This is a genomic window from Streptomyces sp. NPDC104581 (assembly GCF_055583685.1).
Genome location: NZ_JBVJNN010000050.1, coordinates 1 through 46077, shown reverse-complemented (window position 1 = coordinate 46077; position 46077 = coordinate 1). Strand labels below are relative to the sequence as shown.

Below are 46077 nucleotides of genomic sequence, written 5' to 3'. Positions count from 1 at the left end.
GGCCGAGACCCGCGAGGTCCTCGTCTCGGCCCTCGCGATGCTCCGTACGAAGCACGCCGACCTGCCGTCCCGCAAGCACGGCAACCCGCCGCAGTGAGCCCGCGCCCGCCGGACGCGGCCCCCGCGCCGCGTACACAGCCGCCCACCGAGAAGACGGAGACACGAGCCCGATGAACAACGCCGCCGACAACTCCCTGCTCCGCGTCGAGAAGGGGCACGCCGGGCCCGAGGAACTGGCCGCCATCACCGCCGTCCTGATGGCGCGTGCCGCGGCCCGCTCCGACGCGGACGCCGCCCCGGCCCACCGGGGCCGCTCCACGGCCGGCTGGCGCCGTCTGGAGCGCACGCCGGGCTTCCGGGCCCCCCACAGCTGGCAGGGCTGAGCACAGGCGCCCCAGCGGGCGCACAGAGCCGCGAGAGCCCCGTACTCCTCGGAGTGCGGGGCTCTCGCGCTGCCACGTCCCGGAGGAACCGGCGCCGCGACGTGTCCGAACGGCGACGGCCCCGCACTCCGAGGAGTACGGGGCCGTCGCCGTCGCCGGCCGGCTCCGGGCCGACGGCCCGGGTACCTCCGGCGGGAACGCTCAGCGAAGTCGCGCCATGAGTGCGTGTTCGACGAGGGTGATGAGTCCGCTCTTGGCGTCGGCGCGGTGGCGGGCGTCGGTGGTGATGATCGGGGTGTCGGGGCCGATCTGGAGTGCTTCGCGTACTTCGTCCGGGGTGTAGGGCTGGTGTCCGTCGAAGCCGTTGAGGGCGATGACGAAGGGGAGTCCGGAGTTCTCGAAGTAGTCGACGGCGGGGAAGCAGTCGGCGAGGCGGCGGGTGTCGACGAGGACGACGGCGCCGATGGCGCCGCGTACGAGGTCGTCCCACATGAACCAGAAGCGGTCCTGTCCGGGGGTGCCGAACAGGTAGAGGATCAGGTCCTGGTCGAGGGTGATGCGGCCGAAGTCCATGGCCACGGTGGTGGTGGTCTTGTCTCCGGTGTGGGTGAGGTCGTCGATGCCGGCGGAGGCGCTGGTCATGACGGCTTCGGTACGCAGCGGGTTGATCTCCGAGACGGCGCCGACGAACGTGGTCTTGCCCACGCCGAATCCGCCCGCCACCACGATCTTCGCGCTGGTGGTTGAGCGGGCTGCACCGCCGCTAGAGCTTGCGAAGTCCACTGAGCACCCTTTCGAGCAGTGTCACATCTGGTTGGCCCCCGGCGGTCTCGTCGCCGCCGGGTTGGTGAATGGCGACAAGTCCGGCCTCCGCCAGGTCGGCTACGAGGATCCGGGCGACGCCCAGGGGGATGGAGAGCAGTGCCGAAATCTCGGCGACCGATTTGATCTCGAAACAGAGCCGGCAGATCCGCTGGTGCTCGGGCAACTGCCCTTGCAGCCTTGACGGATCGGCCGTCGTGCTGACCAGCGCCTCGATGGCGAGCTGGTACCGCGGCCGTGTCCGGCCGCCGGTCATGGCGTACGGACGGACCAACGGGTTGTGCGCGGCGTACTCCGGCTCCTGATGGCGCCTCGGCTGCACCGGCTGGATGCGGGGCTGCGGCTGCCCGTACTGCGGCTGCTGCTGTCCCTGTCCGTACGACGGCTGCTGACCGTACGGCTGTTGCTGATCCTGGCCGTACGACTGCTGTTGTCCGTACGGCTGTTGAGGCTGATACGGCTGCTGCGGATGATACGGCTGCCCGCCGCCGTCCCGCCCACCCGGACCGCCGTTCCCGCCCGGCGTGGAGGGGGAGTTGAAGTGGTTCAGGGCATGCTCACCCGGAACCTGTCGGCCACCTTCGTAAGGGTGCCCGCCTGGGGGTGTTGCCACCGTTGCCTCCTCCGACTCCGATCGCCGGTAACTGTTCTGTGGAGCCGCGCCACCGAACCCTATGGTGCGATGGCGCGAAACGCACTGTCTGTCTGTTAGTTGAGAAGACTTCCCTGGAGTTCGGCGCGCAGGTCCGGCGTCAGCACCGTCCCCGCCCGGTCGACGAGCAGAGCCATTTCATAGCCCACCAGGCCGATATCGGCCTCGGGATGCGCGAGGACGGCCAGCGAGGAGCCGTCCGAGATGGACATCAGGAAGAGGAACCCGCGGTCCATCTCCACCACGGTCTGCGTGACGGCACCGCCCTCGAAGATCCTGGACGCTCCCGCGGTCAGCGAGGTCAGCCCGGAGGCGACAGCCGCCAGTTGGTCGGCGCGGTCCCGCGGGAAGCCCTCGGACATGGCCAGCAGGAGTCCGTCGGCGGAGACCACCACGGTATGGGACACCCCGGGGGTGTGGTCCACGAAATTGGTGATCAACCAGTTGAGATTCTGCGCCGCCTGGCTCATCGGGCTCACACTAACGCTCCTGGTTGTAGGTACTGCCCGGGCCTCGACCCGGTCCGTTCGTGTCCGTCCCCGTGGTTCCCGCGTTGCCGGTGTTGCCCGCCCCCGCGTTGCGGCCCCGCTGGACGCCGCGCCGCAGGTTGCTCAGCCTGCCACGGACATCCTCCGGCGCGCGCGAGACCTGGGGGCCGTTCTGCGGCGTCGACTCCGCCGTTCCCTCGATCAGGTTGGCCTTGGGAACGCGCCGGGGGAGTCCCGAAGGAGTGATCCCGCCGGCCTTGGGCTCGCGGAGCTTCTCGGCCCGCTGCCACCGGTCGTCGTTCGTCGAACGCCACTCGTCGGGGCCGTTCGCCTCACTCCGGCCGTTCCGCGGCTGCGGTGTTGCTGTCGGTGCGTACGTCTCGTTCGTCGTCGGGTGGCTGTCGGTGGCCGGTACCCGCTGTTCGGAGGCCCCGGCCGTCTCCCGCGGCGTACCGCCCGACGGTGCGGTACCGCCGAAGAGATCGGTCCCGCCGCCGTGTCCGCCGCGCTGCCCGTCGCCCTCGCCGCTGGGCTGCCACGACTCGACCTTCGGCGCCTGCGGGGCGCCACGGCGCGGCAGACCCGCTCCGGTCGTCTCGTGACTGGTGCTCGGGGAGGGACCCGGACGTTCGAATTCTACGCGTTTCCCGGTGTCCGCCGCAGCGCCGTCGGAGGATTCCGATTCGGTTCGGCCGTCCGGCCCGTACCCGCCCTGGAAGTCGCTCCGGTCACTCCAGCCACCCTGGTCGGCCTGGGGCGCGAAGAGGTTGTCGTAGCCCGCCCCGTCAGACCGGGGAGCCTCGTATGCCCCTTCCGTATACCCGCCGCCCAGGGGGTCCTGCTGCTCCTGGTATCCGCCGGTCGTCCCGTAGCCGCCGACGGAGCCGGACGCCGGGTAGCCGCCGTTGCCGTTGTCGGCGTAGGCGCCGTACCCGGACCCGTCGTACGTCTGCCCGCCCTCGGCGCCACCCTGCTGGGCGGGGTAGCCGTTCTGGTCGTACGACGCCTCCTGCGGCGCGTACCGGCCCTCCGTCTCCTCGCGGTACTGCCCGTCGACCTGGTCGCTGTAGAGCGGCCCGCCGCCGGGCAGGGCCGCGGCGGCGTTGCCACCGCCCAGCGCCGCACGGCGCTCGTCGCGCATGAGGGAACGGTTCACCGGGTCGAGACTGCGCGGGCTCGCCGCCCCGGCGCCGGCGCCGGCCCCGGCCCCGTCGTCGTACCGGGAGTCGTCGAAGCCGAGTTCGGCCGCCGTCAGCATCGGCGCCTGATGCGCCCGCGACTCCGGCTCGAAGGCCGGCGCCTGCTGCTCGGGAATGATCTGGGAGACGGTGAAGTCGTCCGGCGGGAGCTGCTCGCCGCCACCGCCGTGGGTGATCGCGTCCGGCAGCATGACCAGCGACGTGGTGCCCGCCTGCTCGCCCGAGGGCCGCAGCTGCACCCGTACGCCGTGCCGGTCGGCCAGCCGGCCGACCACGAACAGACCCATCCGCTGGGACACCGCGGCGTCCACCGTCGGCGGGTTGGCCAGCTTGTGGTTGATGTCGGCGAAGTCCTCGGCGGTGAGGCCGATGCCCTTGTCGTGGATCTCGATCATCACGCGGCCGTCCGGCAGCCTGGTCGCGGTCACCCGCACCTTGGTCTGCGGCGAGGAGAACGTGGTGGCGTTCTCCAGCAGCTCGGCGAGCAGATGCACGAGGTCGGTCACGGCCTGGCCGTGGATCTCGGTCTCGGGCACCCCCGTCAGCTCGATGCGCTCGTAACTCTCCACCTCGGAGGAGGCGGCGCGCAGCACGTCGACCAGCGGCACCGGCTGGTTCCAGCGGCGGCCCGGCTCCTCACCCGCGAGGACCAGCAGGTTCTCACCGTTACGGCGCATACGGGTCGCGAGGTGGTCCAGCTTGAAGAGGTTCTCCAGCTGCTCGGGCTCGGCCTCGTTGTTCTCCAGATCGGTGATCAGGGTGAGCTGGCCCTCGATCAGCGACTGGTTGCGCCGCGAGAGGTTGGTGAAGATCGCGTTGACGTTGCCCCGGAGCAGGGCCTGCTCGGCCGCGAGCCGCACCGCCTCGCGGTGCACCTGGTCGAAGGCGCGCGCGACCTCGCCGATCTCGTCCCTGGAGTCGATCGGGATGGGCTGTACGCGGGTGTCGACCCGGCCGGGCTCGGTACGGGACAGCTGGTCGACCAGCATCGGCAGCCGCTGCTCGGCGATACCGAACGCGGCGGTACGGAGCCGGCTCATCGACCGGCTCATCTGCCGCGCCATCATGCCGGCCAGCACGAAGGCGGCCAGCAGGGCGATCAGCACGATCGCGCCGTTGATGACGGCGTCGTTCCGCGCGTCCTCGGAGATCTGCGCGGCGTCACCGACGGCGTTGTCGACGAGGTCCTTCTCGATGATCGTGTAGGCGTCGAACTTGGTGGTGGTGGCCGCCATCCACGTCCGGGGGGTGACGCCGCGCTCCTCCAGCTGGGAGGGGCTGTCACCGGTCGCGATCGCGGCCACCATGCCGTCGACCACCGAGCCGTCCTGGGCCGGCGGGGCGACGAACTTCTCGCCCGCCGCCGCGGCCTGCTGGCGCGCCGTGGCGAGCATCTTGGCGCCTTCGGCGGCCTTCTCCGCCATCACCTTCCGGAGCTTGGCCTCGTCCGCGTCCGTACCGCCGGAGATGTACTCGGCGACCGCGATGTCCTCCAGGTAGGCGTAGGACGAGAAGGCGACCGACTGGCCCGACCGGACCGCCGGCTTCTCGCTCGGCCGCACCAGCAGGTGCAGACCGATCGAACGCTGGAGCGACATCGCGGCCTTGGAGAGCTGGATGGCGTAGGCGGTGCGGCCGTAACTGGTGATGTTGCCGGTGCCGAGACCCAGTTCGTTGGAGAACTCCATGAGGGAGTGCTGGACCAGCACATAACCCTCTTCGGTCGCCACCGGACCGCCGTTGCGGCCGGTCTTGTCGGGCGTCTCGACGCCCGCGGTGTAGGCCGTCTTGCGGATCGTCTCCAGCTTCGGTTCCTCGGCCCGGAAAAGACGCAGCCGCCGCTCCAGGCCCTCGTCCCGGGGCATGGACGCGACGGCGCGGTCGAACGTGGCCTTCGCGGCGTCCGTGGTGGCCCTGGCGTCCACGACGGTCTTGTCGTCGCGTTTGTTCGTCAGCAGCGGCTGGGCGGTGAGGTCGCGCTCGTTGAGCAGCGCCTGGCCGTACTCGGACGCCGCCCGTACGACGAGCGCCGTCTGCTCGGCGTCCTGTGCCTCCTGCCAGGTGTCGACGGAGGCCTTGACCTGGAAGCCGCCCATCACGAGTCCGACGAGCACGGGTATCAGGAGGATGGCGTTGAGCCGGGTCGGCACCCGCCAGTTGCGCGGGGCCAGCCGACTGGTGCTGCCGGGTGCCGGGGACTTCCCCGGCGCGTCCGCAGGCGGCGCCGCCGTACGCCGCGGCGGGGTGAAGTTGCCCCGTGCCGCCTGCTGTGCGGAGCTCGTCTTGCTACGCCTCACTCGACCAACAACCTCTCGGCGTCGGCACCTACGCTGTGCCGTTTTTCGTTCAGGGCTGTACTACTCGGGAGTTCATCGAATTCCAGCACGTGAGGCGGTCCCGTTCCAAACAGTCGGAATCGGCCATTCCGAGTGGTCCATACCGCAGATAAAACGGGCATAAAGAACGAGCCCCGTCAAAAGGCGAAGGTGATGTGAGCGCAGGGATACCAGTCGAACGCGTCGGGTGTCCGAACGGCGTGAATTCTCTTCTCAAATGTTATGAACACCGAGGTGGGCCGTGTCAAAAGACACAGCCCACACCCGGTTGGGAATACGGCAACTGCCGTATGTCGTCGTCTACTTGAGCCGCGCCATGAGTGCGTGTTCGACGAGGGTGATGAGTCCGCTCTTGGCGTCGGCGCGGTGGCGGGCGTCGGTGGTGATGATCGGCGCGTCCGGGCCGATCTGGAGTGCCTCGCGTACTTCGTCCGGGGTGTAGGGCTGGTGTCCGTCGAAGCCGTTGAGGGCGATGACGAAGGGGAGTCCGGAGTTCTCGAAGTAGTCGACGGCGGGGAAGCAGTCGGCGAGGCGGCGGGTGTCGACGAGGACGACGGCGCCGATGGCGCCGCGTACGAGGTCGTCCCACATGAACCAGAAGCGGTCCTGTCCGGGGGTGCCGAACAGGTAGAGGATCAGGTCCTGGTCGAGGGTGATGCGGCCGAAGTCCATGGCCACGGTGGTGGTGGTCTTGTCTCCGGTGTGGGTGAGGTCGTCGATGCCGGCGGAGGCGCTGGTCATGACGGCTTCGGTACGCAGCGGGTTGATCTCCGAGACGGCGCCGACGAACGTGGTCTTGCCCACGCCGAATCCGCCCGCCACCACGATCTTCGCGGAGGTCGTCGATCGTGCCGCTCCGCCGCTAGAGCTTGCGAAGTCCACTGAGCACCCTTTCGAGCAGTGTCACATCCGGCGTGCCGCCGGCCTCTCCGTTACCCGGCTGGTGGATGGCCACCATGCCTGCCTCGGCCAGGTCGGCGACGAGGATGCGTGCCACTCCGAGTGGCATGGACAGCAGCGCCGACACCTCGGCGACGGACTTCACCTCACGGCAGAGATGGCAGATCCGCTGGTGCTCGGGGAGCAGCCCGGCGAGATGCGCCGGATCGGCGGTCGTGCTGACCAGCGCCTCGATGGCGAGCTGGTACCGCGGCCGGGTCCGGCCGCCGGTCATGGCGTACGGACGTACCAGCGGCTGGTCGCCCTCAAGTCCGTAGGACGCGTCGACTGAGGCGCCGTACGGATCGTGAGAGGCGGGTGGCGGGGTCATGAATCCTCCGGGCGTGACAGCAAGATGTCTGCGTGCCGTCTGACTGGGCCGGGGTGGGGCCGGTTGGCGGCCTGACGGTCTGTGGTGCTGTGGGCGGTACCGGGAAGTCTCAGTGCAGCAGGCTCCCCTGGAGCTCGGCGCGCAGGTCCGGTGTCAGCACCGTTCCCGCCCGGTCGACCAGGAGGGCCATCTCGTAGCCGACCAGGCCGATGTCGCAGTCGGGGTGTGCGAGCACCGCCAGCGACGAACCGTCGGAGACGGACATGAGGAAGAGGAACCCGCGGTCCATCTCGACGACGGTCTGTGTCACGGACCCGCCCTCGAAGATCCGGGACGCCCCCGCGGTCAGCGAGGTCAGCCCGGAGGCGACGGCCGCGAGTTGATCGGCACGGTCGCGCGGGAAGCCTTCGGACATGGCCAGCAGCAGGCCGTCGGCGGATACGACCACTGTGTGGGACACCCCGGGGGTGTTGTCCACAAAGTTGGTGATCAACCAGTTCAGATTCTGCGCCGCCTGGCTCATCGGACTCAACTAACGCTCCTGCTGGTGAGAAGGGCCGAGGTTGAAACTGCCGGTCGTCGAGCTGTCGGCGGTACGGCCGCCGGCCTGACGACCCTGCTGAATGCCCCGGCGAAGGTTGGTCAGCCGGCCGCGTACGTCATCCGGCGCACGCGAGACCTGCGGACCGGTCTGGTTGCTCTGCTCCTGCGCGGTTCCCGGCACCAGGTTGGCGCGCGGGACCCGACGGGGCAGACCTGAGGTGGTGATTCCGCCCGCGGCGGGCTTCTTGACCCGCTCGGCCTGGCGTACCAGCTCGTCATTGGGTGACGTGCGCCAGGAGGACGTGACGGCGCCGTTGCCGTTCGTGCTGCCGTTCGCGGGCTGCCGTTGCGGCATCGGGGGAGGAGTGGACGCCGGCCGGTCCGGCGGCCCCTCCTGGGAGTACGGCGGGGGCGAAGGCTGTTCCTCGGGTCCCCCGGGCTGGTCCTGGCGGCCGGAGCCGCCGCTCTGCTGCCCGTGGAACCAGTTGGTCTCCAGCGTGTCGAACAACGGCGTACGGCCGTCGCCCGGACCGGCAGGGGGCAGTGCCTCCGGCTGGGGCTGCTGGGGGAGTTCGCCGAGAGGGGGGCGCGGGGCGCCGAAGTCGGCGCCGTTGGGGCCCTGCTGACCGAAGTCGGCGCCGTTCGGGCCGTTCCGCCCGAAGGCGGGGCGGCCCTGTGCCTGGTTCTGGTCGGTGCCCGGACGGCCCTGTCCGGGCGGCGGGGCCTGACCGAAGAGGTCGACGCCGGGTGAGCCGGGCGCGTCTCCGGGGGCCGGGGGACGGGGCGCGTTGAAGTCCGGGCGGGGGAACTGGGCGGTCGAGCCCTGTCCCTGGTCCTGCCAACCGCCATGGACGTCGCCCGAGTTGGGCAACCGGTGGGATCCGGTGTCACCGAATCCGCCGCCTGCGCCTGCGCCTGCGCCTGCGCCTGCGCCGACGGCGCCGGTGTTCGGGTCCGGCCGCGGACCGTCGAAGTCGGGACGCTGGAACTCGGCCGTGGAGCCGGGACCCTGCCCCGCCGACGGCATGGCGAACTGACCGGTGTTCTCCGGCTCCTCGTGGCCGCGCGGGGCGTCCGGCGAGAACCGCTGCGGCGCGGACGGCTGCTGACCGCCCCAGTTCATGGCGCCGGGACGCTGCGGCGGCTGCGCGTCGCCCCCGGGCAGCTCGGCGCGCGGACCGCCGGGCGGCGGCAGCTGACGGCCGCGGTCGACCGGCGGAGGGCCGCCCGCGGAGGCGTTGGCACCCTGCGGGAACCCGCCGCGGTCGCGGTTGCCGGGGCCGCCGCGTCCGCTCGGGCTGGAGAGGCTCTGACCTGGCCGGGCGAGCCGCCCGCCGGCCTGCGGCACCGGACCCGAGGGTCCGCCGGGACCGGCCTGGCCGCCCGGACGGCCCGAGGCCCCCTGTTCGCGGGGGCTCGTACCGAAGAGGCTCGGCTGGCCCGAACCCTGGCCGGAGCCCTGACGCTGCGGATCCCGCGGCGCACCGGACTGCGGTGGCCGGGTCGGCAGGCCGCTCTGCCCGTTCCTGGCCGGCAGCGCGGCACGGGGCCCCGTACCGGCGCCGACCTGGCCGCGCGAGGGCGGGGTGGCGAGACGGCCCGCACCGGCCGCGCCGCCCGCGAGCCCGGCGGCGATGCCGGACTGCTGACCGCCGCCGAGGCCGCCCGGACCGGTCGGCCCCTGTCCGCCCGCGCCGTTCTGCGCGCCGGCGCCGGGGCGCGGCGGCATCTTCTTGCCGCCGTTGGCGACATCGACGGGCAGCATGACCAGCGCGGTCGTGCCGCCGGAGTCGGAGGGGCGCAGCTGGATCCTGATGCCGTGGCGCAGGGAGAGCCGGCCGACCACGAACAGACCCATGCGGCGCGACACCGAGACGTCCACGGTGGGCGGCGAGGCGAGCCGTTCGTTGATCGCGGCCAGGTCCTCGGGGGAGAGGCCGATGCCGGTGTCGTGGATCTCGACGAGCACACGCCCGTCGGGCAGCGCGTGACCGGTGACGCGGACCTTGGTCTGCGGCGAGGAGAACGACGTCGCGTTCTCCAGCAGCTCGGCGAGCAGGTGCACGAGGTCGTTGACGACGCGGCCGGCGACCTCGGTGGTGGGCACCGAGGCCAGCTCGATCCGCTCGTACTGCTCCACCTCGGAGGCCGCGGCACGGAGCACGTCGACCAGCGGGACGGGGCGCGTCCAGCGGCGGCCCGGTTCCTCACCGGCGAGGACCAGCAGGTTCTCACCGTTACGGCGCATACGGGTGGCGAGGTGGTCCAGCTTGAACAGCGAGGACAGCTGGTCCGGGTCGGCCTCACGGGACTCGAGTTCGGAGATCAGCGACAGCTGACGCTGGATCAGACCCTGGCTGCGGCGCGAGAGGTTGGTGAACATCGCGTTGACGTTGCCCCGCAGCAGCGCCTGCTCGGCGGCCAGCCGGACCGCCTCGCGGTGCACGTCGTCGAACGCCGCGGCGACCTTGCCGATCTCGTCCCTGGAGTGCACACCGACGGACTCCACGGAGGTGTCCACGTCCTGCGGGTCGGCCTCGGAGAGCTGCTTGACCAGCTCGGGCAGCCGGTCCTGGGCGACCTTGGTGGCCGTCTCCTGGAGGCGCCGCAGCGAGCGGATCATGGAGCGGGCGACGACGAAGGCGCCGACCAGCGAGACGCCGAGGACGACGAGGATCAGCGCACCGTTGATGAGCGCGTCCTGCTGCGACTTCTCGCGCAGCTGACGCGCCTTGTTCTCCATCTCACCCAGCAGCGTCTGCTCGATGATGTTCATCGCGTTGATCTTGGCGGACGCCTGGTCGGTCCAGTCCAGGTACGAGCGGTTCGGCCGCCCCTCCAGACCGCCGGAGATACCGAGCACCCGGTCCGCGTACTCGTCGGCCGCGTTGATCTCGGGGTTGCCCTTGCCGCTGAGCGGCGCCGTCAGCTCCTCGGCGTTGCCGCCCATCGACTCGTACAGGGCGTCGAAGGAGGCGAGGGCGTTGTCGCCCTTGGTGGCCGCGGCCAGACCGTAGAGCCGGTCGTTCTCGTTGAGTTCGCCCTTCTCCTTGGGAGAGGCGGGCAGCGCGGAGGCGATGATCGCGCGCTGGATCGAGGCGTACTCCTTGGCGGAGGAGAAGGCCGCCAGGGCGCGGGTCCGCTTGATCATGTCCGGGTTGCTGGTCGCCTGCGCCATGTCCTGCGAGAGGCTCAGCAGCGAGTCGATGAGACCGCTGTAGGCGTCGACCGTCAGGGAGTGCGTGGCGTCCGTGTCGTACGCGTCCTTGCGGATTTCCTGGATCTTGTTGACCTGGGTCGCGATCTGGCTGACGTTGGCGCGGATCGACTCCAGCGCCTGGTCGCCGTCGGTGTTCCCGATGTCCACGGTGGCGCCGAGGAACGCCTTCTTCGCCCGGTCCGTCTTGGTGCGGCGGTCCTGGACCTTGAAGTCCCTGGGGTTCGCGCCGTTGGTGAGGGGACCCGCCGACTCGTCACGTTCCGCCTGGAGCGCGGCGGCGAGGCTGGTCGCCTCCTTCGTCATCTTGGTCAGCAGCTGCATGTGCTCCAGCTGCTGCATGTCGTTCATGGACTCGTTGATACGCAGTCCGCCCAGCGTGGTGGCCGCGACCACCGGCAGGGTGAGCAGTGCCACCAGACGGGTGCTGATGCGCCAGTTGCGCAGCGCTATTCGCGAACCCGCGTCGGTCGACGCCGCATCGGGAGTGGTGCTCGGGGTGTCGCCACCGGGCGCCGTACCGGACTTGGCGCCCCGGTCACCACCCTCGCCGGCCGGACCCGGGCCCGGGTTCTGGGTGTGCTGGGGCGAGGAGCCGCGGTCGGTTCCGCCGCGGGGCTCCTGCTCCGCCGCAGCGCTGCTATCCCTCTTGAAACGTCCCTGCACTAGCGTCGCAACCTCTGGACCAGGCGTCCCCCCGCAGTGCGACGGAACGGTGTCGGCGTCGTGGAGCGCAGAGTGCGCTCCAAGGTGGTCGTATGAGTGACCGGCGATGCTCCCCTTCCCCGCATGCCACTCGGCGCCGCGTCGCGCCCTTACGCGCCGGCCTGAAGAACCCGCGGCGGTGCGTGGAATTCCAGCACAGAGCCGGATCTCCAACAAGGGCCGCGTACCGGGCCGTGACCTGGGTGACACGTTGTGAGGAAAGTGTGACGATCGGTAGATCCCGTTCAGGGAGGAAACGGACTTCCCGGAACGAGTCCCTGGCGGCCGGGGGGTGCCCCAGTCCTGATGATCAGGAGCGGAATGGCGGGGTCGATAGGGCAATGTCCGTTTCCGCAGGTCTCGACCACTGCCCGTGATGGGCGAAATGCCCGGCAGGTCGTGAGCAAACTCACACGGAGATCGTTGCTGCATCAGGGCCCCGGCGGGGAATTACGCGCATAGCCTGACGCTTTACAGAGTTGACACATCTGACAACCGGCGCCCCCGGGCGCCCGTATCCCGACAAGGTCTGACACAGCCGATGAAGACGACGAAGCTAATCCGCAGCACCGCCAACCCCCGCCGCACCACGCTGGCGAACCTGGACGACGCCGGGGAGCTCCTCCCGCCCGTGCAGCCGGAGCACTCCGTCGACCTGCCCGTGCGGACGGCCAACCCGCGGCGTACGACCCTCGTCGACGCCCCCGTCGCACACTAGGGCACGGCCCGCGGCGCCCACGCACCGCGTCGGCCACCGGCCCCCACCGCGCTAGCCTGAGACGTCCTGAGACGCACCGTCTCCAGCCAGCAGCAGCAAAGTGAGGGGCGACAGCATCCCGTGCGCATCGCCAGATTCTCCATCGACGGCAATGTCGCCTTCGGCGCGGTCGAGGAGGACGGCACCGGCGGTACGGCCGCCGGCCTCGTCCTCGACATCATCAAGGGCATTCCGTACGCCGACTTCGAGCTCTCCGGCACCAAGGTCCCGCTGAGCAAGGTCCGCCTGCTCCCGCCCGTGCTCCCCAACAAGGTCGTGGGTATCGGACGCAACTACGCGGCCCACGCGGCGGAGCTCGGCAACGAGGTGCCCGAATCGCCGGTCGTCTTCCTCAAGCCGACCACCTCGGTCATCGGCTCCGGCGACGACGTGGAGTACCCCTCGTTCTCCGAGGACCTCCACCACGAGGCCGAACTGGCCGTGGTCATCGGCCGGATGTGCCGCGAGGTGCCCCGCGACCGCGTCAAGGACGTCATCCTCGGGTTCACCTGCGCCAACGACATCACCGCGCGCGACGCCCAGAAGCGTGAGAACCAGTGGGCCCGCGCCAAGGGATTCGACACCTCCTGCCCCCTCGGCCCCTGGGTGGAGACCTCCATCGGCCTGCCGGCCGTCGCCGACGGCCTCGCCGTCCAGTGCACCGTCAACGGCGAACAGCGCCAGCTCGGCAGCACGAGCGACATGGTCCGCTCCGTGGAGGACCTCGTCGTCCACATCACCGAGGCCATGACGCTGCTGCCCGGCGACGTCATCCTCACGGGCACCCCCGCGGGGGTCGGCCCCCTCAGCGTCGGCGACGAGGTCGCCGTCACCATCGAAGGCATCGGCACTCTCACCAACAAGGTGATCAAGCGTGGCTAACGCGACCGTCCGCGTACGTTTCTGTCCCTCGCCGACCGGCAACCCCCACGTGGGCCTGGTCCGCACCGCCCTCTTCAACTGGGCGTTCGCCCGCCACCACGGCGGCACCCTGGTCCTGCGCATCGAGGACACCGACGCCGCGCGCGACTCCGAGGAGTCGTACGAGCAGCTCCTCGACTCGCTGCGCTGGCTCGGCCTCGACTGGGACGAGGGCCCCGAGGTGGGCGGCGCGCACGCGCCGTACCGCCAGTCGCAGCGGATGGACATCTACCGGGACGTCGCCGACAAGCTGCTCGCCGCCGGCCACGCGTACCACTGCTACTGCACCACCGAGGAGCTGGAGGTGCGTCGCGACGCCGCCCGCGCCGCCGGCCGCCCCTCCGGGTACGACGGCCACTGCCGCGACCTCGGCGCCGCGCAGAAGGCGGCGTACGAGGCGGAGGGCCGCACCTCCATCGTCCGCTTCCGGATGCCCGACGAGCCGATCACCTTCAGCGACCTGGTCCGCGGCGAGCTGACCTTCACGCCGGAGAACGTGCCCGACTACGGCATCGTCCGCGCCAACGGGGCGCCGCTCTACACGCTGGTCAACCCGGTCGACGACGCGCTGATGGAGATCACCCACGTCCTGCGCGGCGAGGACCTGCTCTCCTCGACCCCTCGTCAGATCGCCCTCTACCAGGCGCTGATGGGGCTGGGCGTGGCCCACTTCGTGCCGCAGTTCGGGCACCTTCCGTATGTGATGGGCGAGGGCAACAAGAAGCTCTCCAAGCGCGACCCGCAGGCCTCGCTGAACCTCTACCGCGAGCGCGGCTTCCTGCCCGACGGTCTGCTCAACTACCTGTCCCTGCTGGGCTGGTCGTTCTCCGCGGACCAGGACGTCTTCTCCCGGGAGGAGATGGTCGGCGCCTTCGAGATCACCGACGTCAACGCCAACCCGGCGCGCTTCGACCTGAAGAAGGCCGAGGCGATCAACGCCGACCACATCCGGCAGCTGGACGTGAAGACCTTCATGGAGGCGTGCGCGCCCTGGCTGCGGGCCCCGTACGCCAACTGGGCGCCGGAGGACTTCGACCAGACGGCCTTCGAGGCGATCGCCCCGTACGCGCAGACCCGGGTGACGGTGCTCTCGGACATCACGGCCAACGTGGACTTCCTGTTCCTCGCCGAGCCGGTCGAGGACGAGGCGTCCTGGGCGAAGGCGATGAAGGGCGACCCGGCCGCCCTGCTCACCACCGCCCGCGCGAAGCTCGCGGAGGCGGACTGGTCGAGCGCCGACGCTCTGAAGAACGCGGTTCTCGCGGCCGGTGAGGAGCACGGTCTCAAGCTCGGCAAGGCCCAGGCCCCGGTCCGGGTCGCGGTCACCGGCCGCACCGTGGGCCTGCCGCTCTTCGAGTCCCTGGAGATCCTGGGCAGGGAGCGCACGCTGCGGCGCGTCGACGCCGCGCTCGCCAAGCTCGCGGCCTGACGCACACGGGCACACCGGAAATCCGGCACACCGGCGCGAGCCGACGCGCCGGTGCGCCGGACACATCGGATCGGGTACGACACGTGGGCCCGGCGGCACGACGCCGCCGGGCCCACGTCCACGCTTCACCACGACAACGGGGGACAACGGTGCGGAAGTTGATACGAAGAGGCGCCCCGGCGCTGCTGCTGCTCACCCTCGTGACCGGGTGTTCGTCCGGCTCCGGCCCTGACCCGGACGCCGGGTCCGGCTCCGACCGCAAGCGCGCCGACAGCGCGGACGCCGCCGCGTCGCCCGCCCCCGACGCCTCGAAGGCGGCGGAGCGGGGCGGGACGATCGGCGCCGCCGGGTCCCCGTGCCCCCTGCCGGTGAGCTTCGCGCTGGCCGCGGGGTGGACGGCGGAAGCGGTCGGGACCGACTCCGCCACCGACGCCGCGCTCGCGGAGCTGGCCCGGCAGGGCCCGGTGGAGATGGCCTGCGAGATCGACGCGAAGCCGGCCGGGAACATCGGCTACCTCCGGGTCTGGACCGCGGAGACCACCGGCTCCGCCCCGCGCGAGGTCCTCGAAGCGTTCGTGACGGCGGACAGGAGCGCGGGCGACGCCGAGTACCGGGAGACGGAGGCCGGCTCCCTGCCCGCGGCGGAGGTGGACTACGTCACCACCAGTGACGTGCTCGACGAGTCGAAGAAGGAACGGGCCCTGGCGGTCACCACTCCCAAGGGTGTGGCGCTGATCCACCTCGGCGGTCTGGACAGCGGTGAACACGACGCGATGCTCCCCGCCTTCGAGCTGGCCAAGAGGACCCTGCGCGCCAATTGAGCCCCCGCGGCTCCCCGCCCGGCCGCTACCGTGACCGTCATGCCGATCCGCGCCGTCGTCTGGGACATCGACGACACCCTCTTCGACTACAGCAACGCCGACCGCGCCGGTATGCGGCTGCACCTCGCGGCCGAGGGGCTCGCCGACCGCTTCGCCACCGTCGAGCTGGCCCTGGCGCACTGGCGTGAGATCACCGACGTCCACTGGGTGCGGTTCGCCGACGGGCGGACGACCTTCGAGGGGCAGCGACGGGACCGCGTCAGACAGTTCCTCGGTGCGGGGTCGCTCGACGACACCGACGCCGACGCCTGGTTCGACCGCTACGTCGCGCACTTCGAGTCCGCCTGGGAGCTCTTCCCCGACGCCCTCCCCGCGCTGGACTCGCTGGCCCCCGACTACCGTCAGGCCGCGCTGTCCAATTCGAGCCTGGCCAACCAGGAGCGCAAGCTCCGCATCCTCGGTGTACGGGACTACTTCGAGACGGTCCTGTGCGCCGCCGAACTCGGTGTCTCCAAGCCCGACGCCGCCGCCTTCCACGCGGCGTGCGACGCCCTGGACCTCGACCCGGCGGAGGTCGTCTACGTGGGCAACGAACCGGACATCGACGCCGGCGGTGCCACCGCCGCCGGACTGGCCGGAGTCTGGCTCGACCGGGGGCGGCTCGGCGGGCGTCCCGAACTCGTGACGATCAACGATCTGGACCGTCTGCCCGCCCTGCTGCGCGGCGATACTCGTTTTGGAGCGCCGTCCCCCATCGGGTAATGTTCTTCCTGCGCCAACCGGGAGATCGCAAGGTCTGGCCGGAAGGCGCAAACCCAAACAAAACCCCCCACACAGGGGGTTGAGTTTTGGTGGGCTATGGTGTAATTGGCAGCACGACGGTTTCTGGTTCCGTTAGTCTAGGTTCGAGTCCTGGTAGCCCAGCGCAGAGTTCTTCTGCAACGCCCCCGTTGTGTAGCGGCCTAGCACGCCGCCCTCTCAAGGCGGTAGCGCCGGTTCGAATCCGGTCGGGGGTACAGATCCTTCTCTCCGATTTCTTCGGGTCGCACCCGGACACGTCGATGCAGGATCGCTAGGGCCCCCGTTGTGTAGCGGCCTAGCACGCCGCCCTCTCAAGGCGGTAGCGCCGGTTCGAATCCGGTCGGGGGTACGCAGCAAGAAAGTCCGAACCACCCTTGGGCTATGGTGTAATTGGCAACACGACGGTTTCTGGTTCCGTTGTTCTAGGTTCGAGTCCTGGTAGCCCAGCTCCAACGCTCCATCTGCTGGCCCCCGTTGTGTAGCGGCCTAGCACGCCGCCCTCTCAAGGCGGTAGCGCCGGTTCGAATCCGGTCGGGGGTACGTGACGAAGAGGCCCTCCGCGATCGCGGAGGGCCTCTTCGCGTGTGCCGGACGTCCGGCCCGCTGCATGCGCTCAATTCGGCGAAACGTCGCGCCGGTTGGACGCCTCGGCGGTCACGAGCCGACGCGGAGCCAACCGGCGCCCGCCGAGCCGGTGCCCGGTGGTCGGCGGGCCGGCGGCAGGCGGGCGGTCCGTACGGCAACAGGTCCGCCGGCTCCCACGGCCCCCGCCCCGGCCGGCCCGGCGACCGCGGGTGACGGACCGGGGTCAGCTGGTGCGGCGCAACGCCTCCGACAGCCGCCCCGCCGCGTCGATGATCGCCTGGGCGTGCATCCGGCCGGGGTGCCTGCTGAGCCGCTCGATCGGACCGGAGACCGAGACCGCCGCGACGACCCGGTTGGACGGCCCGCGCACCGGTGCCGAGACCGAGGCCACGCCCGGCTCACGCTCACCGATCGACTGGGCCCAGCCCCGCCGCCGTACGCCCGAGAGCGCCGTCGCCGTGAACCGCGCCCCCTGCAATCCGCGGTGCAGCCGCTCCGGCTCCTCCCACGCCATCAGGATCTGCGCGGACGAGCCCGCCTTCATCGTGAGCGTGGAGCCGACGGGCACCGTGTCCCGCAGACCGGAAAGGCGCTCGGCGGCGGCCACGCAGATCCGCATGTCGCCCTGGCGCCGGTAGAGCTGGGCGCTCTCCCCGGTCACGTCGCGCAGGTGCGTGAGCACCGGCCCGGCCGTGGCCAGCAGGCGGTCCTCGCCGGCCGCCGCCGCCAGCTCCGCGAGCCGCGGCCCGAGGATGAACCGGCCCTGCATGTCCCTCGCCACCATCCGGTGGTGTTCCAGTGCCACGGCCAGCCGGTGTGCCGTGGGTCGTGCGAGCCCGGTCGCCGCGACCAGCCCGGCGAGGGTGGCCGGACCGGACTCCAGGGCGCTCAATACCAGAGCCGCCTTGTCGAGAACGCCGACGCCGCTAGAGTTGTCCATGCAACGATACTCGCGTCTCACTCTGTGAAACGCAAGTTCAATTTTCCGGGGAACTTGCCAACCTGTAGGGACGGACCCGTACACGAACCGGGTTCGCAGCCGACGCGGGCGGGTGGGACACCGGCGTGGGCCCCACATATCTCCAGGACTGCCGGCGGCGCTGCCGGCCGAAGGGAAAGCGATGGGTAGGACACTCGCGGAGAAGGTCTGGGACGACCACGTCGTCCGGCGCGCCGAGGGCGAGCCCGACCTTCTCTTCATCGATCTGCACCTGCTGCACGAGGTGACGAGCCCGCAGGCGTTCGACGGCCTGCGCCAGAACGGCCGACAGGTGCGGCGGCTCGACCTCACCATCGCGACCGAGGACCACAACACCCCGACGCTCGACATCGACAAGCCGATCGCCGACCCCGTCTCGCGCGTCCAGCTGGAGACGCTGCGCAAGAACTGCGCGGACTTCGGCGTACGGCTGCACCCGCTGGGCGACGTCGAGCAGGGCGTCGTCCATGTCGTGGGCCCGCAGCTGGGGCTCACCCAGCCCGGCACCACCGTCGTCTGCGGCGACAGCCACACCTCCACCCACGGCGCCTTCGGCGCGCTGGCCTTCGGTATCGGCACCAGCCAGGTCGAGCACGTCCTGGCCACCCAGACCCTGCCGCTGGCCCGCCCCCGCACCATGGCCATCACCGTCGAGGGCGAACTGCCCGCCGACGTCACGGCCAAGGACCTGATCCTCGCCGTCATCGCCCGTATCGGTACCGGCGGCGGCCAGGGCTACATCCTCGAATACCGCGGCTCCGCCATCGAGAAGCTCTCGATGGAAGCCCGCATGACCATCTGCAACATGTCCATCGAGGCCGGCGCCAGGGCGGGCATGATCGCCCCGGACCAGATCACCTTCGACTACCTCCGGGGCCGCGACCACGCCCCCGAGGGCGCCGACTGGGACGCCGCGGTCGAGTACTGGCGGACGCTGCGCACCGACGACGACGCCGTCTTCGACGCCGAGGTCCTCATCGACGCCACGGAACTGGCCCCGTTCGTCACCTGGGGCACCAACCCCGGCCAGGGCGCGCCGCTGTCCACGCATGTCCCCGACCCCGCTTCGTACGAGGACGCTTCGGAGCGCCTCGCCGCCGAAAAGGCCCTGGAATACATGGGGTTGACCGCCGGGCAGGCGCTGCGCGACATCACGGTGGACACCGTCTTCGTAGGTTCGTGCACCAACGGACGTATCGAGGACCTGCGCTCCGCCGCATCGATCCTGGACGGACGCAAAGTCGCCGACGGCGTACGGATGCTGGTCGTCCCGGGGTCCGTACGGGTCGCGCTCCAGGCCGTCGAGGAGGGCCTGGACAAGGTCTTCACCGGCGCGGGCGCCGAGTGGCGGCACGCGGGCTGTTCGATGTGTCTGGGCATGAACCCCGACCAACTGGCGCCCGGCGAGCGCTCCGCGTCGACCTCGAACCGCAACTTCGAGGGCAGGCAGGGCAAGGGCGGCCGGACCCACCTCGTCTCACCGCAGGTGGCCGCGGCCACCGCCGTACTGGGCCGGCTGGCCTCGCCCGCCGACCTGTCCGACACCCGCACCCCCGTGGAGGCCTGAGCACCATGGACGCTTTCACCACACACACCGGCCGGGCCGTCCCGCTGCGCCGCAGCAACGTCGACACCGACCAGATCATTCCGGCGCACTGGCTGAAGAAGGTCACGCGCGACGGTTTCGAGGACGGGCTGTTCGAGGCCTGGCGCAAGGACCCGGACTTCGTCCTCAACCGGCCGGAGCGGCAGGGCGCCTCCGTCCTGGTCGCCGGACCCGACTTCGGCACCGGCTCCTCGCGCGAACACGCCGTGTGGGCGCTCCAGAACTTCGGTTTCCGCGCCGTCATCTCCTCGCGGTTCGCCGACATCTTCCGCGGCAACTCCCTCAAGAACGGTCTGCTGACGGTCGTTCTGGAGCAGCCGGTCGTCGACCGCCTCTGGGAGCTGACCGAGGCCGACCCGACCACGGCCGTGACGGTGGACCTCGAAGCGCGTCACGTGCGCGCCGAGGGCCCCGACGGAGCGACGGTGACGGCCGATTTCGAGCTGGACGAGAACGCCCGCTGGCGGCTCCTCAACGGCCTCGACGACATCGGTCTCACCCTGAAGAACGAAGCGGACATCGCCGCGTACGAAGCCTCCCGGCCGTCCTTCAAACCCCGCACAATTGCCGTCTGATCAGCGCTTTTCTCCACCTGCGCCCCCTGCCTCCGGGTAGGGGGCGCAGTGCCTTGTTGAGACCCCGCCGGGCGACAACTCGCCCCAGATGGCACAATCGGTGCATGGAACGCGACAGCCAACTCGAGCTTTACGGAGTGGTCGCGGACCGGCTCAAGGAAGCGCACACAAGGGTGCGCACACTGCAAGTCCCGGAGGGCGTACGGATGGCGCTGACCCGGAAGCTGCTGGTCATCACGGCCGCGGCCAAACACGATCTCTTAGACGCGGCACGTCGTCTGGACCGCTTGATGAAGGACCTCGACGAGGGTCGATTCCCGGAAGGCGACTGAAGCCGCGGAAGTCCGCGGGGTCGACTTCGTTGCGGCACTAGGGTGATTAGCCCGTTTCGTGTTTGATTTGCGGTATATATCTGCCTAACGTGCGGAAAAGCTTGAACACTTTCGTTCTGGCAATGTCTCCGAAGGGGAAGACGTGAACAAGGCGCAGCTCGTAGAAGCAATTGCGGACAAGGTCGGCGGTCGCCAGCAGGCGGCCGACGCCGTCGACGCGGTACTGGACGCGGTTGTCCGCGCCGTCGTCGCGGGTGAGCGGGTCTCCGTCACCGGCTTCGGTTCGTTCGAGAAGGTCGACCGTCCGGCCCGTTACGCGCGTAACCCGCAGACGGGTGAGCGGGTCCGGGTCAAGAAGACGTCCGTGCCGCGTTTCCGCGCCGGACAGGGCTTCAAGGACCTGGTGAGCGGCTCGAAGAAGCTTCCCAAGAACGACGTGGCCGTGAAGAAGGCCCCCAAGGGCAGCCTCTCGGGCGGTTCTTCCACCCGTACGACCGCCAAGGCCGCGGCCAAGAAGGCCACCGCCAAGAAGGCGACGGCGAAGAAGACCACCGCCAGGAAGACCGCGGTCGCGGGTACCGCCAAGAGGGCCGCCAAGAAGACCTCCACGGCCAAGAAGACGGCCACGAAGAAGACCACGGCCGCCAAGAAGGCCACCGCCAAGAAGACGAGCGCAACGAAGAAGGCCACGGCCAAGAAGACCTCCCCGGCCAAGAAGGCGACCGCCAAGAAGGCGCCGGCCCGGAAGGTGGCATCGCGCACGACCACCGCCAAGAAGGCCACCGCGAGGAACAGGTAAGCGGCACAGGGCCGTAGGGCCACTCACGCGCCGGGGCGGGGTCCCCTCGGGGGGGCCCCGCCCACGTCTTCCGGTGCACCGCCGCCAGGAGCCGCCACCCGGCTCCGCAGACCGGAGAAACGATGGATACAGCAGCCGCAACCACCAACTCCCCACCACCGCCACCCCTTGAGGACCGGGGCACACCCAAGGGGAAGAAGCAGCCCGGCGACCGGATCTTCCTGGGCCTGTCCCGGGGCTCCGGCATCACGTTGCTGGTCATCATGGCCGCGATCGCCGCGTTCCTCACCTACCGCGCGATGCTCGCGATCTCCAAGGACGAGACGAACTTCCTCACGACCTTCGAGTGGAACCCGCAGGGCGACCCGCGCTCCTTCGGTATCGCCGTACTCGCCTTCGGCACCGTGGTCAGCTCCATCATCGCCATGGTGATAGCCGTCCCGGTCGCCATCGGCATCGCGCTCTTCATCTCGCACTTCGCGCCCCGCAGGCTCGCCGCCCCGATCGCCTACCTGGTCGACCTGCTGGCAGCCGTGCCGAGCATCATCTACGGCCTGTGGGGCGCCGTCTTCCTCGTCCCGTACCTCGACGGCCTCAACAAGTGGCTGAACGAGTACTTCGCCTGGACGTACATCTTCGAGAAGACGAACGAGGGAGTCGCCCGCAACCTGTTCACCGTGGGCATCCTGCTGGCGATCATGATCCTCCCCATCATCACCAACGTCATCCGTGAGGTCTTCCTCCAGTCGCCGAAGATGCACGAGGAAGCCGCTCTGGCCCTCGGTGCCACGCGCTGGGAAGTCATCCGGATGTCGGTCCTGCCGTTCGGCCGCTCCGGAATCATCAGCGCCTCGATGCTCGGCCTCGGGCGCGCGCTGGGCGAGACGATGGCCGTCGCCGTCGTCCTGTCGCCGAGCTTCCTCTTCTCGGGCCATCTGCTCGACGCGGGCGGCGGCACCTTCGCGCAGAACATCGCCGCGAAGTTCAACGAGGCCGACGGCTTCGGCAGGGACGCGCTGATCGCCTCCGGCCTGGTCCTCTTCGTCATCACACTGCTGGTCAACGGCGCGGCCCGCGCGATCATCGCCCGCCGCAAGGAGTACTCGGGGGCCAACGCATGAGCCACACGCTTCAGGACGAGCGGCCCGCGGTCGCCGAGCCCCGGGGCTCGCTCTCGCACGCGCGCATGCCGCGCTGGGCCCCCCTGGCCATCGCCGCCGGCTCCCTGGCGCTCGGCTGGCTGATCGGCGAGACGGCGGGACTGGAGAGCAAGGTCCAGTGGGCCCTGCTCGCCGCGCTGATCTTCATCGGCGGTACGTATCTGATCACCGCCAAGGTCGAAGGCAGCCGCCAGGGCCGGAACCAGGTCGCGACCAGCCTCGTCTGGGTCTGCTTCCTGCTGGCCGTCATCCCGCTGCTGTCGCTGGCGTGGACCACCGTCAGCAAGGGCGTGTCGGTCGTCGACGGATACTTCCTGACCCACTCGATGAGCGGACTCCTCGACACGGACGAGGGCGGCGGCATCTACCACGCGCTGCTCGGCACCATCGAGCAGGTCGCCATCGCCGCGGTGATCGCCACCCCGATCGGTCTGCTGACCGCCGTCTACCTCGTCGAGTACGGACGCGGCAAGCTGGCCCGCGCCGTCACCTTCTTCGTGGACGTGATGACCGGCATCCCGTCGATCGTCGCCGGTCTGTTCATCCTGGCGACGTGGAACCTGATGCTCGGCTTCGGCCCCTCCGGATTCGCCGGCGCCCTGGCACTCTCGATCCTGATGATGCCGGTGATCGTCCGCTCCACCGAGGAGATGCTGAAGCTCGTCCCGAACGAGCTGCGCGAGGCATCGCTGGCGCTGGGCGTGCCCCAGTGGCGCACGATCCTCAAGGTGGTCCTGCCGACCGCGATCGGCGGCATCACCACCGGCGTGATGCTCGCGATCGCGCGCATCACCGGTGAGACCGCGCCCGTGCTGCTGCTCGTCTTCGGTACGAAGCTCATCAACCCGAACCCGTTCGAAGGCGCCCAGTCGTCCCTGCCGCTGTACGTGTACGAGCAGTACGCGGTCGGCACCAGCGCCTCGGTCGAGCGCGCCTGGGGCGCGGCACTCGTCCTGATCGCCTTCGTCATGCTCCTCAACCTGGTGGCCCGCGGCATCGCCCGCTGGAAGGCCCCCAAGACCGGCCGCTGAGGCCCCGATGTCCGGCTCCGCCGAGCGGGGTCACGCAGAAAGCAGTGATTGAAGATGGCCAAGCGAATCGACGTCAGCGGCCTGACCGCGTACTACGGCAACCACCGGGCGATCGACGACATCTCCATGACCGTCGAGCCCCGCTCCGTGACGGCCTTCATCGGCCCGTCCGGCTGCGGCAAGTCCACGTTCCTCCGCACCCTCAACCGCATGCACGAGGTCACGCCCGGTGGCCGCGTCGAGGGCAAGGTCCTGCTGGACGACGAGAACCTGTACGGCGCCAACGTCGACCCGGTCGCGGTGCGCCGCACGGTCGGCATGGTCTTCCAGCGGCCCAACCCGTTCCCGACCATGTCGATCTTCGACAACGTCGCGGCCGGCCTGCGGCTCAACGGCAAGTACCGCAAGAACGAGCTGGCGGACGTCGTCGAGAAGTCCCTCAAGGGCGCCAACCTCTGGAACGAGGTCAAGGACCGTCTGAACAAGCCCGGTTCCGGCCTCTCCGGCGGCCAGCAGCAGCGTCTGTGCATCGCCCGCGCGATCGCGGTGCAGCCGGACGTCCTGCTGATGGACGAGCCGTGCTCGGCGCTCGACCCGATCTCCACGCTCGCGATCGAGGACCTGATCGGCCAGCTCAAGGAGCGCTTCACGATCGTCATCGTGACGCACAACATGCAGCAGGCGGCGCGGGTCTCGGACCGTACGGCGTTCTTCAACCTGTCGGCCGTGGGCCAGCCCGGCAAGCTCATCGAAATAGACGAGACGGAGCGGATCTTCGCCAACCCGTCCGTGCAGGCGACCGAGGACTACATCTCGGGCCGCTTCGGATAGGCCCCGGCGCCCCAAGCCGTCCTGCGGTGCTGCATGGCGGTGCCACCGCAAGGCGAAGGGCCCGCCCCCTCTCCCAGGGGGCGGGCCCACTCCTGTGTCCGTGCATGTGCGTGTCCGACGATCCGCGGGGCTGCGGGGCTGCAGGGCTCAGCCGAACGCCAGGTTCACAATCCAGAAGCTGATCGCCGCGACGAGGGCCGCCGCAGGCATCGTGATGAACCAGCCCAGGATGATGTTCTTCGCCACACCCCACCGCACCGCGTTCACCCGCTTCGTCGCACCGACGCCCATGATCGCCGAGGTGATGACGTGCGTCGTCGAGATCGGCGCGTGGAAGATGAACGCCGAGCCGAACATGATCGAGGCGCCCGTCGTCTCCGCCGCGAACCCCTGCGGCGGGTCCAGCTCGATGATCTTGCGGCCCAGCGTACGCATGATGCGCCAGCCGCCCGCGTACGTACCGAGCGAGAGCATCACCGCACAGGCGATCTTCACCCAGATCGGGATCTCGTCGCCCTGACCCTCGACATCGGCGATGACCAGCGCCATCACCACGATGCCCATCGTCTTCTGCGCGTCCTGGAGCCCGTGCCCGAGCGCCATGCCGGCCGCCGAGACCGTCTGCGCGATACGGAATCCGCGCTTGGCCTTGTGCGGGTTGGAGTGCCGGAACATCCACATGATCCCGACCATCACCAGATAGCCGATGACCAGGCCGACGATCGGCGACAGGAACATCGGGATGACGATCTTCTCCAGCACCCCGGTCCAGATCACCTCGGTCCCGCCGGCGAGCGCCGCGCCCACCATGCCGCCGAAGAGCGCGTGCGACGACGAGGACGGCAGACCGTAGTACCAGGTGATCAGGTTCCAGACGATCGCCCCGACGAGCGCGGCGAAGAGGATCCCCATCCCTCGCTGCCCGTGCGGCGTGGCGATCAGCCCCTCACTGACGGTCTTGGCGACGCCTTGGCCGAGAAACGCCCCCGCGAGATTCATCACAGCGGCCATCGCCAGCGCGGCGCGGGGCGTCAGCGCCCGCGTTGACACCGATGTCGCGATGGCGTTCGCGGAGTCGTGGAAGCCGTTGGTATAGGTGAAGCCGAGCGCGACTCCGATGGTCACGACCAGGGCAAAGGTGTCCACGTGGTTCAGGACTCCTTGACCGCGATCGTCTCCACCGTGTTCGCGACGTGCTCGAACGCGTCGGCGGCCTCCTCGAGCACATCCACGATCTGCTTGAGCTTCAGGACTTCCATGGCGTCGTACTTGCCGTTGAACAGCTGGGCGAGCAGCTTGCGGTGGATCTGGTCGGCCTGGTTCTCCAGGCGGTTGACCTCGATCCAGTACTCGGTGAGGTTGTCCATCGTGCGCAGGTGCGGCATCGCCTCGGCGGTCAGCTCCGCCGCCCGCGCCAGCACCTCGATCTGCTGCTCGACGCCCTTGGGCAGCTCCTCGACCTGGTAGAGGACGACCAGATCGACGGCCTCCTCCATGAAGTCCATGATGTCGTCGAGGGACGAGGCGAGGTTGTAGATGTCCTCGCGGTCGAACGGCGTGATGAACGAGGAGTTCAGCTGGTGGAAGATCGCGTGCGTGGCATCGTCCCCCGCGTGCTCCGCCGCGCGCATCCGTTCCGCGATCTCGGCTCTGGCGGAGGAATCCGCTCCGAGCAGTTCCATGAGGAGCTTGGAGCCCGTGACGATGTTGTCCGCTGACGCGGCGAACATGTCGTAGAAGCTCGTCTCCCTGGGGGTCAGACGAAAGCGCACGGGGGATCCTCGGTTTACATCGGGTTCGGTCAGGCTGATGCTAAGCGCATCATCCGGCCACGGCTAACCGGCGTCCATCAGTGTGCTGCATGGGACACGACGATCATGACGTGCCCCTGCCCCTACGCGCGCGACTGGGTATCATATACCTACCTGGGGTATTTACTACCCTTTCGGACATCCATCATGAACACCCCACCAGGAGGACGCCATGACGACCACCGAGGCGGCCGGCGCCGCGACCGGCGACGCGACCTCCGGCCCGGCCACGGCGCCCACCACCGTCGGCGACGAGATCATCACCGATCACGACCGCGGTGTGCACGGCTACCACAAGCAGAAGGACGAGCACCTCAAGCGGCTGCGCCGGATCGAGGGCCAGATCCGCGGACTCCAGCGGCTCGTCGACGAGGACGTCTACTGCATCGACATACTCACGCAGGTCTCGGCCTCCACCAAGGCTCTCCAGTCCTTCGCGCTCCAACTGCTGGAGGAGCACCTGCGGCACTGCGTCGCGGACGCGGCGGTCAAGGGCGGCGACGAGATCGACGACAAGGTGCAGGAAGCGACAAAGGCGATCGCGCGCCTGCTGCGTACCTGACGGAAGCACGGACCGGCGGGCGCGCGGTGCGCGGGCGGCCGATCCGGCACGGGCTCGCAATCGGGCTCGGGCTCAGCGGCAGGACGATCTCTCGCCGCGCTCCACGCCCACCTTCAGCACTTCGTCGATACGGTCCGGGCTGAGCCTCTCCCCGTCCGCGGCCGACGCCGCGATCATCAGCTCTCCGCAGAGTTCGATCTCGGCGAGGGCCACGTGGTCCTGGACGGCCGGCATGCCCAACAGAGCCACGTGCGTTCACCTCTTCCTGCCGGTGTCGTCTTCCTGACGGTGTCGACTGCCGGCTTCCCAGGGTAAGGAGGGTGAGACATGGCGCGCATGGCACGTCCGGACCATTTACACCTTGATCTTCCCGGTGAAGATCTGGTCCTTCGGGGGGAGCCGCACGCCGACGGCGGTCCCGAACTCGTACAGCAGGGTGGTCGAGGCGACGGCGACCGTACGCCCTTGATTCGGGTAGCTGAACTGGTGCCTGACCTTGCGGAGCCGCCCCTCCTCGTCCAGATAGGCATCGAACGGCACGACGTCGTCCGCGAACCCCCGCGCCGCCGCCGCCAGCGCCTCGCGCGCGTAAGGCGCCGCCTGTTTCGCCGCCCGCCCGATGTCGGTGACGCCCCGGTAGTGCGAGACGCGCACCCCGGCCAGCTCCTGCTCCCCGATGTAGGCCACGTCCTCGGCCGCGCGCAGCAGTTCGGCGGCGGTCAGCGGATCGGTCGCGCCGCCGGTGACCAGATTGCCGTCCGCGAGGGTGGTCGAGTCGAGCATCACCCACTTGTCCTCGGGGACCCCGGCGCCCCGGTTCTTCATGTACAGGGTCGACGGCGCGAGCAGCTCCGCGATCGGCCGGTGCTCGTCCGCGCCGGCCGGGTCCTTCGGCAGTACGACGGAGAGCCGCCCCATCCGCTTCCGGAAGTCGTAACCGCCCTCGCCCCTGATGGTGACGCGCGTCCCGCCGGTCGCCATCACCAGCGAGGTCCGGGTCTTGGAGCTGCCCGCCTCGGCCAGTACGTCCGCGGCCCCGCGGACCGCCGCGGGATCGCCGAGGGGCCGGTCGTCGGCGGCGGCGCCCTCGCTGCCGCCACAACCCGTGCTCGTGGCCACGACTCCCGCCGCCGTCACGGCGGCGGCGACCATCGCCACGCCCCTGCGTCTGTGTTGCCGCACCACCATCGCCTGCCAACCCCCAACACCCTGCCGTTGCCTGTCCGAGAGCCCGCCCTCTTCCCCTAACGACGTCCCGCGCGCGTCGTCACGCACCACCCCTGCCGACGGGCGAACGCGCGAGTACGGTGGGAAGGTGCGCGACCAAGAGACCTCGGACCCGCCCACCGCCCCCCACGACCCCCGCGACTCCCTCTCTCCCCCCATTCCCCCCACTGCTCCGCCGGCTCCCACCACTCCTCCCGCTCCCCCTGCTCGCTCCGCCCCTGCGGCTCGCCATCTCGCGTCGACCTTCGAGCGCGGCTCGTTCTCGCTGGCGCGGTGCACCTGCGGCTGGTCGGGACCCGCCCGACGCTCCCGTGACCGGGCGAGGACGGACGCCGCGTCCCATCAGGCGGCAGACTGACGTCCACAGGCGTCGTCCGACGTCGCCGACGCGGGAGGGGGCGGGGCCGATGGAACGGCGCAGACTGCTGGCCGGCGCGCTGGCCGTGACCACGGCGGGCGCGGCGAACGCGTGCACCGGCGGGGGCGGTGACACCGGCGGTGACGGAAAGGGGAGCGGGCCCCCGGGCTCCTCCGCGGACAAGTCGCCTCCCCCACACGGCAGCCCGTCCGCCCCTCCCTCCGGTGCGGCGGACTGGGGCGCGCTCGCCTCGGGCCTGGACGGTGGACTCGTACGGCCCGGGGACAGCGAGTACGCCACCGCCCGCCAGCTCTACAACACGCGCTTCGACGAGCTGAGACCGGCGGCCGTCGCGTACGTCGCCGGCGAGGACGACATCAGGGAGTGCCTGGCCTTCGCCAGGAGACACGGCACCCCCGTCTCGATCCGCAACGGCGGCCACTCCTACGCGGGCTGGTCCAGCGGCGACGGCCGCCTCGTCATCGACGTCTCCTCGCTCGACGGCGTCGGCGACGCGGCCTCGGACGGCGTGATCGGCGCGGGCGCCAAGCTCGTCGACGTCTACGGAGCGCTCTCCCCGAAGGGCCTTACGGTCCCCGGCGGTTCCTGTGCCACCGTCGGCATCTCCGGACTCACCCTCGGCGGCGGTCACGGGGTCGTCTCCCGCGCGTACGGTCTGACCTGCGACAGCCTCACCTCGGCGACCGTCGTCACGGCGGACGGCAAGGTGCTCACCGCGGACGCCGAGCGGAACAAGGACCTCTTCTGGGCCCTGCGGGGCGCGGGCAACGGCAACTTCGGCGTCGTCACCGAACTCCGGTTCCGTACCCACCCCGTCTCCAACGGCGTCACGGCGAACCTCAACTGGCCGTGGTCCAGAGCCCGTTCACTGCTCGCGGCCTGGCAGGAGTGGGGTCCCGACCAGCCGGACGAGATCTGGTCCTCGTTCCACGCCGCGGTCGGCGCGGGCGGCGGCGCCGACCCGACGGTCTCGGTCTCCGCGTTCACACTCGGCACCGAGAGCGACCTCGAGAACGCCGTCGACCGGCTCGCGGACCGCGTCGGCGCCTCGGCGAGCCTCGTCTCACTGCGACCGGGCAGCTACCAGGAGGCGATGCGCGCGTTCGCCGGCTGCGCCGGGCTGAGCGACGACCGGTGCCGGCTGCCCGGCACGACGCCCGGCCGCGGGAAGAACGGCGCGCTCCAGCGCGAGACGTACGCCGCGACCTCGGACTTCTTCGACCGGTCGCTGCCCTCGGCGGGAATCGGCACCCTGCTGTCCGCCGTGGCGGACTTCAGCCGGATCCCGGTGGCCGACGGCGCGGGATCGGGCACGATCACGCTGACCGCGCTCGGCGGCGCCACCAACCGCGTGGACCCACTCGCGACGGCCTTCGTGCACCGCGGCTCCCGGATGCTCGCGCAGTACGTGGCGTCCTGGCGCCCCGGCACGCCCGGCACCGAGCAGCGGGCCTGGCTGCGGAACAGCAGGGGCGGGCTGCGGAGACACGCGTCAGGGGCGGCGTACCAGAACTACACCGACCCCGCGCTCGCCGACTGGCGCACGGCGTACTACGGCCCGGCGGCGGGACGGCTGAAGGCCCTGAAGGCGCGCTACGACCCGGAGCGGATGTTCGACTTCCCCCAGGCGCTGTAAGGGCTGTCCCGTGATCCCCGGTGGATCACAGCGCGGCGTCGGATGCGGTGCGTCGCAAGGCGGAGGGCCGTCCTCGTACTGGGCGTATTCGGGCGATCCGACAACGCGGCGAGGCGCCGTAGCCGTCGTCGCGCGCACGCCGGGGATCACGGGACAGCCCTGAGGGAGACGCGCGGCCCGTCGCGGGGTGAGCGCTGCCCCGCTCCGCCCCGCCCCGCCCTGCCGCGCTCCGCCCGCCTACGCCGCGAGGTTGTTGTCGTCGGGCCTCGGCTCGGGGATGCCGAGCGGCCGGGTCCCCGGTGCCTCGGTGGCATCGGCCCGGTCCGCCTCACGCGCGGCACGCGACCGTACGAGCAGCCCCACCCGTCCCGAACGGCAGACCGCCGACACCAGGGGGGTGAGCAGCGCCCCGGCGAGCGGCGCGAGAAGCAGCACCACCGCCGTACCGAGGGCGAAGCCGCCGATCACATCGGTCGGGTAGTGCACGCCGAGGAAGACGCGGGAGAAGCCCTCGGCCAGCGCGAGCCCGATCGCGGCGAGGCCGAACCCGCGGTGTGCGACGAAGATGCCCGCGCCCAGCGCCATCGCCATCGTCGCGTGGTCGCTGACGAAGGAGAAGTCGGTCTTGCCGGCGACCAGGACATCGAGCCCTCTGTGGTCGACGAAGGGGCGCTCACGGCCCACGAACTCCCGGATCGGGATGTTGATCAGCAGCGCGACACCGGCGGCGAGCGGCGCCCAGAGGAGCCCGGCGACGGCGGCGACCGAGTCCTCGGCCGACCCGCGGCGCCGCACGCTCCACCAGCAGCAGAGCACGACGAGGACGAGGGCGAGCATGATCCCGTACTCGCCGGCGAACTCCATGCCGCGGTCGAGCCAGCCGGGGGACGACTTCGTCAGACCGTTGATGTCGTAGAGCAGGCTGACGTCGGGGTTCGACCCATCGATCGCGAGTCCAGCCATCTGCTGCGGCCCCTTGCCTTGTCGCCCACCACGACACGCCTGCGGGCGCGTCGCTTCCACCAACCCCCGTGGTGCATGCGGTCAGTGCTGCGCGATCAACGCCACAGCCCCAGTCCAGGGAACGGCCTGATCCCACTCCAGGTTCCAGTCTTCACCGGACGATCTCCAGGACGTTATCGAAGAGTGACACATCGTCCCAGCTCAGAGGGGTGAACGAACGGAGAATTCCGGCCATGCGCGCCCTCGCGGGGACCGGACTCCACCCTTCCGGACGTCAACCTTTCGCCGCCCTCACACTCCGTCGGACCGACGCCCCGTCAGCCTTTTCACCCGCCGGAGTTCCGCTCGGCGGGCAGATCGGTCGGCAGCGATTTCGCGCCGTCTTCGGTGACCCGCGTCGCACCGAAGTAGTCGGGCGTATCGATTTTGTCGAACCGGATCACGGCGCCGGTGTACGGAGCGTTGATCATGTACCCGCCACCGACATAGAGCCCGACGTGCCGGATGGCCCGTGAATTGGTGAGGTCGTCGGAGAAGAACACCAGGTCACCGGGCATCAACTCGTCGCGCGACGGATGCTCGCCCGCGTTGTACTGATCATTGGCCACCCGCGGCAGCTCGATCCCCACGGACCGGTAGGCGGCCTGCGTCAGCCCGGAACAGTCGAACCGCCCCTGCTGCTCTGGAGTCCCGTTGCCGCCCCACAGGTACTTCGTACCGAGCTTCTGCTGCGCGTAGTAGATGGCACTGGCGGCCTGCCGGGAGGGCTCGACCCGGCCGACGGGACGGGCGAAGCTCTGCTGGAGGGTGGTGATGACCTTCACGTAGTTCTGCGTCTCGCGGTACGGGGGGACGCCGCCGTACTTGATGACCGCGTACGCCCCCGCGTTGTACGCCGCGAGCATGTTCTTCGTCTGATCGCCCGGCACGTCGTCGACGTAGCCCGCGAGTTTGCAGTCGTACGTCGCCGCCGAAGGGATCGCGTCCTCCGGGTCCCAGACGTCGCGGTCGCCGTCCTTGTTCCCGTCGACACCGTGCGCCGCCCAGGTCCCCGGGATGAACTGCGCGATGCCCTGCGCCTGCGCCGGGCTCTCGACATTGGGGTCCCAGCCGCTCTCCTGGTACAACTGCGCGGCGAGCAGCGCGGGATTGATCGCGGGGCAGAGATTGCCCCACTCCTGGACCAGCCGCTGGTACTTCGCGGGCACCGCGCCCTTGGCGAGCGCGACCGCCCCGCCACCACCCGCGCCACCGGCGAGCCCGGCGGCGGCGGAGTACGTACCCACGACGAGCAGCGCGATGAAACCCAGGCTCACCCCGAGCCCGATCGCGCCGGCCACCCAGTACTTACGCACCCCTCAACCCTCCCCCATCCGGGACACCTTCACCGCCATTTTCCCGCCTGTCGTGTCGGCACTATCCGGACACACCAGCACGCGCGACGGCGACCCCCCTGGAACGACTGTGCCACAGGGACGACGGAGGGGTACTACGGAAGTGACGGCAACTCAGACGCGGGGCGGGGGCGCGGGGACGGACCAGAAGTCGTCGTGGACGTCGGGACGCTGGGGGTAACCACCCGCGCGCTGCGGGGTGTTCGGCGGGGTGGCGGGATCGGCGACGTCCGACTCTGCGAAGCAGGGGGTGGTGATGGAGAAGAAGAACTGACCTTCCCCGGCGACCGCGACGCTCATCCGGTAGCCCTCGGGAGTGGCCGCGTAGATGGCGGGCAGTTCCCGGTCCGTATCCACGCTGGTGATCTCGTAGCCTCGCGACTTCCAGTCGCGCTCCACAACACCGAGCAAACTGCCCCTACGGTGCTCCGAGACAATGGTCATGATCGCTACTCGGCGCCTCACAGACCCCGTACCGAGGGCGTCCTTCTTGAAGTCGGTGCAAGCCTTGTCGATGGATGGCCCATGGTTCCAGTGGAGTCTCGGCTCCACCGAATCGATTGTCTGCTGAACAATCGCATCCGCTCTCTCAGCAGCCTCCTGCATGTTCATACCCGATTGCTTCCCCTCCGGAGTGTTCGCGTCTGATGTGATTCCACATCCCGCCACCGCAATCAGCAGCAGGACGCAAACTGCACGTGCGCTTCTCATCGTGGCTCCTGCATGCTGATTCCCTGCCCTCTGCCCGCAACGATTTTGGCGACGTTGCGAGCCGACACCTCGTCGCGATCCGGATCGAAATAGTTGGTGTGCGCCTTCACACCCCCCAAATCCAGCACCGGTCTCGGCCCGTCCTCCACCCGGAACCTCCTCGCCCCGAAATCCTCGTGCGCCGGATCCGTGCCGAACCAGATCTCGCTCTTCTCCGTCTGCGCGTCCTGCGCGAAGTACGCCACCGCCGCCCCACCCGCCCCGCCGACCGCCGCGCCCACCGGGCCTCCCAGTACCGCTCCCGCCGAGGCGCCTCCCAGCGCGCCCATCCCCATGCCCTGGGCCTCGCCCTTCGCGGGCATCCGGGTCACCGGGTCGTTCTCCGCCGCGCCCACGTACACGTGTCCCTTCCCGACCCCCAGCTCGGCCGCGGAATCCGCGCCCGTCCCGGGACTGCCCACCAGCACGATGTCGTCCACGCCCGGAATGCCCCCGTCCCGCTGCGCGGCCTGGCCCACCGTGAGGGAGCCGTACGAATGGCCGACCGCCGTCAGGTGCGGGTTCTCGTGGTGGTTCGTGGCCGCGATTCCCGACATGAACTGGCCGTACGCCGACGCACCCGCCTCCGCGTTGTCCGTGAACATCACGTCCGTGTTCCCCGTGACGTCGTCCACCGAGAGCTGCGGCGCGTCATATCCCAGCCATACGATCGACGCCGTCGACGAGTCGTATTCGGCCGCACCGGCCCAGGTGTCCCTCGCCCTCTTCAAGTCGTTCTCCGCGAAATCCTCGTCAAGTCCCGTCCCCAGTCCCGGCACGTACGCCGACACATTCCTCGCCGTGTCCGGATTCCCGTACGAGACGACGGCGCGCCCGTTCCCCTCGTCCCCGATGCCCAGCAGGAACATCGGCGGATGACCGCCGGCCCGTAGTTGCTCGTCGATGGATCTCAGCCCCGCCAGCATCGTCCGCGACGCGTCGTCCTCGGCGCCCGCCAACTTGCCCATCAGGAGCGCCAGGTTGTCGCGGTTCGCCGCGTCGCGGACGGCGGCGGGGATGCCGTCCAGGTTGCCGATCGTGTCCGGGTGGACCGCGAGGTACTCCTCCCTCCGTTCCTCCGTCAGCCCCTGCCACCACGCCAGGCGCTCCGCGGGCGTCGCGTCGCGGGGGATCGCCGCACTGAGGTAGTCCGCCGTGAGCGCGCGTACCGCCGTGGCGTCCGCGCTCGCGTCCGCCCACATCGCCTCCGTGACCGTGAGGCCGTCCTCGGCGATCAGCTTCCGCAGTGCGCGCGTGTACCGCGCGTCGGTCTCCGCCGCCTCGCTCAGCGCGCGGGCGATCCGGTCCGCGATGTCCTGCGCCTTCGCCGCGAGGGGGTTCGGGCTGGTGAATCCCGACGACGACGGGGCGGTGAGCGGATACGCGCGGCCGGACGCCGTACCGCCCCGCAGCTTCTCCTTGGTGAGCGGGTCCTCCCCGGCATCGGGGTAGGTCACCGCCCCGTCGGCCCGCACCGTGAGTCTCAGGCCCGCCGCCTCGTCCAGCGCCTCCCGGAGCTGCCGCTGCGAGCCGCGCAGGTCCTGGGCGAGGCTGTTCAGCGTCGTACGGACCAGCCCGCACTCGGAGTGGATGTACTGGAAGTTGCGCCCCAGCGCCCGCAGCCGCCCGGCCGCCGCCCACGCCGCCTCGCCCTCCTGGGTCTCGGCCAGGCCCGTGAGGAGCTGCTTGTCGATGCGGTCGCGGGCCGCGTCCGCGCGGTTGCTCGCCCTGCCCCAGCCGTCGGCCGCGCCCTCCAGTTCGGCGCATCCCACGTCCCGTAACTGCGCCCAGGTGAGCCCGCCACCTCTCACCGGCCGGCCCTCGCGCCGCCCGTGACCGCCCCACCGACGGCTTCACCGGGCGCCCCACCGACCGCCCCGCCGTGCCCTCCGGCATCCGCGTCCGTTCCCGCGTCGACCCCCGCCAGGGTCGATCTGACCGCGGCGTCGTGCCCACCCTGCGTCCCGGCCACCGCGCGCAGCCGGCCCGCCAGGCTCCCGCACTCGTCGCGGGCTGCCTCGATGCGCCGTTCCCACGACGTACGTACGGTGCCCAGGACCGCGACGGCGCTGAACCCCGCACAGCGGTCGGCCACGCCCTCGTGCGCCGTTGCGAACTCCGCTTTCACGTAAGCCATCTGCGTACGCATCACCTCGGCCCCGCCCGCCGCCCGGGTCCACGGTCCGTCGCTGTGCCTCAGCCGCTCACCCGACACCGCGCCCGAAGTCCCCGGCTCAGGGCCCGCCTCGTCGGCCAACGCCCGCAAACCGCCCGAATAGCCCGCCATGGCATCCGCCCCTGTCCTCTGTTGTCCGGGATGTCGCGTGGCACTGTCCCAATCCGGGGCAGGGGGAGATACCGCACGGCGGGGAGGGCAGGAGGCGGGACACGGGGCAGCGGGAGGGCGGGAGCCCCGTCCCCCGTTGGTTCCGGCGCCCGCCGGCAACAGCGAGGCGGCCCGCGCAGGTTCACCCGTACGGTGGGCCCGGCTCCGGGCCGCGGGCGGCGCACGGATGGCGCACGGACGCAGAACCGAGGCGGGCGCAAGAGTGCACAACGCCAATCATTGCCCGGAGTCACCCTGCGTGATACACAGAGTGACCATACGCGTACTCGCATCCTCCGGTTCATGACGCAGGTCAGGGCGGTCGGATCGGTCAAACGTGCGGGGATCGGGTAAAGAGACCCGCCAAGTCGGCATACGAGGGCGGTTCCATCAGCGAAGATAGAAGGCGATCCGTGCCCGCCGGGCGCGGGCACCTAACAACCCAACAGGGGCGGTGAGTTGCATGGACGTGGAAGCCGAGAAGGGCGACATCAACACCATCATCGGTGGTATCGCTCCGAGCTGGGGACCCTTCGGGAACCTCGGCACCGAGGCTCGCGTCATTGTCCAGGTGGTGATGGCCGTAGCCATCCTGCTCTGTCTCGCCATCGCGATCTGGGGTGCCGCCAAGCAGCGCATCGGCGCGACCGCGCTGCGGGACACCTTCAGCGCGGAGCAGGGCAAGGGCCTGATCGTCGCCGGACTGACCGGCGTCTTCATCATCGGGTCGCTCGGCACGGTCTTCACGATCGTGTACGGGATGGCTGTTTAGCGTCACACCGGTCCGGTCCGCACCGGGTACGCCCGGCCCACCCTCAACACCATCCGTCCGTCGTGCCCATCCGCCGAGGTTGCGTCTCCCTGATGTCGAGTCACCACACCGCGCCCGCGCGGGAACCAGCACGGCTACCGTCGTGTCACGCGACACTGCCGGCGCTCGCGAGAGCGCTCACCCGGGCGCTGCCGCAAGCGGAACTGCACACGGTTGAAACGGTCGAGGGGGCGGACGCGGCATGAGCTTCGGCGATGAGCACGGCCACGGGAGCGACCCGGGCCGCAGGACGGACGGCGGCTTCGCCGGGATGGGCCAGACGCGGACGCGTCTGCCGGACGGCGGGAGCGGCGACGGGTACGGCGGCGCCCGCCGGCCCCAGCGCAGCTCGCGCTCGCTCGTCGCGGTGGTGGGTGTGGTGGTGCTGCTGATCGCGGCCATCGCGTTCGCGAACCGCGGGGGCGGCGACAACGACACGTCGGGAGCGGGCGGCGTCGGCGACAGAGCGGCGGGCTCGGAACCGACATCGGCGTCGGGGGTGAAGCCGGTGACGGGGAAGAACGGGGGGATTCCCTCGGGGTTCGCGAAGGACGAGCAGGGGGCGGAGAGCGCGGCGGCGAATTACGCGGTGGCGCTGGGCTCCGTCGGGATGTTCACCGCCGACTCCCGGCAGGACATCGTCCGCGCCACCCATGATCCCGCTGCCGTCGACGCGCTCCTCGGCCAGCTGGACGAGGCCTACTCCCCGGCTTTCCTCAAGAACGTCGGCCTCAATGACGACGGCAGCGCACCGAACGGCCAGACATTCGTCTCCAGGACGATGCCCGTCGGTACGAAGGTGACCGAGATGAACGGGGACACGGCCACCGCCGAGGTCTGGTGCACCGGTCTTGTGGGATTGGCCGGCGAAGGTTCCACGAAGCCTGTTACCGCCACCTGGTTCACCATCACAGAGAAGCTCAAGTGGGTCGGTGACGACTGGAAGATCGTGTCATCGGCGCAGTCCGAGGGCCCGACACCGGTCAACGGTGACAACCGAGCCTCCTCCGCCGACGAGATCGCCAAGGCTGTCGAGGGATACGGAGGCTTCACCTATGCGCGGTAATCGCCGCTTCGGCCTGTCCTCGCTCCTCGCCTCGGCGGCGAGTGCCTCCGCACTGGTCGTGATGTCGGCCACGCGCGCGTCCGCGGAGCCGTCGCCGAGTCCGAGCCCCAGCGAAAGTGACAATCCGTGCGATCTCATCGTCGGCCTCGCCAAGGACTACTGCGAAGACGGCGAAGCCGGCAGCAGCAGCCGTAACACCCCCAACGACCCCACCAGCGCCCTCGACCCCCTCACCTCGCTCGCCCGCGGCTGCGCCGACGCCGCCGCGTGGACCGTGGACACCCTCTCCAAGGCCGTGAAGGAGACCGCCACGGTCGACTTCACCAACACCGCCTTCCTCTCCCAGTACGCCGTCGTCTTCGCCGCCGCCACCGTCCTCACCCTCATCCTCTGGCTCCTCGCCGTCGCCAAGCGCGCCATCCGCGGCGTCCCTCTGACCACCGCCATCTCCGAGGCCATCGGGTTCCTCTGGCTGACCGTCCTCGCCTCCGCGTTCACGCCGCTCATCCTCTACACGCTCGTCTCCGCCACCGACGCCGTCACCGAGGTCATCGCCGGCGGGACCAGTGGGCAGACCGATGTGTTCTTCGGGACGTTCTCCGAGGCGCTGAAGAAGGACACCGAGATCGGCGGCGGGCCGATCATGCTCATCGTCGTGTCCCTCGTGACGATCCTCGCCGCCGGCATCCTCTATCTGGAGCTGTTCATCCGGGCGATCCTGCTCTACGTGGGCGCCCTCCTCGGCGTCGTCGTCTACTCCGGGCTCGTCGACAAGAACATGTGGGGCCACGTACGCCGCTGGGCCGGGCTCATGATCGCGGTCATCATGGTGAAACCCGTCATCGTCATCGTCCTCGGCCTCGCCGGCGCGCTCACCTCGTCCGACGACGGGCCCGACTCGTTCTCGGCCGTCGTCTCCGGCCTCGCCATCATCCTCCTCGCGATCTTCGCCTCGGCCATGATCTACCGCTTCGTCCCCGGCTTCGGCGACGAGATCGCCAGCGCCCGCAGCAACGCGAAGCTGTCCACCGACGGCGGCCGGGCCGCCGCCGTGATCAGTTCGCCCGCCGGTGTCGTCTCACAGGGCATCAAGACCCACAGCGGCCGGGGCGGCGGCGGCGAGAGCGGCGGCGGCGGTGCCAGGCCGTCCAACCCGGTCTCCGGCGGCGTCGCGGCCCACAGCAGCCGTCCCTCCTCGGGCGGCGGAGGAGGCGGCGGCAGCGTCCCCTCGCCCGCCCCCACGCCCCGCTCCAGCAGCCCCACCAGCGGCACCCCCCACAGCAGCCGCAGCAGCCTCGGCAATCGCGGAACCGGTAACAACAGCACAGGAGGTGGAGGGCGTTGACGACTCAGTCCCATCCGATCGCGCCCCGCCGCACGTATCTCATCGGCCGTGCCCGGCCGAACGCGATCGTCGGCAAGAACCGTGAGACCGGCGAGATCGCGCTGATCATCCTCGGCGCGTTCCTCGGCATGATGAGCGGGCTCATCGTCCCCGTCCTGTCCCTGCGGATCGTGACACTGCTCGGGTTCCCGCTCCTCGCGCTCGCCGCGGTGTACGTGCCGTACAAGCACCGCACCGTCTACAAGTGGTTCGAGATCAACCGCAGTTACAAGCGGACCCTGCGCAACGGCACCACCTACCGCTCCGCCGCCATGGAGTCCGGCACCGCCGCCGACGGCCGTGAGGTGGAGGTCGGCCCGCCGCCCGGTATCGGGCGGATCAACTGGCTGGCCGCGCCCTTCGGCCCGGACGAGATCGCCGTACTGCTCCACGCCGACCGCCGTACCGTCACCGCGGCCATCGAGATCGAGGGCCCCGGCGTCGGCCTGCGCGACAGCGAGGACCAGGAGGCCCTGGTCGACCGTTTCGGCACGCTCCTCAAGCACGTCGCCAACGGGGACGGTTTCGTCACCCGCCTCCAGATGCTCGCCCGTACGCTCCCCGCCGACCCCGACGCGCACGCCAAGGACGTCGCCCAGCGCGGCGACTCCGCGTCACCGGGCTGGCTCCAGGAGTCGTACGAACAGCTCCAGTCCATGGTCTCCACCTCCAGCGAGCAGCACCGCGCCTATCTCGTGGCCTGTATGCACTACACCCGCGAACTGGCCTCCGAGGGCCATGCCATGGCCCGCGCCGCCCGCCAGGCGGCCGGCGGCAAGGGTGCCCGGCGCCGCAGGCTCGACAAGGACGCCGGGCTCGCCGTCGTCATGGCCCGTGAACTCACCGACATCTGCGCCCGGCTCGCCGAGGCCGACATCCGGGTCCGGCAGCCGCTCGGGCAGGCCCGGCTGGCCTCCCTGGTGCACTCGATGTACGACCCGGACCACCCCATCGACCACATCCAGGCGATGACGAAACGAAACGCCTGGCCCGCCGAGCTGGACGCCGTGGAGCCCACCTACCTCCAGGCCAAGACCCGCGAGTCCTCCACCCGCGCCCCCTGGTGCCACTCCACGGCCTGGGTCAAGGAGTGGCCGATGACCCCGGTCGGCGTGAACTTCCTGGCCCCGCTGCTCGTCCACACGCCCGACGTGATCCGTACGGTCGCGGTCTGCATGGACCTGGAGCCGACCGAGGTCGCCATCGAGCGGATGCTGACGGAGAAGACGAACGACGAGGCCGACGCGAGCCGCGCCGCCAAGATGAACCGCACCGTCGACCCGCGCGACATCGCCGCTCACGGCCGCCTCGACCAGCGGGGTGAAGATCTCGCCAGCGGCGCGGCGGGGGTCAACATCGTCGGGTACATCACGGTGTCGTCCCGCTCGCCCGAGGCCCTGGCCAGGGACAAGCGGACGATCCGGGCGTCGGCCGGCAAGTCGTACCTGAAGCTGGAGTGGTGCGACCGCGAGCACCACCGGGCGTTCGTGAACACCCTGCCGTTCGCGACCGGCATCCGCCGATGACCGTCATCCAGAAGCCGACCGCCGTCGCTGATAGGGGCCTGTGATGCGAGATCCCATGTCCGCCTTCACGGACGCCTTCACCAGCTTCCTCTTCGGGAAGGTGGAGACCACCCGGCTGCCGGTCCGTACGTCCACCGGCCAGGCGCAGGCCGTCTACCTGCCCACCGCGGCCCCCGGCCTCGGCGACTCGGGCGTCATCATCGGCCGCGAGGTCTACAGCGGCAAGGGCTACATCTACGACCCCTTCCAGCTGTACGGGCAGCAGCTCCCCGCCCCCCACTGGCTGGTCCTCGGCGAGTCCGGCAACGGCAAGTCGGCGCTGGAGAAGACGTACGTCCTGCGGCAGTTGCGCTTCCGCGACCGCCAGGTCGTCGTCCTCGACGCCCAGGGCGAGGACGGCGCCGGCGAGTGGAACCTCATCGCGCAGGAGCTGGGTATAACCCCCATCCGGCTCGACCCGATGGCGGCCCTGGACGGCGGCATCAAGCTCAACCCGCTCGACCCGGCGATCACCACGACCGGCCAGCTCGCCCTGCTGCGCACGATCATCGAGGTCGCGATGGGGCACGGCCTGGACGAACGCTCCGGCTTCGCCCTCAAGGTCGCGCACGCCTACGTCCACGCCACGATCGTCGAGCGCCAGCCCGTCCTGATGGACATCGTGGAGCAACTGCGCCACCCGGAGCCCGAGTCGGCGGCGGCGATGAACGTGGACATAGACGACGTACGGGCCTGGGGCCTGGACGTCGCGCTCGTCCTGGACCGGCTCGTCGACGGTGACCTGCGCGGCATGTTCGACGGACCGACGACGGTCGGGATCGACCTCGACTCGCCGCTCATCGTCTTCGACCTGTCCCACATCGACCGCAACTCGATCGCGATGCCGATCCTGATGGCGATCGTCGGCGTGTGGCTGGAGCACACCTGGATCCGCCCCGACCGGAAGAAGCGCATCTTCCTGGTCGAGGAGGCCTGGCACATCATCAACTCCCCGTTCGTCGCGCAGCTCTTCCAGCGGCTCCTCAAGTTCGGCCGCCGGCTGGGGCTCTCGTTCGTGGCGGTCGTCCACCACCTCTCCGACGTGGTCGACGGCGCCGCCGCGAAGGAGGCCGCCGCCATCCTGAAGATGGCGTCGACCAGGACGATCTACGCGCAGAAGGCGGACGAGGCGCGGTCCACCGGCCAGGTGCTCGGGCTGCCGCGCTGGGCGGTCGAGATCATCCCGAGTCTGACGCCCGGTATCGCGGTGTGGGACGTCAACGGCAACGTCCAGGTGGTCAAACACCTGGTCACCGAGGCGGAACGGCCACTGGTCTTCACCGACCGCGCCATGACGGAGAACAGCCGGACGCCCGACGCCACCGACGCCCCGGACGCCGCCGGTGCCGTGAACGGCGGGATGCCCGACGACGTACGGGCCGCCGAGTGGGAGGCCGAACAGCGCGCGATCCTCATGGAACAGCAGCGGCTGGACACGTCCTCCGAGTCCACGGTGGCGTGAGGGGCATGGCGGCGGGAGGCGGTCCAGGACACGGACCCGGGTACGGACCCGGCCCGCAGCGCGGGATCCCGGACGGTCTGATCCTCGGCGTGCTCGGTTTCCTGCTCGGGATCACCCTGTTCGTGTGGACGGCGACGGGCCTCGCCGCGCTCTTCGCGCGCGGCTCGTGGCCGGACTCGGTGACCTTCACCCGTACGCCGTCGGCCATACGGCGGTTGGTCTCGGCGCCGCACGACCTGCCCGCGGCCTGGCCGGGCACCCCGGCGGGCGAACTCTCCGGATACGGGCTGTTCTGGGGCCTGTTCATCGGCGAGCTGATGGTGGCGGCCGTGCTGACGGTGTTCGTGCTGGGTGTGGTGGTCCGGTGGCGGGCGCTGCGTACGGTACGGCTCCGGGAGCGCGAGCACGTGCGGGAGCCCTCGCGGGACCAGGAGCGCACCAACGCGGGCGCGGGCGTGAACGGGGCTGCGGAGGCCGTTGCGGGCGCCGGTGCGGAGCGCGTACGGGACGCGCCGGCCCGCACGCCGGAGCCGACCCCCGCACCCGCACCCGCGCCCACGTCTCCGCCTGCTCAAGTCCCGCCCCCGGCCCCCGTCGAGCAGACGGTCGAACAGGCACCCGTCGCGGCCCCCACATCCGTCCCCCCACCCGTCCCCGCGCCCCGTACGGCCCCCTACGCCGACGTCCGGTACGGCGGCGACCCCCGCACCCGGCGCCCCGCCGCCGTACAGGCCATCCAGGACGCCGAGGGCCCCGCACTCGTCGTCACCTCCGACCCCACCCTCTGGGCCGAGACCAAGGACGCCCGCGCCAAACTCGGCCCCGTACTCGTCTACGACCCCGGCCACCTCTGCGACACCCCGGCCCGTCTCCACTGGTCCCCCACCTCGGGCTGCGAGGACGCCGACACCGCCGCCGAACGGGCCGGCGCGCTGCTCGCGCCCGTCCGACCGCCGGCCCGCCTCGACGCCGCGATGGCCGACACGGCACAGACCCTGCTCCGCTGCTGGCTGCACGCCGCGGCCGTGGACTCACGGCCGTTCAAGCAGGTGCACCGCTGGGCACAGGGCGGCAGCGCCCACGAGGCCGTACGGCTGCTGCGTACGCACCCCAAGGCCGCCTCCGGGCTCGCGGGTCTGCTGGAGTCCGCGCTCACGGCTTATCCCGAACGCCGGGACATCGCACAGCAGTTGACGGCCCGTGCGCTGACCTCCCTGTCGTCCGTCCATATCCGTGAGGCGTGCACACCGAATCGCGCCGACTCGCTCGCGTTGGATTCTTTTCGTGCCGAGGGGGGAACGCTCTACGTGGTGGGCGAGCCGATCGAAGATCCGCGCACCCGCCCGGGAGCGATGCCGCTGCTGACCGCTCTCGCCTCGAACGTGGTCGAGCACGGCCGCCGCATGGCCGCACGGTCATCCGCCGGTCGGCTCGACCCACCAATGTCCCTGGTCCTCGATGACGTGGCAGCGGTGGCGCCACTTCCCGCGCTGCCCGAGCTGCTGGCCGAGGGCGACGAGCACGGGATGCCCACGCTCGTCCTGCTGCGCTCGCGTGAGCAGGGCCGGGACCGCTGGCCGCACCAGGAACTGCCCGCCTGAACCGACGGTTTCGGCCGACTTGGTCCGCTCAAGCCCTGCTCAGTCCGGTGGCCGCGGCAACGCGAGCTCCAACTCCCGCGCGGAGGGCTCGTTGTCGACCGGGACGGTCTCCCCGGTCGGCTCGAAACCGAGCTTGGCGTACGCGGCGCGCGCACGCCCGTTCCGCTCGTCCACGTACAGCCGCACCCGCTCGACACGCGGCTCCTCCAGCGACCACGCCCAGGCGACGGCGACGTCGAACAGCCCCTTCAGCACACCGGTGCCCCGGTGCTCCGGGCGGACGTACACGGCGACGACGTGCACCTGGTCGCGGACGCTCGGACCACCGATGGCCGCGGCCGTACCCCGGGGCTCGACCAGTCCCACCACCGAACCGGCCCACCCACCGTCCGCCGCCTCGGCCACGAACTGCCGCACGGACGCACTCCCCGCCGACCGCTCGGTCCGCTCACGCCAGAAGGAGTCGGGGCGCCGAACGGCATCCTCGTACGTATCGAGGAAGGCGACCGGTGCGGCCGGATCCCGCAGGGCGTCGAGCCGGAACTCCCTGGCCTCGGCCCACTCGTCGGCGCGCACGGCACGCACGGCGCTTCCAAGAGGTACGGCGCGCTCCGCGCGATTCACCTGGTTCATCACGCGATCCTCCGCGCCGGACCCCGAGGACGACAAACGAGTTTCGTCGTACCGGGGTAGTACGCCCCCTCGGCGGTGCCCGTCCCCGGTCCGACGTCCCGGAGCCGCTCGCCGCCTACCGTCAAAGCCACCAGCAAGGGCGAGGTTCGGGGAAGAGAGGTCGGGGATGAGAGGGATGTACGACGGCGGCGCCGGGGGCGGCAACAGATCGCTCACCCACCTCATCAACCGCGCGGCCCAGCGGATCAGCGGGTTCGACGCGTCGCACCCGATCGTCTGGGACCTGCTGCTGACGGGATGCCTGTTGCTCGGGGGCACGGTCGACTTGGCCGGAGGCGGCTGGCGCTCGGTCGCGCCCAGCCCGGAAGCACCGATGTGGGCGGCGGCGGTCTGCACGGTGGGCTTCCCGCTGACCCTGGCATGCCGCCGTACGCGCCCCCTGGCCATGCTGCTCGCGTCCCTACCGCTCGCCCTGCTCCACGCCTGGTCGGGCGCCGGGCTCCAGATCGCCGCGTTCTGCCAGCTGATCGTCGTCTTCAACATCGCGCTGCGCCTGCCGATGCGCCAACTCGCCCTGAGCGCAGTACCGCTGGCCGTCCCCTTCCTCGCGGGAGCGGCCCGTTTCCACGAGGAGGACTGGGTCATCCCCGTCCAGTCGTCCCTGACGAGCTACGCGGTCGCGGCGATGCTGGGGATCGTGGTGCGTACGAGACAGGAGTACACGGCTTCCCTGAGAGAGCGGGCGAGACAGCTGGAGATCGAACGCGACCAGCAGGCCCAACTCGCCGCCGCCACCGAACGCACCAGGATCGCCCGCGAGATGCATGACATCCTCGGGCACAACCTCTCCGTGATCACCGGCCTCGCGGACGGCGGTTCGTACGCCGCGAAGAGGAACCCGCAGCGCGCAACCGAGGCCCTGGACGCGATCGCCACGACCAGCCGTCAAGCACTCACGGAACTGCGCCGGCTGCTCGGCATACTCCAGAACGATGCCCCGCACGACACCCCCGCCGAACTGACTCCACAGCCCGGCCTCGCCGAACTGGACCAACTCATCGACGGCGTACGGGCAGCGGGCCTGGCGGTAACGATCACGGTCACCGGCCACCTCGAAACCGCGCCGACGGGTCGCCAGCTCACGGTCTACCGCGTCGTCCAGGAAGCCCTCACGAACACCCTCAAGCACGGCGGCCCCGGCGCCACTGCGAGAGTCGCGCTCAGCCACACACCCGATTCCATCACCGCGGAGATCACCGACACCGGCGCACCGAGAGCGACGGCCTCATCCGGGCGGGGCGGACGCGGTATCACCGGCATGCGGGAGCGGACAGCCCTGTACGCGGGCACACTTGACGTCGGACCGCTGCCACCGCCCGACAGCGGCTGGCGGGTCCGCCTGCATCTGCCGAACGACGAGGACCACCTGCTGTGACCACCGTACTGATCGCCGACGACCAGCCCTTGCAGCGCCTGGGATTCCGGATGCTGCTGGAGAGCCAGGACGACATGTCCCTGGTGGGCGAGGCGGGCAGCGGTACCGAAGCCATCCGTCTGATCGACCGGCTGAACCCGGACGTGGTGCTGATGGATGTCCGTATGCCGGGTATCGACGGCATCGAGGCGACCCGCCGTGTCGTCGCCGCCGGCAGCCGTACGAGGGTGCTCATCCTGACCACCTTCGACCTGGACGAGTACGCGTTCGCGGGTCTCCGGGCGGGCGCCAGCGGCTTCCTCGTCAAGGACGCGCACCCGGAGAAGCTGTTGTCCGGCATCCGTGCTGTCGCGAGCGGCGACGCGGTGGTGGCACCGAGCCTCACCCGCCGGCTGCTGGACGCGTACGCGCATCGCCTCCCGACCACGGACAGACCCGAACGTGCGACGACGCCGAAGAAACCTCACCCCGGGATCGCACTGCTCACAGAACGGGAACGGGAAATCCTCACGGTGATCGGCCAGGGTTGGACGAACGCAGAGATCGCTTCCCGACTCCATCTCGCGGAATCGACGGTGAAGACCCACGTGGGCCGCGTTCTGGCGAAGACGGGCTCGCGCGACCGCGTCCAGGCCGTGATCCTGGCGTACGAGGCGAAGCTGGTCAGCCCGTCGTAGAAAAGGGTCCTGAACGCAGGAATGCCCCGCACCAACAGGTGCGGGGCATTCCCCAAAAATTGTTCGGCGGCGTCCTACTCTCCCACAGGGTCCCCCCTGCAGTACCATCGGCGCTGAAAGGCTTAGCTTCCGGGTTCGGAATGTAACCGGGCG

Annotated in this window: 42 protein-coding genes, 5 tRNA genes and 1 rRNA gene; 28 read left to right on the top strand and 20 right to left on the bottom strand. The window is 70.2% G+C overall.

What is annotated here, in order from left to right:
- Window positions 1–170 precede the first annotated feature (170 nt).
- A complete protein-coding gene (locus ACZ61E_RS28935) occupies window positions 171–383 on the top strand; it encodes an acyl-CoA carboxylase subunit epsilon (protein WP_147873672.1) in 213 nt (70 codons plus the stop codon).
- A gap of 201 nt (window positions 384–584) precedes the next feature.
- Here the strand turns inward: ACZ61E_RS28935 and ACZ61E_RS28930 are convergent, their stop codons facing one another.
- The 8 genes from ACZ61E_RS28930 to ACZ61E_RS28895 all read right to left on the bottom strand — a co-directional run bounded on the left by ACZ61E_RS28930 (window position 585) and on the right by ACZ61E_RS28895 (window position 11576).
- The gene (locus tag ACZ61E_RS28930) at window positions 585–1166 is read right to left on the bottom strand and encodes a GTP-binding protein (RefSeq protein WP_031229389.1); all 582 of its coding nucleotides are present in this window, start codon (window positions 1164–1166) and stop codon (window positions 585–587) included.
- The gene (locus tag ACZ61E_RS28925; RefSeq protein WP_469702974.1) at window positions 1147–1818 is read right to left on the bottom strand and encodes a DUF742 domain-containing protein; all 672 of its coding nucleotides are present in this window, start codon (window positions 1816–1818) and stop codon (window positions 1147–1149) included. The genes ACZ61E_RS28930 and ACZ61E_RS28925 overlap by 20 nt, the downstream gene beginning before the upstream one ends.
- A 95-nt stretch (window positions 1819–1913) precedes the next feature.
- The gene (locus tag ACZ61E_RS28920; RefSeq protein ID WP_078079450.1) at window positions 1914–2327 is read right to left on the bottom strand and encodes a roadblock/LC7 domain-containing protein; all 414 of its coding nucleotides are present in this window, start codon (window positions 2325–2327) and stop codon (window positions 1914–1916) included.
- A gap of 10 nt (window positions 2328–2337) precedes the next feature.
- Window positions 2338–5841, bottom strand: coding sequence for a sensor histidine kinase (locus ACZ61E_RS28915; protein WP_469702973.1), 3504 nt, complete (start codon window positions 5839–5841; stop codon window positions 2338–2340).
- Between the two features lie 339 nt (window positions 5842–6180).
- A complete protein-coding gene (locus ACZ61E_RS28910) occupies window positions 6181–6762 on the bottom strand; it encodes a GTP-binding protein (RefSeq protein ID WP_031229387.1) in 582 nt (193 codons plus the stop codon).
- Window positions 6743–7150 carry a DUF742 domain-containing protein gene (locus ACZ61E_RS28905; RefSeq protein WP_023538417.1) on the bottom strand — a complete coding sequence of 136 codons (408 nt, stop codon included), beginning with the start codon at window positions 7148–7150 and terminating at the stop codon, window positions 6743–6745. Before ACZ61E_RS28905 ends, ACZ61E_RS28910 begins: the two co-directional genes overlap by 20 nt.
- Window positions 7151–7259: 109 nt before the next feature.
- On the bottom strand, window positions 7260–7673 hold the full coding sequence (locus ACZ61E_RS28900; protein WP_469702976.1) for a roadblock/LC7 domain-containing protein: 414 nt from the start codon (window positions 7671–7673) through the stop codon (window positions 7260–7262).
- 9 nt (window positions 7674–7682) lie between these two features.
- Window positions 7683–11576, bottom strand: a complete 3894-nt coding sequence (locus ACZ61E_RS28895) for a sensor histidine kinase (protein WP_469702971.1) — start codon at window positions 11574–11576, stop codon at window positions 7683–7685.
- A gap of 580 nt (window positions 11577–12156) precedes the next feature.
- Here ACZ61E_RS28895 and ACZ61E_RS28890 point away from each other — a divergent pair.
- The 10 genes from ACZ61E_RS28890 to ACZ61E_RS28845 all read left to right on the top strand — a co-directional run bounded on the left by ACZ61E_RS28890 (window position 12157) and on the right by ACZ61E_RS28845 (window position 16884).
- Entirely contained in the window at window positions 12157–12333 is a 177-nt protein-coding gene (locus ACZ61E_RS28890) for a hypothetical protein (protein ID WP_469702970.1), read from the top strand.
- A 120-nt stretch (window positions 12334–12453) separates the two neighbouring features.
- Window positions 12454–13254, top strand: coding sequence for a fumarylacetoacetate hydrolase family protein (locus ACZ61E_RS28885; RefSeq protein ID WP_469702968.1), 801 nt, complete (start codon window positions 12454–12456; stop codon window positions 13252–13254).
- Window positions 13247–14722 (top strand): glutamate--tRNA ligase, encoded by a 1476-nt coding sequence (gltX, locus tag ACZ61E_RS28880; protein WP_469702967.1) that lies wholly within the window; start codon window positions 13247–13249, stop codon window positions 14720–14722. The genes ACZ61E_RS28885 and gltX overlap by 8 nt, the downstream gene beginning before the upstream one ends.
- A 149-nt stretch (window positions 14723–14871) precedes the next feature.
- A complete protein-coding gene (locus tag ACZ61E_RS28875; RefSeq protein ID WP_469702966.1) occupies window positions 14872–15543 on the top strand; it encodes a lipoprotein in 672 nt (223 codons plus the stop codon).
- A gap of 39 nt (window positions 15544–15582) precedes the next feature.
- A complete protein-coding gene (locus ACZ61E_RS28870) occupies window positions 15583–16305 on the top strand; it encodes an HAD family hydrolase (RefSeq protein WP_469702964.1) in 723 nt (240 codons plus the stop codon).
- 90 nt (window positions 16306–16395) lie between these two features.
- Window positions 16396–16467 (top strand) — tRNA-Gln (locus ACZ61E_RS28865).
- 19 nt (window positions 16468–16486) lie between these two features.
- Window positions 16487–16559, top strand: a tRNA-Glu gene (locus ACZ61E_RS28860).
- 61 nt (window positions 16560–16620) lie between these two features.
- Window positions 16621–16693 (top strand) — tRNA-Glu (locus tag ACZ61E_RS28855).
- Window positions 16694–16719: 26 nt separating this feature from the next.
- Window positions 16720–16791 (top strand) — tRNA-Gln (locus tag ACZ61E_RS28850).
- A 20-nt stretch (window positions 16792–16811) separates the two neighbouring features.
- Window positions 16812–16884 (top strand) — tRNA-Glu (locus ACZ61E_RS28845).
- A 268-nt stretch (window positions 16885–17152) separates the two neighbouring features.
- Here ACZ61E_RS28845 and ndgR read toward each other — a convergent pair.
- A complete protein-coding gene (gene ndgR, locus ACZ61E_RS28840) occupies window positions 17153–17869 on the bottom strand; it encodes an IclR family transcriptional regulator NdgR (protein WP_078074883.1) in 717 nt (238 codons plus the stop codon).
- A 181-nt stretch (window positions 17870–18050) separates the two neighbouring features.
- Here ndgR and leuC point away from each other — a divergent pair, with 181 nt between their 5' ends.
- The 7 genes from leuC (at window position 18051) to pstB (ending at window position 24242) form a co-directional block, all read left to right on the top strand.
- Entirely contained in the window at window positions 18051–19475 is a 1425-nt protein-coding gene (gene leuC, locus ACZ61E_RS28835; protein WP_469702963.1) for a 3-isopropylmalate dehydratase large subunit, read from the top strand.
- Between the two features lie 5 nt (window positions 19476–19480).
- On the top strand, window positions 19481–20089 hold the full coding sequence (gene leuD / locus ACZ61E_RS28830) for a 3-isopropylmalate dehydratase small subunit (protein WP_469702962.1): 609 nt from the start codon (window positions 19481–19483) through the stop codon (window positions 20087–20089).
- Between the two features lie 104 nt (window positions 20090–20193).
- Entirely contained in the window at window positions 20194–20421 is a 228-nt protein-coding gene (locus ACZ61E_RS28825; RefSeq protein WP_469702961.1) for an SCO5555 family protein, read from the top strand.
- 142 nt (window positions 20422–20563) lie between these two features.
- Complete coding sequence (locus tag ACZ61E_RS28820; RefSeq protein ID WP_469702960.1) at window positions 20564–21220, top strand: HU family DNA-binding protein; 657 nt, start codon at window positions 20564–20566, stop codon at window positions 21218–21220.
- Between the two features lie 122 nt (window positions 21221–21342).
- Window positions 21343–22341 carry a phosphate ABC transporter permease subunit PstC gene (gene pstC, locus ACZ61E_RS28815; RefSeq protein WP_469702959.1) on the top strand — a complete coding sequence of 333 codons (999 nt, stop codon included), beginning with the start codon at window positions 21343–21345 and terminating at the stop codon, window positions 22339–22341.
- Window positions 22338–23411 (top strand): phosphate ABC transporter permease PstA, encoded by a 1074-nt coding sequence (pstA, locus tag ACZ61E_RS28810; RefSeq protein WP_469702958.1) that lies wholly within the window; start codon window positions 22338–22340, stop codon window positions 23409–23411. Before pstC ends, pstA begins: the two co-directional genes overlap by 4 nt.
- 54 nt (window positions 23412–23465) lie before the next feature.
- On the top strand, window positions 23466–24242 hold the full coding sequence (pstB, locus tag ACZ61E_RS28805; protein ID WP_078076465.1) for a phosphate ABC transporter ATP-binding protein PstB: 777 nt from the start codon (window positions 23466–23468) through the stop codon (window positions 24240–24242).
- A gap of 147 nt (window positions 24243–24389) precedes the next feature.
- Here pstB and ACZ61E_RS28800 read toward each other — a convergent pair whose 3' ends face one another.
- Both ACZ61E_RS28800 and ACZ61E_RS28795 read right to left on the bottom strand, forming a co-directional pair.
- Complete coding sequence (locus tag ACZ61E_RS28800) at window positions 24390–25388, bottom strand: inorganic phosphate transporter (RefSeq protein WP_469702956.1); 999 nt, start codon at window positions 25386–25388, stop codon at window positions 24390–24392.
- A gap of 5 nt (window positions 25389–25393) precedes the next feature.
- Window positions 25394–26014, bottom strand: a complete 621-nt coding sequence (locus ACZ61E_RS28795) for a DUF47 domain-containing protein (protein ID WP_052582416.1) — start codon at window positions 26012–26014, stop codon at window positions 25394–25396.
- Between the two features lie 211 nt (window positions 26015–26225).
- On the opposite strand from ACZ61E_RS28795, the gene ACZ61E_RS28790 reads away from it, so the two are divergent.
- A complete protein-coding gene (locus ACZ61E_RS28790; RefSeq protein ID WP_469702955.1) occupies window positions 26226–26615 on the top strand; it encodes a metal-sensitive transcriptional regulator in 390 nt (129 codons plus the stop codon).
- Between the two features lie 72 nt (window positions 26616–26687).
- On the opposite strand, the gene ACZ61E_RS28785 is transcribed toward ACZ61E_RS28790, so the two are convergent.
- Window positions 26688–26864 carry a hypothetical protein gene (locus ACZ61E_RS28785; protein WP_469702977.1) on the bottom strand — a complete coding sequence of 59 codons (177 nt, stop codon included), beginning with the start codon at window positions 26862–26864 and terminating at the stop codon, window positions 26688–26690.
- 105 nt (window positions 26865–26969) lie between these two features.
- Window positions 26970–27803: an SCO4651 family lipoprotein gene (locus tag ACZ61E_RS28780; RefSeq protein WP_469702953.1), complete on the bottom strand. Its 834-nt coding sequence runs from the start codon at window positions 27801–27803 to the stop codon at window positions 26970–26972.
- A 446-nt stretch (window positions 27804–28249) separates the two neighbouring features.
- Between ACZ61E_RS28780 and ACZ61E_RS28775 the strand changes: the two genes are divergently transcribed.
- Entirely contained in the window at window positions 28250–29857 is a 1608-nt protein-coding gene (locus ACZ61E_RS28775; RefSeq protein WP_469702952.1) for an FAD-binding oxidoreductase, read from the top strand.
- 237 nt (window positions 29858–30094) lie between these two features.
- Here ACZ61E_RS28775 and ACZ61E_RS28770 read toward each other — a convergent pair whose 3' ends face one another.
- From ACZ61E_RS28770 to ACZ61E_RS28750, 5 genes are all read right to left on the bottom strand, one after another.
- Window positions 30095–30820, bottom strand: a complete 726-nt coding sequence (locus ACZ61E_RS28770; RefSeq protein WP_469702951.1) for a phosphatase PAP2 family protein — start codon at window positions 30818–30820, stop codon at window positions 30095–30097.
- Window positions 30821–31146: 326 nt separating this feature from the next.
- Complete coding sequence (locus ACZ61E_RS28765) at window positions 31147–32160, bottom strand: C40 family peptidase (RefSeq protein ID WP_469702975.1); 1014 nt, start codon at window positions 32158–32160, stop codon at window positions 31147–31149.
- A gap of 168 nt (window positions 32161–32328) precedes the next feature.
- Window positions 32329–32658, bottom strand: coding sequence for a hypothetical protein (locus ACZ61E_RS28760; protein WP_469702950.1), 330 nt, complete (start codon window positions 32656–32658; stop codon window positions 32329–32331).
- 263 nt (window positions 32659–32921) lie between these two features.
- A complete protein-coding gene (locus ACZ61E_RS28755; RefSeq protein WP_469702949.1) occupies window positions 32922–34775 on the bottom strand; it encodes an alpha/beta hydrolase in 1854 nt (617 codons plus the stop codon).
- The gene (locus ACZ61E_RS28750) at window positions 34772–35251 is read right to left on the bottom strand and encodes a hypothetical protein (protein ID WP_469702947.1); all 480 of its coding nucleotides are present in this window, start codon (window positions 35249–35251) and stop codon (window positions 34772–34774) included. The genes ACZ61E_RS28755 and ACZ61E_RS28750 overlap by 4 nt, the downstream gene beginning before the upstream one ends.
- 502 nt (window positions 35252–35753) lie before the next feature.
- On the opposite strand from ACZ61E_RS28750, the gene ACZ61E_RS28745 reads away from it, so the two are divergent.
- From ACZ61E_RS28745 to ACZ61E_RS28720, 6 genes are all read left to right on the top strand, one after another.
- Window positions 35754–36062: a membrane protein gene (locus ACZ61E_RS28745; protein ID WP_023540597.1), complete on the top strand. Its 309-nt coding sequence runs from the start codon at window positions 35754–35756 to the stop codon at window positions 36060–36062.
- 241 nt (window positions 36063–36303) lie between these two features.
- On the top strand, window positions 36304–37167 hold the full coding sequence (locus ACZ61E_RS28740; protein WP_469702945.1) for a hypothetical protein: 864 nt from the start codon (window positions 36304–36306) through the stop codon (window positions 37165–37167).
- Complete coding sequence (locus ACZ61E_RS28735; protein ID WP_469702944.1) at window positions 37157–38512, top strand: hypothetical protein; 1356 nt, start codon at window positions 37157–37159, stop codon at window positions 38510–38512. The genes ACZ61E_RS28740 and ACZ61E_RS28735 overlap by 11 nt, the downstream gene beginning before the upstream one ends.
- Window positions 38509–40077: an SCO6880 family protein gene (locus ACZ61E_RS28730; protein ID WP_469702943.1), complete on the top strand. Its 1569-nt coding sequence runs from the start codon at window positions 38509–38511 to the stop codon at window positions 40075–40077. Before ACZ61E_RS28735 ends, ACZ61E_RS28730 begins: the two co-directional genes overlap by 4 nt.
- Before the next feature lie 43 nt (window positions 40078–40120).
- A complete protein-coding gene (locus ACZ61E_RS28725) occupies window positions 40121–41578 on the top strand; it encodes an ATP-binding protein (protein WP_469702941.1) in 1458 nt (485 codons plus the stop codon).
- Between the two features lie 5 nt (window positions 41579–41583).
- Entirely contained in the window at window positions 41584–43179 is a 1596-nt protein-coding gene (locus tag ACZ61E_RS28720; protein WP_469702939.1) for a type VI secretion protein, read from the top strand.
- A gap of 39 nt (window positions 43180–43218) precedes the next feature.
- Here the strand turns inward: ACZ61E_RS28720 and ACZ61E_RS28715 are convergent, their stop codons facing one another.
- Window positions 43219–43812, bottom strand: coding sequence for a GNAT family N-acetyltransferase (locus ACZ61E_RS28715; RefSeq protein ID WP_469702938.1), 594 nt, complete (start codon window positions 43810–43812; stop codon window positions 43219–43221).
- 166 nt (window positions 43813–43978) lie between these two features.
- On the opposite strand from ACZ61E_RS28715, the gene ACZ61E_RS28710 reads away from it, so the two are divergent.
- Both ACZ61E_RS28710 and ACZ61E_RS28705 read left to right on the top strand, forming a co-directional pair.
- Window positions 43979–45247: a sensor histidine kinase gene (locus ACZ61E_RS28710; RefSeq protein WP_469702936.1), complete on the top strand. Its 1269-nt coding sequence runs from the start codon at window positions 43979–43981 to the stop codon at window positions 45245–45247.
- Window positions 45244–45924, top strand: a complete 681-nt coding sequence (locus ACZ61E_RS28705) for a response regulator (RefSeq protein ID WP_469702935.1) — start codon at window positions 45244–45246, stop codon at window positions 45922–45924. The genes ACZ61E_RS28710 and ACZ61E_RS28705 overlap by 4 nt, the downstream gene beginning before the upstream one ends.
- 61 nt (window positions 45925–45985) lie before the next feature.
- Here the strand turns inward: ACZ61E_RS28705 and rrf are convergent.
- Window positions 45986–46077 (bottom strand): 5S ribosomal RNA (gene rrf, locus ACZ61E_RS28700); the annotation flags it as partial.

What these genes read in the sequence shown, in the direction of transcription:
- ACZ61E_RS28935 (WP_147873672.1), top strand. Translation starts at nt 171, where the DNA reads ATGAACAACGCCGCCGACAACTCCCTGCTCCGCGTCGAGAAGGGGCAC.
- ACZ61E_RS28920 (WP_078079450.1), bottom strand. Translation starts at nt 2,327, where the DNA reads ATGAGCCAGGCGGCGCAGAATCTCAACTGGTTGATCACCAATTTCGTG.
- ACZ61E_RS28905 (WP_023538417.1), bottom strand. Translation starts at nt 7,150, where the DNA reads ATGACCCCGCCACCCGCCTCTCACGATCCGTACGGCGCCTCAGTCGAC.
- ACZ61E_RS28900 (WP_469702976.1), bottom strand. Translation starts at nt 7,673, where the DNA reads ATGAGCCAGGCGGCGCAGAATCTGAACTGGTTGATCACCAACTTTGTG.
- ACZ61E_RS28890 (WP_469702970.1), top strand. Translation starts at nt 12,157, where the DNA reads ATGAAGACGACGAAGCTAATCCGCAGCACCGCCAACCCCCGCCGCACC.
- ACZ61E_RS28870 (WP_469702964.1), top strand. Translation starts at nt 15,583, where the DNA reads ATGCCGATCCGCGCCGTCGTCTGGGACATCGACGACACCCTCTTCGAC.
- ndgR (WP_078074883.1), bottom strand. Translation starts at nt 17,869, where the DNA reads ATGGACAACTCTAGCGGCGTCGGCGTTCTCGACAAGGCGGCTCTGGTA.
- leuC (WP_469702963.1), top strand. Translation starts at nt 18,051, where the DNA reads ATGGGTAGGACACTCGCGGAGAAGGTCTGGGACGACCACGTCGTCCGG.
- leuD (WP_469702962.1), top strand. Translation starts at nt 19,481, where the DNA reads ATGGACGCTTTCACCACACACACCGGCCGGGCCGTCCCGCTGCGCCGC.
- ACZ61E_RS28825 (WP_469702961.1), top strand. Translation starts at nt 20,194, where the DNA reads ATGGAACGCGACAGCCAACTCGAGCTTTACGGAGTGGTCGCGGACCGG.
- pstC (WP_469702959.1), top strand. Translation starts at nt 21,343, where the DNA reads ATGGATACAGCAGCCGCAACCACCAACTCCCCACCACCGCCACCCCTT.
- pstA (WP_469702958.1), top strand. Translation starts at nt 22,338, where the DNA reads ATGAGCCACACGCTTCAGGACGAGCGGCCCGCGGTCGCCGAGCCCCGG.
- pstB (WP_078076465.1), top strand. Translation starts at nt 23,466, where the DNA reads ATGGCCAAGCGAATCGACGTCAGCGGCCTGACCGCGTACTACGGCAAC.
- ACZ61E_RS28790 (WP_469702955.1), top strand. Translation starts at nt 26,226, where the DNA reads ATGACGACCACCGAGGCGGCCGGCGCCGCGACCGGCGACGCGACCTCC.
- ACZ61E_RS28780 (WP_469702953.1), bottom strand. Translation starts at nt 27,803, where the DNA reads ATGGTGGTGCGGCAACACAGACGCAGGGGCGTGGCGATGGTCGCCGCC.
- ACZ61E_RS28775 (WP_469702952.1), top strand. Translation starts at nt 28,250, where the DNA reads ATGGAACGGCGCAGACTGCTGGCCGGCGCGCTGGCCGTGACCACGGCG.
- ACZ61E_RS28770 (WP_469702951.1), bottom strand. Translation starts at nt 30,820, where the DNA reads ATGGCTGGACTCGCGATCGATGGGTCGAACCCCGACGTCAGCCTGCTC.
- ACZ61E_RS28760 (WP_469702950.1), bottom strand. Translation starts at nt 32,658, where the DNA reads ATGACCATTGTCTCGGAGCACCGTAGGGGCAGTTTGCTCGGTGTTGTG.
- ACZ61E_RS28750 (WP_469702947.1), bottom strand. Translation starts at nt 35,251, where the DNA reads ATGGCGGGCTATTCGGGCGGTTTGCGGGCGTTGGCCGACGAGGCGGGC.
- ACZ61E_RS28745 (WP_023540597.1), top strand. Translation starts at nt 35,754, where the DNA reads ATGGACGTGGAAGCCGAGAAGGGCGACATCAACACCATCATCGGTGGT.
- ACZ61E_RS28740 (WP_469702945.1), top strand. Translation starts at nt 36,304, where the DNA reads ATGAGCTTCGGCGATGAGCACGGCCACGGGAGCGACCCGGGCCGCAGG.
- ACZ61E_RS28735 (WP_469702944.1), top strand. Translation starts at nt 37,157, where the DNA reads ATGCGCGGTAATCGCCGCTTCGGCCTGTCCTCGCTCCTCGCCTCGGCG.
- ACZ61E_RS28725 (WP_469702941.1), top strand. Translation starts at nt 40,121, where the DNA reads ATGCGAGATCCCATGTCCGCCTTCACGGACGCCTTCACCAGCTTCCTC.
- ACZ61E_RS28720 (WP_469702939.1), top strand. Translation starts at nt 41,584, where the DNA reads ATGGCGGCGGGAGGCGGTCCAGGACACGGACCCGGGTACGGACCCGGC.
- ACZ61E_RS28715 (WP_469702938.1), bottom strand. Translation starts at nt 43,812, where the DNA reads ATGAACCAGGTGAATCGCGCGGAGCGCGCCGTACCTCTTGGAAGCGCC.
- ACZ61E_RS28710 (WP_469702936.1), top strand. Translation starts at nt 43,979, where the DNA reads ATGAGAGGGATGTACGACGGCGGCGCCGGGGGCGGCAACAGATCGCTC.